General features: G+C 49.8%; 48 protein-coding genes and 1 tRNA gene (1 of these 49 running past the window's edge). 34 read left to right on the top strand and 15 right to left on the bottom strand.

Features of this window, described 5'->3' with window-relative positions; translation table 11 throughout:
* Window positions 1-7 precede the first annotated feature (7 nt).
* The 12 genes from KFF03_RS17570 (at window position 8) to KFF03_RS17515 (ending at window position 8,969) form a co-directional block, all read left to right on the top strand.
* Window positions 8-970: a ParB/RepB/Spo0J family partition protein gene (locus KFF03_RS17570; RefSeq protein WP_255858223.1), complete on the top strand. Its 963-nt coding sequence runs from the start codon at window positions 8-10 to the stop codon at window positions 968-970.
* A gap of 272 nt (window positions 971-1,242) precedes the next feature.
* The gene (locus tag KFF03_RS17565; RefSeq protein ID WP_255858222.1) at window positions 1,243-1,614 is read left to right on the top strand and encodes an ATP synthase subunit I; all 372 of its coding nucleotides are present in this window, start codon (window positions 1,243-1,245) and stop codon (window positions 1,612-1,614) included.
* 23 nt (window positions 1,615-1,637) lie between these two features.
* Window positions 1,638-2,501: a F0F1 ATP synthase subunit A gene (gene atpB / locus KFF03_RS17560; RefSeq protein WP_255858221.1), complete on the top strand. Its 864-nt coding sequence runs from the start codon at window positions 1,638-1,640 to the stop codon at window positions 2,499-2,501.
* A 67-nt stretch (window positions 2,502-2,568) separates the two neighbouring features.
* Complete coding sequence (gene atpE / locus KFF03_RS17555; protein WP_255858220.1) at window positions 2,569-2,796, top strand: F0F1 ATP synthase subunit C; 228 nt, start codon at window positions 2,569-2,571, stop codon at window positions 2,794-2,796.
* Window positions 2,797-2,863: 67 nt separating this feature from the next.
* Window positions 2,864-3,334, top strand: a complete 471-nt coding sequence (locus tag KFF03_RS17550; RefSeq protein WP_255858219.1) for a F0F1 ATP synthase subunit B — start codon at window positions 2,864-2,866, stop codon at window positions 3,332-3,334.
* Between the two features lie 11 nt (window positions 3,335-3,345).
* Window positions 3,346-3,882, top strand: a complete 537-nt coding sequence (locus tag KFF03_RS17545) for a F0F1 ATP synthase subunit delta (RefSeq protein WP_255858218.1) — start codon at window positions 3,346-3,348, stop codon at window positions 3,880-3,882.
* 15 nt (window positions 3,883-3,897) lie between these two features.
* The gene (gene atpA / locus KFF03_RS17540) at window positions 3,898-5,436 is read left to right on the top strand and encodes a F0F1 ATP synthase subunit alpha (protein ID WP_255858217.1); all 1,539 of its coding nucleotides are present in this window, start codon (window positions 3,898-3,900) and stop codon (window positions 5,434-5,436) included.
* Between the two features lie 66 nt (window positions 5,437-5,502).
* Entirely contained in the window at window positions 5,503-6,363 is an 861-nt protein-coding gene (gene atpG / locus KFF03_RS17535) for a F0F1 ATP synthase subunit gamma (RefSeq protein WP_255858216.1), read from the top strand.
* Between the two features lie 38 nt (window positions 6,364-6,401).
* Window positions 6,402-7,796: a F0F1 ATP synthase subunit beta gene (gene atpD, locus KFF03_RS17530; protein ID WP_255858215.1), complete on the top strand. Its 1,395-nt coding sequence runs from the start codon at window positions 6,402-6,404 to the stop codon at window positions 7,794-7,796.
* A 61-nt stretch (window positions 7,797-7,857) separates the two neighbouring features.
* The gene (locus KFF03_RS17525) at window positions 7,858-8,286 is read left to right on the top strand and encodes a F0F1 ATP synthase subunit epsilon (protein ID WP_255858214.1); all 429 of its coding nucleotides are present in this window, start codon (window positions 7,858-7,860) and stop codon (window positions 8,284-8,286) included.
* Between the two features lie 153 nt (window positions 8,287-8,439).
* A complete protein-coding gene (locus KFF03_RS17520) occupies window positions 8,440-8,697 on the top strand; it encodes a type II toxin-antitoxin system prevent-host-death family antitoxin (RefSeq protein ID WP_255858213.1) in 258 nt (85 codons plus the stop codon).
* Window positions 8,694-8,969, top strand: a complete 276-nt coding sequence (locus tag KFF03_RS17515; protein WP_255858212.1) for a type II toxin-antitoxin system YafQ family toxin — start codon at window positions 8,694-8,696, stop codon at window positions 8,967-8,969. Before KFF03_RS17520 ends, KFF03_RS17515 begins: the two co-directional genes overlap by 4 nt.
* Window positions 8,970-9,101: 132 nt before the next feature.
* Here the strand turns inward: KFF03_RS17515 and glyS are convergent, their stop codons facing one another.
* The 4 genes from glyS to KFF03_RS17495 form a co-directional block, all read right to left on the bottom strand.
* On the bottom strand, window positions 9,102-11,183 hold the full coding sequence (gene glyS / locus KFF03_RS17510; protein ID WP_255858211.1) for a glycine--tRNA ligase subunit beta: 2,082 nt from the start codon (window positions 11,181-11,183) through the stop codon (window positions 9,102-9,104).
* Between the two features lie 18 nt (window positions 11,184-11,201).
* Window positions 11,202-12,218 (bottom strand): glycine--tRNA ligase subunit alpha, encoded by a 1,017-nt coding sequence (glyQ, locus tag KFF03_RS17505; protein ID WP_255858210.1) that lies wholly within the window; start codon window positions 12,216-12,218, stop codon window positions 11,202-11,204.
* 116 nt (window positions 12,219-12,334) lie between these two features.
* The gene (locus tag KFF03_RS17500; protein WP_255858209.1) at window positions 12,335-13,000 is read right to left on the bottom strand and encodes a sensor histidine kinase KdpD; all 666 of its coding nucleotides are present in this window, start codon (window positions 12,998-13,000) and stop codon (window positions 12,335-12,337) included.
* Window positions 12,997-14,634, bottom strand: a complete 1,638-nt coding sequence (locus KFF03_RS17495; protein ID WP_255858208.1) for a tetratricopeptide repeat-containing response regulator — start codon at window positions 14,632-14,634, stop codon at window positions 12,997-12,999. The genes KFF03_RS17500 and KFF03_RS17495 overlap by 4 nt, the downstream gene beginning before the upstream one ends.
* Before the next feature lie 127 nt (window positions 14,635-14,761).
* Between KFF03_RS17495 and KFF03_RS17490 the strand changes: the two genes are divergently transcribed.
* A complete protein-coding gene (locus KFF03_RS17490; RefSeq protein WP_255858207.1) occupies window positions 14,762-15,670 on the top strand; it encodes a lysophospholipid acyltransferase family protein in 909 nt (302 codons plus the stop codon).
* 101 nt (window positions 15,671-15,771) lie between these two features.
* Here the strand turns inward: KFF03_RS17490 and KFF03_RS17485 are convergent, their stop codons facing one another.
* From KFF03_RS17485 to def, 5 genes are all read right to left on the bottom strand, one after another.
* The gene (locus KFF03_RS17485; RefSeq protein WP_255858206.1) at window positions 15,772-17,220 is read right to left on the bottom strand and encodes a TrkH family potassium uptake protein; all 1,449 of its coding nucleotides are present in this window, start codon (window positions 17,218-17,220) and stop codon (window positions 15,772-15,774) included.
* On the bottom strand, window positions 17,220-18,593 hold the full coding sequence (gene trkA, locus KFF03_RS17480; RefSeq protein ID WP_255858205.1) for a Trk system potassium transporter TrkA: 1,374 nt from the start codon (window positions 18,591-18,593) through the stop codon (window positions 17,220-17,222). Before trkA ends, KFF03_RS17485 begins: the two co-directional genes overlap by 1 nt.
* Window positions 18,594-18,699: 106 nt before the next feature.
* A complete protein-coding gene (gene rsmB / locus KFF03_RS17475) occupies window positions 18,700-20,064 on the bottom strand; it encodes a 16S rRNA (cytosine(967)-C(5))-methyltransferase RsmB (protein ID WP_255858204.1) in 1,365 nt (454 codons plus the stop codon).
* The gene (fmt, locus tag KFF03_RS17470) at window positions 20,061-21,011 is read right to left on the bottom strand and encodes a methionyl-tRNA formyltransferase (protein ID WP_255858203.1); all 951 of its coding nucleotides are present in this window, start codon (window positions 21,009-21,011) and stop codon (window positions 20,061-20,063) included. Before fmt ends, rsmB begins: the two co-directional genes overlap by 4 nt.
* A 36-nt stretch (window positions 21,012-21,047) precedes the next feature.
* Entirely contained in the window at window positions 21,048-21,563 is a 516-nt protein-coding gene (gene def / locus KFF03_RS17465; RefSeq protein ID WP_255858202.1) for a peptide deformylase, read from the bottom strand.
* 168 nt (window positions 21,564-21,731) lie between these two features.
* On the opposite strand from def, the gene KFF03_RS17460 reads away from it, so the two are divergent.
* The 5 genes from KFF03_RS17460 (at window position 21,732) to aroE (ending at window position 26,409) form a co-directional block, all read left to right on the top strand.
* A complete protein-coding gene (locus KFF03_RS17460) occupies window positions 21,732-22,787 on the top strand; it encodes a LysM peptidoglycan-binding domain-containing protein (RefSeq protein WP_255858201.1) in 1,056 nt (351 codons plus the stop codon).
* Between the two features lie 15 nt (window positions 22,788-22,802).
* On the top strand, window positions 22,803-23,930 hold the full coding sequence (gene dprA / locus KFF03_RS17455; RefSeq protein ID WP_255858200.1) for a DNA-processing protein DprA: 1,128 nt from the start codon (window positions 22,803-22,805) through the stop codon (window positions 23,928-23,930).
* Between the two features lie 69 nt (window positions 23,931-23,999).
* Entirely contained in the window at window positions 24,000-24,575 is a 576-nt protein-coding gene (locus tag KFF03_RS17450; RefSeq protein ID WP_255858199.1) for an L-threonylcarbamoyladenylate synthase, read from the top strand.
* A 34-nt stretch (window positions 24,576-24,609) separates the two neighbouring features.
* Window positions 24,610-25,560: an oxygen-dependent coproporphyrinogen oxidase gene (hemF, locus tag KFF03_RS17445; RefSeq protein ID WP_255858198.1), complete on the top strand. Its 951-nt coding sequence runs from the start codon at window positions 24,610-24,612 to the stop codon at window positions 25,558-25,560.
* A gap of 24 nt (window positions 25,561-25,584) precedes the next feature.
* Complete coding sequence (gene aroE, locus KFF03_RS17440; protein ID WP_255858197.1) at window positions 25,585-26,409, top strand: shikimate dehydrogenase; 825 nt, start codon at window positions 25,585-25,587, stop codon at window positions 26,407-26,409.
* Window positions 26,410-26,559: 150 nt separating this feature from the next.
* Here aroE and glnA read toward each other — a convergent pair whose 3' ends face one another.
* Complete coding sequence (glnA, locus tag KFF03_RS17435) at window positions 26,560-27,966, bottom strand: glutamate--ammonia ligase (RefSeq protein ID WP_255858196.1); 1,407 nt, start codon at window positions 27,964-27,966, stop codon at window positions 26,560-26,562.
* A 442-nt stretch (window positions 27,967-28,408) separates the two neighbouring features.
* On the opposite strand from glnA, the gene typA reads away from it, so the two are divergent.
* Complete coding sequence (gene typA / locus KFF03_RS17430) at window positions 28,409-30,217, top strand: translational GTPase TypA (protein ID WP_255858195.1); 1,809 nt, start codon at window positions 28,409-28,411, stop codon at window positions 30,215-30,217.
* 123 nt (window positions 30,218-30,340) lie between these two features.
* Window positions 30,341-31,120 (top strand): ABC transporter substrate-binding protein, encoded by a 780-nt coding sequence (locus KFF03_RS17425; protein ID WP_255858194.1) that lies wholly within the window; start codon window positions 30,341-30,343, stop codon window positions 31,118-31,120.
* 106 nt (window positions 31,121-31,226) lie between these two features.
* Here KFF03_RS17425 and KFF03_RS17420 read toward each other — a convergent pair whose 3' ends face one another.
* From KFF03_RS17420 to KFF03_RS17405, 4 genes are all read right to left on the bottom strand, one after another.
* Window positions 31,227-32,489, bottom strand: a complete 1,263-nt coding sequence (locus KFF03_RS17420) for a malic enzyme-like NAD(P)-binding protein (protein ID WP_255858193.1) — start codon at window positions 32,487-32,489, stop codon at window positions 31,227-31,229.
* 151 nt (window positions 32,490-32,640) lie between these two features.
* Window positions 32,641-33,975: an ATP-binding protein gene (locus KFF03_RS17415; protein WP_255858192.1), complete on the bottom strand. Its 1,335-nt coding sequence runs from the start codon at window positions 33,973-33,975 to the stop codon at window positions 32,641-32,643.
* Between the two features lie 5 nt (window positions 33,976-33,980).
* The gene (locus tag KFF03_RS17410) at window positions 33,981-34,673 is read right to left on the bottom strand and encodes a response regulator (RefSeq protein WP_255858191.1); all 693 of its coding nucleotides are present in this window, start codon (window positions 34,671-34,673) and stop codon (window positions 33,981-33,983) included.
* Window positions 34,674-34,834: 161 nt separating this feature from the next.
* On the bottom strand, window positions 34,835-35,857 hold the full coding sequence (locus tag KFF03_RS17405; RefSeq protein WP_255858190.1) for an AI-2E family transporter: 1,023 nt from the start codon (window positions 35,855-35,857) through the stop codon (window positions 34,835-34,837).
* A 161-nt stretch (window positions 35,858-36,018) separates the two neighbouring features.
* Here KFF03_RS17405 and KFF03_RS17400 point away from each other — a divergent pair.
* The 4 genes from KFF03_RS17400 to KFF03_RS17385 all read left to right on the top strand — a co-directional run bounded on the left by KFF03_RS17400 (window position 36,019) and on the right by KFF03_RS17385 (window position 39,797).
* Window positions 36,019-36,103, top strand: a tRNA-Leu gene (locus KFF03_RS17400).
* A 49-nt stretch (window positions 36,104-36,152) separates the two neighbouring features.
* Complete coding sequence (locus KFF03_RS17395) at window positions 36,153-36,494, top strand: CidA/LrgA family protein (RefSeq protein ID WP_255858189.1); 342 nt, start codon at window positions 36,153-36,155, stop codon at window positions 36,492-36,494.
* Complete coding sequence (locus tag KFF03_RS17390) at window positions 36,491-37,189, top strand: LrgB family protein (RefSeq protein WP_255858188.1); 699 nt, start codon at window positions 36,491-36,493, stop codon at window positions 37,187-37,189. Before KFF03_RS17395 ends, KFF03_RS17390 begins: the two co-directional genes overlap by 4 nt.
* A 160-nt stretch (window positions 37,190-37,349) precedes the next feature.
* Entirely contained in the window at window positions 37,350-39,797 is a 2,448-nt protein-coding gene (locus tag KFF03_RS17385; RefSeq protein ID WP_255858187.1) for a PAS domain-containing hybrid sensor histidine kinase/response regulator, read from the top strand.
* On the opposite strand, the gene nudE is transcribed toward KFF03_RS17385, so the two are convergent.
* Window positions 39,792-40,355, bottom strand: coding sequence for an ADP compounds hydrolase NudE (gene nudE / locus KFF03_RS17380; RefSeq protein WP_255858186.1), 564 nt, complete (start codon window positions 40,353-40,355; stop codon window positions 39,792-39,794). The genes KFF03_RS17385 and nudE overlap by 6 nt on opposite strands.
* 44 nt (window positions 40,356-40,399) lie before the next feature.
* On the opposite strand from nudE, the gene yrfG reads away from it, so the two are divergent.
* From yrfG to gshA, 10 genes are all read left to right on the top strand, one after another.
* The gene (gene yrfG / locus KFF03_RS17375; RefSeq protein ID WP_255858185.1) at window positions 40,400-41,056 is read left to right on the top strand and encodes a GMP/IMP nucleotidase; all 657 of its coding nucleotides are present in this window, start codon (window positions 40,400-40,402) and stop codon (window positions 41,054-41,056) included.
* Between the two features lie 51 nt (window positions 41,057-41,107).
* Window positions 41,108-42,862, top strand: a complete 1,755-nt coding sequence (locus KFF03_RS17370) for a hybrid sensor histidine kinase/response regulator (RefSeq protein ID WP_255858184.1) — start codon at window positions 41,108-41,110, stop codon at window positions 42,860-42,862.
* 33 nt (window positions 42,863-42,895) lie between these two features.
* Window positions 42,896-43,306 carry a ribosome-associated heat shock protein Hsp15 gene (gene hslR / locus KFF03_RS17365; RefSeq protein WP_255858183.1) on the top strand — a complete coding sequence of 137 codons (411 nt, stop codon included), beginning with the start codon at window positions 42,896-42,898 and terminating at the stop codon, window positions 43,304-43,306.
* A gap of 135 nt (window positions 43,307-43,441) precedes the next feature.
* On the top strand, window positions 43,442-44,035 hold the full coding sequence (locus tag KFF03_RS17360) for a LuxR C-terminal-related transcriptional regulator (RefSeq protein WP_255858182.1): 594 nt from the start codon (window positions 43,442-43,444) through the stop codon (window positions 44,033-44,035).
* Window positions 44,036-44,145: 110 nt separating this feature from the next.
* Window positions 44,146-48,708: an IPT/TIG domain-containing protein gene (locus KFF03_RS17355; protein WP_255858181.1), complete on the top strand. Its 4,563-nt coding sequence runs from the start codon at window positions 44,146-44,148 to the stop codon at window positions 48,706-48,708.
* Between the two features lie 240 nt (window positions 48,709-48,948).
* Window positions 48,949-49,794: an Hsp33 family molecular chaperone HslO gene (gene hslO / locus KFF03_RS17350; protein WP_255858180.1), complete on the top strand. Its 846-nt coding sequence runs from the start codon at window positions 48,949-48,951 to the stop codon at window positions 49,792-49,794.
* 299 nt (window positions 49,795-50,093) lie between these two features.
* Window positions 50,094-51,632, top strand: coding sequence for a phosphoenolpyruvate carboxykinase (locus KFF03_RS17345; RefSeq protein WP_255858179.1), 1,539 nt, complete (start codon window positions 50,094-50,096; stop codon window positions 51,630-51,632).
* Between the two features lie 214 nt (window positions 51,633-51,846).
* Window positions 51,847-53,355 carry an SPFH domain-containing protein gene (locus KFF03_RS17340; protein WP_255858178.1) on the top strand — a complete coding sequence of 503 codons (1,509 nt, stop codon included), beginning with the start codon at window positions 51,847-51,849 and terminating at the stop codon, window positions 53,353-53,355.
* A 218-nt stretch (window positions 53,356-53,573) separates the two neighbouring features.
* Window positions 53,574-55,940, top strand: a complete 2,367-nt coding sequence (locus KFF03_RS17335; protein WP_255858177.1) for a Tex family protein — start codon at window positions 53,574-53,576, stop codon at window positions 55,938-55,940.
* 315 nt (window positions 55,941-56,255) lie between these two features.
* A protein-coding gene (gene gshA, locus KFF03_RS17330) for a glutamate--cysteine ligase (protein WP_255858176.1) crosses the window boundary here: on the top strand, window positions 56,256-57,671 show its 5' portion. Its footprint extends 177 nt past the window's final position; the window shows 1,416 of its 1,593 coding nt (coding positions 1-1,416); the start codon lies at window positions 56,256-56,258; its stop codon lies off the right edge, out of view.

Raw genomic sequence — 57,671 nt, 5'->3', positions numbered from 1 at the left:
AAGAAGAATGTCGAAGAAAAAACGTGGATTAGGACGTGGCCTGGATGCCCTGATGGCCAGCTCAAAAGCAGCCGTTGCCATTGAGCCAGTTGAAGTGGCGACCGAATCAACGTCCAAACCTGCTGGCGTAATGTCAGATGCTGCGAGTGAACCTGAAGCAACGGTAAGTGCGGCTAAAGATGGTGAGCTTTCGCACCTACCGGTTGAGTGGATTCAGCCGGGTCAGTATCAGCCACGTAAAGATATTCAGCCTGAGGCGCTGGAAGAGCTGGCCGCTTCCATCAAAGCTCAGGGGCTGATGCAGCCGATTGTGGTTCGCCCGATTGCTGGCGGCACACCTGAAACACCCAAGTACGAAATCATTGCTGGTGAACGCCGCTGGCGTGCCTGCCAATTGGCGCAGATGGAATCGGTTCCGGCGTTAATTCGTGATGTGCCGGATGAAGCCGCCATCGCGATGGCGCTGATCGAAAACATCCAGCGTGAAAACCTGAACCCAATGGAAGAAGCGATGGCTTTGCATCGCCTGCAGCATGAGTTTGAGCTCACGCAAATGGAAGTGGCGGAAGCTGTGGGTAAAAACCGCGCAACAGTGGCCAATCTACTGCGCTTAATGAATCTGAACGACGACGTGAAGCGTTTGCTCGAGCATGGCGATATCGAGATGGGCCATGCCCGTGCGCTGCTGGGTTTACAAGGTGGCCAGCAGTCTGAAGCCGCTGCTCAGGTTGTCACTCGTGCGCTAACGGTACGTCAGACTGAAGCCTTGGTGCGCAATCTGCAAAACGGTGGTGATCAGAATACGGAACAAGCCAAAGCCAATCCTGATATCCAACGCCTGGAGCGTTTATTGGGCGATCGTTTGGGTGCTAAGGTTGCAATCAAACACAGCGCCAAGGGCAAAGGTCAGCTGGTGATTAATTACACCAATCTGGATGAGTTGGATGGGATTTTGCGTCATATTCAATAAAGCGGTTCAGCTCAAAATATTGTCTTATTCTCATGATGGTGGTCATCTTGACCACTATTCCCCTACTTTTTAGCCCCCATTCACCCCGTGAATGACACACATCACCGAAATACGACTAATTAACGTGTGTTTACACTCGGTTTCGGTTGATGCGTATTGGTCGAGCCAATATAATCACGGCGCTCTAAATTTGGGCGTTGCTGTCTTTTTGTTTATGCAGAGTCGTGTTTTTTTGCTTAAACATTAAATTTTTGAAGTGATGCGAGGCGTGTGTGTCATCAATTTTTCCTCGCCAGGCGGTGTACAAACTCATTGTTGTACAGTTCGGCCTGACACTTTTAGCAACCGCAATTGCCTGGATTCATAGTGATGTAGCCGCCAAGTCGGCGTTGTTGGGAGGTTTAACTTGTGCCATCCCCAGCGCGTATTTCGTCTGGCGAGCATTCCGCTATTCCGGAGCAAGAATGGCTGACAAAGTGGTTCAGTCGTTATACCAGGGAGAAGCCTGGAAATTTATGCTCACCGCACTGAGTTTTGCCGTGATATTTGTGCGAGTTGAGCCATTGAATGTTCCTGCATTGTTTGTAGCGTTTATGACAGTGCAGCTGGGGCACTTGGCCTCAGCCAGAATGACTAATTTTTAAACCTTTGGAATTGAGAGTGAACAATGGCTGGTAACTCCCAAGAGTATATCTCGCACCACTTAACCAATCTCACCTACGGCAAGTTGCCGGCAGGTTATGTTCGTACTGATAAAGACGGCAATGAAACTGAATTAACCCAGGACACCTGGACCATGGCGCTGAGCGGCAAAGAAGCTCAGGATATGGGCTTTATGGCGGTTCACGTTGATTCGATCGCCTGGTCTCTGGCGATGGGTCTGCTGTTTGCCTGGTTGTTCCGTAAGGCAGCCAAAGCAGCGACTTCCGGTATCCCGGGCAAACTGCAGAACATGGTGGAAACCGTTGTTGAATTTGTTGATGGCACGGTGAAAGAAACCTTCCATGGTCGTAACCCACTGGTTGCTCCATTAGCCTTAACGATCTTCGTTTGGGTATTCCTGATGAACTCTTTGAAATGGGTTCCGGTTGATATTATTCCTGGCATTGCCCACGCGGCTGGCCTGCCTTTCTTCAAGATTGTTCCAACGGCCGATCCAAACGGCACACTGGGCTTGTCGTTAGGCGTATTCCTGCTGATTGTTTACTACAGCATCAAAGTTAAAGGTGTAGGTGGCTTCGCGAAAGAGCTGTCTCTGACACCGTTCAATCACCCGATTGCAATCCCGTTCAACCTGTTCCTGGAAGTTCTGGGTCTGCTGACTAAACCTTTGTCTCTGGCACTGCGACTGTTCGGTAACATGTACGCGGGTGAGGTTGTATTTATTCTGATTGCGCTGCTGCCATTCTACCTACAATGGGTTCTGAATGTGCCGTGGGCAATCTTCCATATTCTGGTGATTCCGCTGCAAGCGTTCATCTTCATGGTTCTGACGATTGTTTATCTGAGTCAGGCTCACGAAGACCACTAACAGCGTAATTAACAGACGATTTTAACCCTTTAATTAACTTACTTAACTAAACCTTTAGGAGTCTCATATGGAACTCGTTTACATTGCTGCTGCAATCATGATCGGCCTGGGTGCACTGGGTACTGGTATCGGCTTCGCTCTGCTGGGCGGTAAGCTGCTGGAAGGTACTGCACGTCAGCCAGAGCTGGGTCCTCAGCTGCAAACCAAAACCTTCCTGATGGCTGGCCTGTTAGACGCCGTGCCTATGATCGGTGTTGGTATCGCGATGTACCTGATCTTCGTTGTAGCTGGTTAATCTGAGCACGATCTCTGATCGTGTTTATTAATCACTTACTCCAACGAATTCGTAAGAGGTAATCGCCGTGAACTTGAATCTGACCATCCTTGGTCAATTGATTGCGTTCGCGATTTTTGTCTGGTTCTGCATGAAATACGTCTGGCCACCACTGACCAGCGCTATGGCGGAACGTGAAAAGAAAATCGCTGATGGTTTAGACGCAGCTAACCGCGCTGCTCGCGATTTAGAACTGGCACAGGCGAAAGCCGCTGACCAGTTACGTGAGAGCAAAGAAAAAGCTGCTGAAATCATCGAACAGGCTAGCAAGCGTGCTAACCAAATCGTTGACGAAGCCAAAGAACAAGCCCGCGCTGAAGGTGAGCGTCTGGTTGCTGCTGCTCAGGCAGAAGTAGCTCAGGAAGCGAACCGTGCTAAAGAAGCGCTGCGTGCTCAGGTATCTGAGTTGGCAGTAGCTGGCGCAGCCAAAATCCTTGCAAAGTCTGTTGACGCTGCTGCTCACGAAGAGCTGCTGAATCAACTGGCTAACGAACTGTAAGCGAGGTTGGCATGGCTGAATTAACAACTCTCGCTCGGCCATACGCAAAAGCTGCGTTTGCTGAAGCACAAGAGAAAAACACACTGGATGCCTGGTCTGATGATCTGAGCGTACTGGCTGCTTTTGCCGCCGATGCCGATCTGGCCGATATTCTGGTGCACCCTTCTCTGACTGCTGAGCAGCAAGCGCAAGCACTATTAGACGTATGTGGCGACAAGCTGAATGAAGCAGCCAAAAACCTGGTGGCCGTTCTGGCTGATAACAAGCGTTTAAGCTTGTTGCCAGAAGTATCGGCTCTGTTTGAAGAGCTGAAGGCACAACTGCAAAACACGGTAGACGTTGTTGTTACTACCGCGTTTGAAATGACCGACGCACAACAAGATAAGCTGGCTGAGTCTTTAAAAGCCAAGCTGAAGTGTGATGTACGTATGAGCAGCGAAGTCGATGAGTCTCTCATCGGTGGTGCGATCATCCGTGCCGGTGACCTGGTAATTGACGGCTCGCTAACTGGCAAATTGTCCAAGTTAGCCGAAGCGATGAACTCCTAGTTTGAGGGACGATGCATGCAGCAACTGAATCCATCTGAGATCAGTGAAGTCATCAAAAAACGCATCGAAAATCTCGATGTGACTTCACAAGCCCAGAACGAGGGCACCGTCGTATCTGTATCTGACGGTATCGTTCGTATTCACGGTCTGGCTGACGCCATGTACGGTGAAATGATTGAATTTGAAGGCGGCGTATACGGCCTGGCAATGAACCTGGAGCGCGACTCCGTAGGTGCTGTTGTTCTGGGTGAATACAAGTCTCTGGCCGAAGGCCAGACCGCTAAATGTACTGGTCGTATCTTAGAAGTACCGACTGGCGAAGCTCTGCTGGGTCGCGTAGTCGACACGCTGGGTAACCCAATCGACGGTAAAGGTCCGATCGAAACTAACACTACTGCTCCGGTTGAGCGCGTTGCACCTGGCGTAATTGCACGTCAAGGCGTAGACCAGCCACTGGAAACTGGTTACAAAGCCGTTGACTCCATGGTGCCAATCGGCCGTGGTCAGCGTGAGCTGATCATTGGTGACCGTCAGACTGGTAAGTCTGCGATGGCCATCGATGCGATCATCAACCAGAAAGGTACTGGTGTTAAGTGTATCTACGTTGCCGTTGGCCAGAAGCAGTCAACCATCGCTAACGTAGTACGTAAATTAGAAGAACACGGCGCGATGGATCACACCATCATCGTTGCTGCTGGCGCTGCCGATCCTGCTGCTATGCAGTTCCTGGCACCGTACGCTGGCTGTGCGATGGGTGAATACTTCCTGGATCGTGGTGAAGATGCTCTGATCGTTTATGACGATCTGACTAAGCAAGCATGGGCCTATCGTCAGATTTCCCTGTTGCTGAAGCGTCCTCCTGGCCGTGAAGCTTACCCTGGTGACGTTTTCTACCTGCACTCCCGTCTGCTGGAGCGCGCATGTCGCGTAAACGCTGACTACGTTAAGAGCGTAAGTGGTGTTGAAGGTAAAACCGGTTCCCTGACAGCTCTGCCAATCATTGAGACTCAAGGTGGTGACGTATCTGCATTCGTACCTACCAACGTGATCTCGATTACTGACGGTCAGATCTTCCTGGAGACCAGCCTGTTCAACTCGGGTATCCGTCCTGCAATGAACGCCGGTATTTCGGTTTCTCGTGTAGGTGGTGCAGCCCAGACTAAGATCATCAAGAAGTTGGGCGGTGGTATTCGTCTGGCTCTGGCTCAGTACCGTGAACTGGCAGCATTCGCTCAGTTCGCTTCTGACCTGGATGATGCAACCCGTAAGCAGCTGGAACACGGCCGTGCAGTAACCGAGCTGATGAAGCAAGGTCAGTACGCTCCGATGAAGACCGCTGAAATGGGTCTGTCTATCTATGCTGCCAACGAAGGCTACCTGGAAGACGTTGAAGTGAACAAGATTCAGGCGTTCGAAGCCGCTTTATTGAGCTACGCCAACAGCGAATACAAAGAGCTGATGGACAAGATCAATGTTAAAGGCGACTACAACGACGAAATCGCTGCCGGTCTGAAAGAGCTGATTGAGAAATTCAAGAGCACTCAGACCTGGTAAGTCCGGTGCTGGTGCGACTTAGCGGTTGCACCAGCTGGATTCACTAAGAAAACGTAGGACAGTCTTATGGCAGTCGGAAAAGAGATTAAAGAGCAGATATCGAGTGTTCAAAGCACGCAGAAAATTACTTCAGCAATGGAAAAAGTTGCCGTAAGTAAAATGCGTCGCGCTCAGATGCGCATGCAAGCGAGCCGTCCATACGCGGATAAAATCCGTGATGTGATTGGTAACCTGGCGAATGCTGCACCTGAATATCGTCACCGTTATATGCAAGACCGCGAAATCAAGCGTGTTGGTTATATCGTGGTGTCTTCCGACCGTGGCTTATGTGGTGGCCTGAACAACAACATGTTCAAGACCGTCGCTAAAGAAGCTCAGGACTGGAAAAACAAAGGCGTGGAAGTTGACTTCTGTGCTGTCGGCGCTAAAGCCGGCCTGTTTTTCAACAGTTTTGGCGGCAACGTAGTAGCAGCAAAAGCCCAACTGGGTGATGCGCCTGAGTTAGCCAGCCTGATCGGAGCGGTTAAAGTAATGTTGGATGCATACGACGAAGGTAAGATCGATCGTTTGTTCATCGTTTATAACCGTTTTGTAAACACCATGACCCAAACGCCGACTTCAGTGCAGTTACTGCCTCTGAAGGCGAAAGAAGACGATTCCCTGAAACGCCAGTGGGGTTACATCTACGAGCCAGCGCCAGAAGATATTATCGAAGGCCTGTTGATTCGTTACGTAGAGTCCCAGGTGTACCAAGGTGTAATTGAGAATAACGCCTGTGAACAGGCTGCACGTATGTTAGCGATGAAGAACGCTACCGATAATGCGGGCAGCATGATTGACGACCTGAACATGCTTTACAACAAGGCTCGTCAGGCAGCAATTACTCAGGAAATTTCAGAAATCGTAAGCGGTGCCGCGGCTGTATAAGCCCGGGATTCAAGGTTTAAGATTAAGAGGAACCGAAAATGAGCGGATCTATCGTACAGATCATCGGTGCCGTTATCGACGTGGAATTTCCACGCGACAGTGTACCTAAGGTCTACGACGCCCTGACCGTTGATGGTACTGAAACTACTCTGGAAGTTCAGCAGCAGCTGGGTGACGGCGTAGTTCGTACTATTGCAATGGGCTCAACAGAAGGTCTGAAACGTGACCTTCCTGTAACAAACACAAACGGTCCTATCTCTGTACCAGTTGGTACTGAGACTCTGGGTCGTATCATGGACGTGCTTGGCCGTCCTATCGACGAATGTGGTCCTATCGGTGAGAAAGAAGTTGCTTCTATTCACCGTGCAGCACCTACTTTCGACGAGCAATCAAACTCCACTGACCTGCTGGAAACCGGTATCAAGGTAATTGACCTGGTTTGCCCATTCGCTAAGGGTGGTAAAGTTGGTCTGTTCGGTGGTGCCGGTGTTGGTAAAACCGTAAACATGATGGAGCTGATTAACAACATTGCGAAGGCACACTCCGGTCTGTCTGTATTCGCAGGTGTTGGTGAGCGTACTCGTGAAGGTAACGACTTCTACTACGAGATGGCTGAATCCGGTGTTGTAGACCTGGAAAACAAGCCAAACTCTAAAGTAGCAATGGTTTACGGCCAGATGAATGAGCCTCCAGGTAACCGTCTGCGTGTTGCTCTGACGGGTCTGACCATGGCTGAGAAGTTCCGTGACGAAGGTAAAGACGTACTGTTGTTCGTTGACAACATCTACCGTTACACCCTGGCGGGAACCGAAGTATCTGCACTGTTAGGCCGTATGCCTTCAGCGGTAGGTTACCAGCCAACTCTGGCAGAAGAGATGGGCGTACTTCAGGAGCGTATTACCTCCACGAAGACTGGCTCTATTACTTCTATCCAGGCGGTATACGTACCTGCGGATGATATGACTGACCCAAGCCCGGCGACTACTTTCGCTCACTTGGACTCTACCGTATCTCTGTCTCGTGACATCGCTTCTAAAGGTATTTACCCAGCGATCGACCCACTGGCGTCTACTTCTCGTCAGCTGGATCCACTGGTTATCGGTAACGAACATTACGACTGCGCTCGTGGCGTTCAGGGTGTACTGCAGCGTTATAAAGAGCTGAAAGACATCATTGCGATTCTGGGTATGGACGAACTGTCCGACGAAGATAAGCAGCTGGTTGCCCGTGCACGTAAGATCGAGCGTTTCCTGTCTCAGCCATTCCACGTGGCAGAGATCTTCACTGGTGCGCCTGGTAAATACGTGTCTCTGAAAGAAACCATCCGTGGTTTCCAGGGCATCCTGAATGGTGAATTCGATGAACTGCCAGAACAAGCGTTCTACATGGTAGGTACCATCGACGAAGCTATTGAGAAAGCGAAAAACATGTAATTGGGCTGGCGGCTCACCACTCACTGAGTAGCGAGTCGCCTCTCTAACTGAGGATACGACTATGGCGATTACCGTCCACTGCGATATCGTCAGCGCCGAAGAGAACCTGTTCTCTGGCCTGGTAGAACGCGTAGTAGCTCACGGTGAACTGGGTGATCTGGGTATTGAACCTGGCCACACAGCACTGCTGACTCCGCTGAAACCTGGTCCAATCCGCATTGTTAAACAAGGCGGTGAAGAAGAGGTTGTTTACGTCTCTGGCGGTTATCTGGAAGTACAGCCCAATTGTGTTTCTGTTCTGGCTGATACCGCTGTTCGCGCTGGTGACATCGACGAAGCAGCTGCAATTCAGGCAAAAGAACACGCACTGAAAGCCATGGAAAATCAGGGTGCAGACTTTGATTACTCCCGTGCGCTTACTCAGCTGGCCGAGGCCGCAGCACAACTGCGTACTATCCAGCAGATCCGTGAGAAACTGGGCAAGCACTAAGTCACCCAGATTTGATACGAATAAAGAACCCGCTCTGTGCAAACAGCGCGGGTTTTTTTATTGTTTACGAGATGATCGCTAAGTTACGTGTTTTAAGTAATATGATTTACAATACGCTTAATCGTACTATTGAAAGCACTTTAGGGGTTCAACATGCAAAGTATTACTGCCAATGAGCTGAAAACCAAAGGTATTGGTGTGATTGAATCCAGTGTTTCTGAAACCGGCGAAGCCATCATCAGCGTGCGTGGCAAAAACCGCTATGTTGTTCTGGATATTGAAGAATACGAAAAGTACCGCGAGTATGAGCTGGAAGTCGCATTGCAGCAAACCAAAGCGGATATCGCGGCCGGGCATTATCAGGCTGAAAGCGTTGAACAACACATGAAGCGTATGGATGATGATTCGTGACTTACCGGCTGCTTTTCTCAGACAGCTATAACAAACGAGCGAAGAAGTTCTTAAAGCGACATCCACAAATACGCAGCCAATATCAGAAAACGCTGGAACTACTTACTCTCAACCCTCTCCATCCGTCACTGAGACTACATAAACTGAGTGGTCGACTGGAAGGCCTCTCATCTGTCTCTATTAATATGCGTTACCGCATCACCTTATACTTTGAGATCACGGAAGAAGGCATCGTGTTAGTGGATATCGGAGATCACGATCAGGTGTACTAACTAACGTGAGAAACTCTGCTACCGCCTCACGGATAGGAGCTTCGTTAAATGACGCCATAAAAAACCTCGGACAGTGGATACTGACCGAGGTTTTGTTTATGTGGCTAAAGGTGCTGATCAGCCTTATAGCTCTTAACCCTGCTGCAGCAGTGAGATATCCGCAATGGCAATAAACAAGCCCTGAAGCTGTTTCAGCAGCGCCAGACGGTTGTTTTTAACCGCTTCGTCATCCGCCATCACCATGACGTTATCGAAGAAAGCATCAACTGCATCGCGCAGGCCAGCTAAAGAAGCTAATGCTTCTTTGTATTTAGCGTCGGCTAATAATGGCTGCACTTCAGTTTGTTTTTCAGCAACCTGAGTAGCCAGTACTTTCTCTGCATCTTCGCTTAACAGCGCTTCGTTAACGTCTGCAACAACAGCTTCACCACCGTTTTTAGCAAGGATGTTAGAAACACGTTTATTGGCTGCTGCCAGTGCTTGCGCTTCCTCCATGGCAGAGAAGCTGTTAACCGCTTGTACGCGGTTGTTGATGTCCAGTGCGTTGGTAACGCCTAAAGCACGTACCGACTGGAATACTTCCGCAGAAATACCTTCGTCTTTATACCAGGCCGAGAAACGCTCCAGCATATATTCGGTCAGGGTAGCTTTGGTTTCTGCTTTCGGGGCAGTTTCCCAATTCGCTTCAAGCGCCCAATCAATTAATTGGCCTAAATCGATATCGATTTCTTTTTCCACCAGAATACGCAGCACACCCAGAGACGCACGACGTAATGCGAATGGGTCTTTAGAACCGGTTGGGATTTGGCCTAAACCAAACAGGCCAACCAGGCTGTCGATACGATCCGCCAGTGCTACACATAAACCCGCTTGGGTAGCAGGCAGCTCGTCACCGGCGAAGGCAGGCATATATTGTTCCTGCATTGCTGCAGCAACGTCAGCGTGCTCGCCATCACCCTGCGCGTAATAAGTACCAGCGATACCTTGCAGGTCGGTGAATTCATACACCATGTCGGTTAACAAATCGGTTTTACACAGCTTGGCTGCACGCTGCGCTAATGCGTTATCAGCACCAATAGCCGTAGCCACTTTATCGGCTAATGCACCGATGCGATCGGTTTTCGCTTTTAAGGTGCCCAGCTTGTTAACCCAAACAATGGTATCCAGTTTTTCGTAACGGCTTTCCAGAGTTTTCTTACGATCGGTGTCCCAGAAGAAAGCAGCATCCGCCAGGCGTGGGCGAATCACTTTTTCGTTACCTTCGATCACCTGTTGCGGATCTTTCGATTCGATATTGGTCAGGGTGATAAAGATTGGCTTCAACTTGCCTTCTTTGTCTTCGACATGAAAATACTTCTGGTGCTCTTTCATCGAAGAAACCAGTGCTTCACTTGGTACACGAAGGAAGTCTTCATCGAAGTTACCCGCCAACGCAGTTGGCCATTCGTTCAGGCCGGTGACTTCGTCTAACAGGTCTTCGTCGATAATGGCAACGCCACCCACTTCTTCGCCTTTAGCAGTCACTTGCTGGCGAATGAGTTCTTTACGCTCGTTGTAATCAACAATTACGAAAGCATCACGCATCGCTTGCTGATAATCGGCGCTGGAATTAATCGTGATGTCTTTATTGGCGTGGAAGCGGTGGCCACGAGACTGGTTGCCCGCTTTAGCCCCGAGAATTTCTGCTTCAACCACTTGCTCACCGAATAACATGACTAACCATTGTACCGGGCGAACGAATTCGTTACGGCTTGAGCCCCAACGCATACGCTTGGCGATAGGCAATTTATCCAGAGAGGTCTGAACAATACTTTCCAGCAGTTCAGTAGTCGCTTTACCCTCGATTCGACGGGAAACTTTTAACTTGCCGTTTTCTTCGGTAGCGTCAGACAGATCAATACCGGCTTTTTTAGCGAAACCTTCAGCGGCTTTGGTTGGCTTACCGTCGGCATCGAATGCGATATTGGCCGGTGGACCCCACAGCACGTCATCACGATCATCTTGTTTTTCAGCCAGATTGTTTACCACAACAGCCAGACGACGAGGTGATGCAAAAGATATCACTTCAATACCATTTGCCAGGCCCGCTTCTTTCAAGCCATCTTCGATACCGGCAGTGAAGGCATCGCTTAATTTTTTCAGTTGAGTTGGTGGTAATTCTTCAGTACCTAATTCCACCAGAAAACTTTTTGTTAAATTCGTTTGCGTGCTCATTTCCAATTCCCCTCGCTCTTATTTCGCAGCTGCTTTCTTGGCTTCTTTTGCTGCTTTTTTAGCAGCCTTCTCTGCGGCTTCTTTTTCTGCAGCGGCGGCTAATGCCAGCACTTCTTTGCGCAGATCTTCAGGAGCCAGAGGGAACTCAAGAGCACGACGGGATTGGAAATACGCTTCGGCTACGGAACGCGCCAAAGTACGTACGCGCAGGATATAACCCTGACGCTCGGTCACGGAAATCGCGTGACGGGCATCCAGCATGTTGAATGCGTGGGATGCCTTTAAAACTTTTTCATAAGCCGGCAGAGCCAGACCCGCTTCGATCAGGCGAGCACAATCTTTTTCGTGCTGTTCGAACGCCTGGAATAAGAAATCAACGTCAGCGTGTTCGAAGTTGTAGGCCGACATTTCCACTTCGTTCTGGTGGAATACATCGCCATAAGTCACAGGCTTGCCATCCGGGCCATAACACCAAACCAGATCGTAGATGGAATCTACTTCCTGCAGGTACATAGCAATACGTTCCAGGCCATAAGTGATCTCACCGGTTACCGGATAACATTCCAGACCACCCACTTGCTGGAAGTAAGTGAACTGAGTCACTTCCATGCCGTTTAACCACACTTCCCAGCCAAGACCCCAGGCGCCCAGCGTTGGCGATTCCCAGTTGTCTTCTACGAAACGGATATCGTGAACGTTGGTATCGATGCCCATCACTCGCAGGGATTCCAGATACTTGTCCTGAATATCCAGCGGCGAAGGCTTCATTACGACCTGAAATTGGTAGTAGTGCTGCAGACGGTTCGGGTTCTCACCATAGCGGCCGTCAGTCGGACGGCGACATGGCTGAACATACGCTGAGTTCCAGGACTCAGGGCCAATCGCACGTAAGAAGGTCGCGGTGTGGAAGGTGCCGGCGCCCACTTCCATATCAATCGGTTGGTTGATAACACAGCCCTGTTCGGACCAGAACTCTTGCAGGGCAGCAATCAGGCCCTGGAAGGTTTTAATATCGTGGCGGCTTTGTTCAGACACTGCTCGACCTTCTTATGTTTCGAATTGGGTGGGTTGATCTGCGATCATTCAGTTGGTTGTACCAAACTTGTGTGGCAGAAAAACGAAAGGCGGAGATTATAGCAGTGGAGGGCCTTCTAAGGTAGATACAGCCTGACTTCAGCACCGGCAATCTGGTGGTTGGATGATTGTTGGTTACCGATTTCACTGCGACCTTTGATTTCACCTCGTTGGTGATGCTCGCAGATGAGTTGCACAAAGTATAACCCCAGGCCGCCGGCATCGGATTTGGTGCTGATCGCATCGCCGTCCAGCACTTCTGCGGGAAACCCCGGGCCATTATCACGCACCCGGATTTCCAGTCCTGCCGCACATTCATCCGCATGTAAGGTAATACGGCTGGCACCTGCCTGAGCACTGTTGGTGATCAGGGTCACCAGCGCTAACTGAAGCAGTGTCTCGTTGTAGAACCCCTGACAATCGATATCGGTGCTGTTTTCGAAATGAATGGTTGGAAATTGCAGGCTGGTGGCTTCAATGGCATCGCTGATGGTATCGCGTGGCCAGGCATCGTCCATGGGGAAATGACCGGTTCCTTTCAGGCGACTTTCCTGAAAACGATACAGCGTTATCAGTTGCAGTGAGTCGTTTTTCAGGCGGTTAGTGCGCTGCAAAATCGGCGTTAATTGTTTGTGATATTGCTCAGGAATCCGGCTTAAGGCTTCCTGTTCAAAATCCAATAACGACTGCAGCTGATTTTTTAAATCATGCACAACCGCGGCCTGAAGTTGGCTCAGTTTCATATACCGGCCGCCCTTTTTAAACGGGTGTAGGTCTGTTTCAGTTTATTGTAGCGGGCAAAACGCTCGTCGCTTTCCCCGATTGGACCAATGCGTTTAAACAGCTGATAACAGTCTTTTAACTGGGAGACATCCATTTGTTGATCTTCGATATAACTGATTTTTGCCTGGATGGCATTCAGTAGAACGCTGACGCCGGCTTCTTCATAGCTGGTGGCGTTATCAAATGCGCTGATGGCTTCTTCCAGCAAGCCTTTTTCATAGGCAGCAACCCCCTGGCTATTGAGATCCGCAGCGTACTCACGAATCGCAATTTCGTTCAGATTTCCTTCCAGTGTTTCGAGTCGTTGGCTGTCGCTGCCACTCAGGCCATCTGCTTTAAGCTTGTTCATCAGCTTTTTCGCTTTTACGTGCTGCCCTGTGTCTATATACGCTTCAGTCATCATTAGTTGCTGATCGGTATCTGGCTGAGAGATTTGTTCTAATAACTCTTCCGCGCGGTTGGCCGATTGTCTGGCGCCATCGCTGTTATTGGTACTGAGATGGGTTTTACCTTCAACAATACTGGTTTCAAACATCACCTCGGTTTCACCGGCGTAGTCCTGGCGCAGTTCATCAATCACGCGGAATGCTTTATCAATTTTGTTTTTATTCGCGCGGCTTTTGTCATCACTGATGTGGTGTTGAACGGCATGAGCAAACTGCAGGTAATTGCGTGAGTTTTTATAGCAGGAGTGGCGCCCCAAGCGGATGGCCTGCTCGAATGCTTCTTCTGCCACATCAAAACTTTCGTTCTGATAAGCCAGTTTGCCCAACTCCATTTGTCGTAAAACGGCTTTGGGGGAGATCTCAACCGCTTTTTCTAACTGCTTTTGCGCTAATTGATACTTGCCCTGAGATTGCATAATGCGGGCGGCCCAGTCGTAACACTGAACATACATCGGGTGCTGCTGCAGGTTTTGTTTCAACAGAGCCAGCGCACTGTCGGAATCGCCCAGATAATGAATACAAATGGCTTGCCCTAACCTGGCCCAGGATACCGAGCGGATATTCAATAACTCGGAATAGATCTTAATGGCATCATTGAAGCGCTTTTGACGAATATACAACTTACCCAGAATGCGGGTGATGGGCATCAGCAGTTTGGGTTGTTGTTGCAACAGGTGTTCCGCCAGGACAATTGCTTTGTCCGTTTCTCTGGCATCCACGGCGACATTAACCGGATCCAGTTGTGCTTTGACATTGAGGATACGGGTTAAGCGTTCACGCAGCATATTTAACGTAAAGGGTTTGGTGATATAAGCATCGGGCTCATATTCCAATGCCCCCATCACCATATCGACAGCATTTTCACCGGTCACCAGTACAAACAGAGAGGTGGCTTTAAGGCGATGTGAATAGCGGGCTTCTTCCAGTATTTGCTGCCCATCTTTGCCTTTTCCCAGATTGTAATCGGAGAACACCATGTCGTAGTGATGCTCCTGAATAAAGCCGGATGCCTCACGACCATCGGTTGCTGTGTCGAGATGCTGGCAACCCAGCGTTGTCAGCATCTTCTTCAGAGAACTGCGCGCTTCAACCAGATCGTCGACGATAAGAATACGTTTATCTTTAAGGGAATTTTCCAGATTAATCATAAGCCACCCAACGTGTGTTCTTTGAGTCTAGCAGGCAACTGAGAAACTACCTGAGCAAGGGTGTTTCTACTTGCGCGGGCAGTATCAGGCCGTAAACTGCAGGCATTGATTAATACAGAGGTGTGATGTGAATTCTTTCCTGGGTTATCTGGCCATTGGCTTTATTCGTTTATTGGGCAGCATTTCATTGTCTGCCGCTCAATCAGTGGGAGCCCTGATTGGCAAAATGTTGCTGGCCCGGCGCACCCGCAGCCGCGAAGTGGCGCGCGTGAATCTGTCACTGGTGTATCCGGATAAAACTGAATCCGAACGTGAATTGCTGTTGCGCGATACCCTGATTGAAAATGGCAAAGCCATGGCTGAAACCGGGCCGATGTGGGGGTATGAGCCAACAAAAACCGCCGCCATGATTCGCCAGGTTCATGGTGAAGCGCTGTACGATGAATTGATGCAACATGATGGTGGCAAGCTGGTTTTAGCCCCACACCTGGGCAACTGGGAGATTATTAACAATTATTTTGCCAAGCGTCAGCATGACATCACCATCATGTATCGCCCGGCTAAGATGCCGACCTTTAACGAATGGATGGTAAGTCGTCGTGAAGGCATTGGCTGCAAACTGGTACCAACGACTCGTGCCGGTGTGATGGGGCTGTTTTCGACGTTGAAACAAGGTGAGTTGGTTGGTTTTCTGCCCGATCAGGAGCCTCGCCGCCAAAGTGGTGTGTTTGCTGATTTTATGGGGGTTTCTACGCTGACCCCAAAATTACCGCATGAAATGATGAAAAAAACCGGTGCTAAGGCCATCTATGCGTTTGCTAAGCGTCTGCCGGATGCACAAGGGTTTGATATTTATTTTGTGAAGCCGGATGAGGAGTTGTACTCCGATGTTGCCGAAGTATCGGCAGCGTCAATGAATCGGGGGATTGCCGAGTGTATTGCTCTGTGTCCGGAGCAATACCAGTGGACGTACAAGCGCTTTAAGCGTCAGCCGGACGAGCAGCCTAATCCTTATAAAGTTGCCAAAGTACCTTAAGCTGAGTGCTGAATTAAAAGCAGCTTAAACAGAGTGTTTTGAATCCGAGACGGCTTTATCAATAGCCCCAATGCTCCCGTGGCTTTGGGGCTTTTTAATAGTTAGCTACGCCAGAACGCAGGGCTGATTAATACCAGTAAGGTGAAAATTTCCAGTCGGCCCAGCAACATGGTTAACGACAGTATCCACTTGGCGGCGTCGCTGATATTGCCGTAATGCGCGGCTACTTCACCCAATCCGGGTCCAAGGTTATTCAGGCAAGCGCCCACGGCAGAGAAGGCCGTCACGTGATCCAACCCAGTGGCTAACAAGGCCAGCATCATCACCATATAAGTAATCACGTACACCGCGAAGAACCCCCACACGGCTTCCAACACCCGCTCGGATACCGACTGCTTACCAATTTTCACCGGAATAATGGCGTTGGGGTGAATCAGCCGTTTAATTTCACGCATACCTTGCTTGTGAATTAATAACACCCGAATCACCTTCATGCCGCCACCGGTAGAGCCGGCACAGCCACCAATAAAGGCCATCATAAACAGCAATACCGGCAAAAAGACCGGCCATACAGAGAAGTCGGCGGTACCAAACCCCGTGGTAGTAGCCACCGAAACAACTTCAAAAATGCCGTATCGTAGCGAATCTTGCCAGCCGTAGGTGTTGGTTAAATACAACGCAGGAATGGTCAGCAAAATGCCGCCACCAATCACCAGAAAGAAGAACTTCAATTCAGAGTCAGCCAGAAAATGCCCCAGTGAGCGGTTACGCCAGGCATAAAAGTGCAGAGCAAAGTTGAGTGATGACACCAGCATAAAAAACACCGCAATCATCTCAATCACAGCGCTGTCAAAGTATCCCAGCGAAGCATCGTGGGTGGAGAAGCCACCAATCGCAACCGTGGCAAAGGCATGGCCAATGGCATCAAAAGCACTCATGCCAGCAATCCAATAACCCAGCCCGCAGGCAATGGTGAGCATTAGGTAGATATACCACAATGCCTTAGCGGTTTCGGTGATGCGTGGTGTCAGTTTGGAATCTTTTAGTGGCCCCGGGGTTTCCGCCCGGAATAGCTGCATACCACCAATACCCAGCATCGGTAATACCGCCACGGCCAATACAATAATCCCCATACCGCCCAGCCACTGCAGCTGTTGGCGATACCAGAGAATGGATTTAGGCAGCTCATCCAGGCCTGTCATCACGGTGGCACCGGTAGTGGTCCAACCCGATAAAGACTCAAAAAAAGCGTCGGTAAAACTCAGTCCGGGGTTTTCTGCCAGCATAAACGGGAAGGTGCCGGAAAAGGCCAGTACCAGCCAGAACAGTACCGTGATCACAAAACCGTCGCGGGTGCGTAATTCGTGGCGTACATGGCGCACCGGCAGCCAGCTCATAAAACCAATGCCGAAGGTGAGCAACAAGGCAGAGGCAAATGCCTGGGTGGCTCCGTCGTTGTACCACATGGAAATGAGCAGTGGTGGCAGTGTGGTGAGGCTGAACAACATCAGGAAGATGCCCAGCACCCGGGCGATCACATTAAAATGCATCAGAAGAACCCTAACCCCACCTGGAACAAACGCTCAACATCAGGAATATGGCGTTTATCCATCACGAACAAAATGACGTGGTCATTGGATTCCACCACCAGTTTGGAGGTGGCCATAATTACTTCATCACCGCGCACAATGGCACCAATGGTGGTGGCGGGTGGCAGCGGAATGTCATGGATCGGGCGGCCCACCACTTTCGATGAACCCTGGTCACCATGGGCGATGGCCTCGATGGCTTCGGCGGCACCACGACGCAGGGAGTGGACGTTTACCACATCGCCACGACGAACGTGGGTTAATAACGAGCCGATGGTGGCCTGCTGCGGTGAAATAGCGACGTCAATCATGCCGCCTTGTACCAGATCGACGTAAGCCGATTTATTAATCAGTGTCATGACTTTACGCGCACCGGAGCGCTTCGCCAGCAAGGACGACATGATGTTGGTTTCGTCATCGTTGGTCAGTGCACAAAATACATCGGTGTTTTCGATGTTTTCTTCTTCCAACAAGGTTTTGTCGGTGGCTGAGCCAAGCAATACCACCGTACGGTCGAGGTTTTCACTGAGGAACTGCGCACGATCATGGTTGAACTCAATCAGTTTCACCTGATAGTCACGCTCCAGCTGTTTGGCCAGGCGATAACCGATATTACCGCCACCAGCGATGATGATGCGTTTATACGAATCTTCGGCGCGGCGCAGTTCACTCATCACTTTTTTGATGTGATGTTTGGCCGCCACGAAGAACACTTCATCGTCAGCTTCTACTACGGTTGAGCCGGTTGGCTCAATCGCCTGGCCTCGACGGAAGATCGCCGCCACCCGGGCATTGGTATCCGGCAAGTGGGTTTTCAGGGTTTTTACATCCTGACCAACTAACGGGCCACCGTAATAGGCTTTCACCGCCACCAGCTGCACCTTGTTATCAGCGAAGTCGAGTACTTGCAACGCACCCGGATATTGCAATAAACGGCTGATGTAGTTGGTCACCACTTTTTCGGGTGAAATTAATACATCGATAGGAAAGGCTTCGTTACGGAACAAGTCAGCCTGTTTCAGATACGCAGCAGAACGGATACGGGAGATCTTGGTGGGCGTTCGGAACATGGTGTAGGCCACCTGACACGCCACCATATTGGTTTCGTCCGAGTTGGTGACGGCCACCAGCATATCGGCGTCATCGGCACCGGCATCGGCCAGAATTTGAGGGTACGAGCCGCGGCCTTTCACCGTTTTAATATCAATGCGATCCTGCAATTCACGTAAGCGTTTGGAATCGGTATCAATGACGGTGATATCGTTTTGTTCATTGGCGAGGTTTTCAGCCAACGTACCACCAACCTGGCCTGCACCTAAGATTATAATTTTCATGATGTACGTCCCTGTACATCACCCTGACGGGCAGCCTGCGGCTGTGCAAAAAAGCTATCCTGCTGTTTTGTCACTGGCTGAATGTGGCTATATTTCATCGCGCTCTTTAACCTTTCACCAATAAGGCATAAAAGAAACCATCATGACCGTTTTCCTGCGGAAACAGCTGTTGTCCGGCATTACAGGCCACTCCCGGCAGCTTGTCCAGACCTGGCAGTGCTTGCAGGGAGATTTCCTGTCCTGCCTCAAGTTTGTCGGCAACAAAGCGTTCAATCTGATCGCTGTTTTCCTGCGGTAATACCGAACAGGTGGCGTATAACAAACGGCCACCGGGCTTTAATAAATCCCACGCAGTATTCAGCAGTTGCGCCTGTACGTCGGCCAGTTGAGCAATATCATCGCTGCGGCGTAATAATTTGATATCCGGGTGGCGACGAATCACGCCGGTCGCGGAACACGGTGCATCCAGCAGGATGGCATCGTATTGCAGGCCTTCCCACCATTCGTCGGTGTTTGCCATATCAGCACACACCACACTGGCAGACAGCCCGGTGTCGTTACCAAACAGGCCTAAGCGTTCGAGGTTTTCTTCCACCCGCTCCAGTCGCGATGCTTCCAGATCCAGTGCGGTGACCGCACAGTCTGCGGCTTCCAGTAGTGCACAGGTTTTACCACCAGGTGCAGCACAGGCGTCGAGGATATTTTCGCCTGGCTGCGGTGCCAGAATCAGCGAGGCTAATTGCGCCGCTTCGTCCTGAACGCTGACATCACCATCCTCAAACCCAGGCAGCTGAGTTACGTCGCAAGATTGTGCGAGGTAAATACCAAAGGGCGCAAATTCTGCCGGGTGTGCTTCAATACCGGCTTGTTGCAGGCGCTGCAGGTAGTCTTCGCGCGAACCGTGACGCTGATTCACGCGCAAGCATAATGGCGGGCGCTGGTTGTTCTGAGTAAACACTTCAGCCCAGTGCTCCGGCCAGGCTTTTTTCATCATTTTCAGCAGCCATTTAGGATGGCTGGTGGCGGTGACGGGATTATCTTCCAGTGGTGCTGTCAGGCTTTCGTACTCACGGCCGTAGCGTCGCAGGCAGGCATTCACTACTGATTTGGCGTAGCCCTTGCCCATCTCTTCGCAGACATCAACGGTGGCATGAACCGCGGCATGAGGCGCTTTTTTCTGAATTTCCAACTGGTATAAACCAATCACCATCAGCGCGTGCAGATCCTGATCTTCTTCACCAAACGGTGTTTTTAACAGCATCTTGGCAATGGCATTCAGGCGCTGAAAATAACGACAGCTGCCCAATGCTAAATCGCGCAGAAAACCACGATCATCATCACTGACCCGGGCTTCCAGTGGTGGCAGTGCCTGATTCAGTGATTGCCCGGACATAACCTGAAACAGCGCCTGAGTGGCTGCATAACGGGCGGAAATCTGAGTGGACGATGCCTTACCGTATAATTGCTTCACAGTTCAGACGCCAACACGTAGTTAGGTTGGAACAGGTTCGGCTGACCGTTAATAACATCGGCGACCATCATGGCTTTTTTGCCCGCCAGCTGAATCTGCTCCAGGCGTAGCACACCGTCGGCACAAGCGACTTCAATCCCGTCAGCGGTGACGTTGGCAATGGTGCCCGGTTGCAGCTGCGTGACTTTTTCCAGTGCGCTGGCCTTCAGCACCCGAATGCGGTCATTGCCTAATAAAGTAAACGCCACCGGAAACGGGTTAAACGCCCGCACCCGCAGGGCTAAGGTTTCTGCACTTTGTGCCCAGTCGAGCAAGGCTTCTTCTTTTTTCAGTTTGTGGGCGTAGTTGGCCTGAGCATCGTTCTGTTGCTCTGGTTGTAACTCACCGGCTTCCAGATGCTGCAGGGTTGTCAGCAATGAATCCGGGCCCATGTCGGCCAGGCGATCATGCAGACTGCCGCCGGTGTCATCAAGGCTGATGCCGGTGGTGACCTTATGCAGCATATCGCCAGTATCCAGACCAATGTCCATCTGCATAATGGTGATGCCAGTGAGCTTATCACCGGCTTCGATACAACGCTGAATCGGAGCCGCACCACGCCAGCGGGGCAGCAATGAAGCATGTACGTTGAGGCAACCGTGTTTAGGCGCTTCCAGCACAGGCTGTGGCAACAACAAGCCATAAGCCACCACAATCATCACATCGGCGCTCAGGTCTTTTAACTGCTGTACATCCGCCGGGTCTTTAAAGTTCAGTGGCTGATACACGGCAATGTCGTGTTCCAGTGCGACCTGTTTGACCGGACTGGGTTGCAGCTTTTTACCGCGGCCAGCCGGGCGATCGGGTTGGCTGTAAACGGCAATCACATCGTGCTCGCTGTCGATTAACGCACGCAGGTGAACGGCGGCAAAGTCCGGTGTCCCGGCAAAAACAATTTTTAAAGACATAAGGTTCTTTCTGACTGGGGGATGTCTGGGCGCCGCTTATTTACGACGCGCTTCCAACTTGTGTTTTTTGTCGAGCTTTTCTTTGATGCGCTTGCGCTTCAGTGGTGACACATAATCCACCATCAGTTTGCCTTCCAGGTGGTCAACTTCGTGTTGAATACATACCGCCAGCAGACCACGGCATTCCAGTTCAAACGCTTTGCCATCACGATCCAGCGCTTTAACTAAGCAATGTTCGATACGGGTCACTTCTTCGTAGAAACCAGGAACGGATAAACAACCTTCCTGCATCGACTCTGGCTCACCTTCGAGCACGGTGATTTCCGGGTTAATAAATACCAGTGGCTCGCTTTTATCTTCTGACACATCAATAGTGATGATGCGTTCGTGGATATCCACCTGAGTGGCCGCCAGGCCAATGCCGGGCGCGTCGTACATGGTTTCAAACATGTCGTCGACAATGTTGCGGATGCGCTCATCAACGTTGGTAACCGGTTGGGCAACGGTACGAAGTTTCGGATCCGGAAATTCTAAAATAGGAAGTAAGGCCATAATGACTCATCAATGCAAATAACGCTTTTGGGGCTGAGCCCCTGTATATCTGTTCGTAAACTGCTTGTGTTCGTGAACTGCTTATAGAAAACAACGGCAATCACTTGCTACACTGCGATGATGAGTGAACTAAGGGTCGCCAACGACTAATAATAAAGGGAATACAGGATGAGCAAAACCTTAAAGCGCCTTCTCTTTGCCGGTTTGATATCGGTTTCGGCTACGGCAGCGGCATTGGAGGTTAAATCTGATGCACCACAGCGCTATGTGGTTAAGGATGGCGATACGTTGTGGGGTATTGCTGAACGTTATACCGATGATGCCTGGCAATGGCCGGAGATCTGGTATCAGAATAATCAGATTAAAGATCCACACCTGATTTTCCCGGGCGATGTGATTGGTCTGGTGACCATTAATGGTGAAACCAAAGCAACCGTGATGAAGCGTGGAGCTGCCAGCCGTACGGTTAAGTTGTCCCCTGGCAATGTGAAACTTCAGCCAACCGCGCGTATTGAGCCAATTGAATCGGCAATTCCGGCAATTCCGCTGGATGCCATTCGTGGATTCCTGCGTGACCACCGGGTGGTTGAAACCAAAGAACTGAACACTGCACCGCGCATTTTAGCCGGTGACGATGGTCACCTGGTGATGGGCGCTGGTAATCGTGTGTATGCCCGTGGCGATTATGGTGATGAACCGGCCGCAGCCTACGGTGTGTTCCGTCAGGGGCAGGTATACCGTGATCCGGAAACCAAAGAAGTGTTGGGCCTTGAAGCGTTGGAAGTGGGCCTGGCTCGTGTTAACGCCGTCGATGGCGATATTATGACGCTGATTCTTGAGCGTACGACCCAGCAGGTGAATGTGGGCGATCGCTTATTAGAGACGGAAGATCGTGAACTGATCACCCGTTATTATCCAAAACCGCCTTCGCGGGATGTCACTGGTCAGATTCTGGCGGTGTCGGGTGGTGTGACTCAGGTGGGTCAGTACGATGTTGTGGTGATTAACCGGGGTGAGCGTGATGGTATCGAGCCTGGCTCGGTACTGTTGATCGAAAAAGCGGGTAACGTGGTTTACGACAAAATCGCGGGTGAAAAAGTCCGCTTGCCAAATACTCGCGCTGGCACTTTGATGGTGTTCCGCACCTTTGAAAAATTGTCTTATGCGCTGGTGATGCGCGCAACCAGTCCTCTGCGTGTTGCCGATCAGTTTGTAACACCTTAGACCAAGGAGGTCGTTATGCTCAGGGAAGAGCTGTTAAAAGCCTGGTGGAAGCTCAGTAAAATTCCTGGTATTGGTCGGGTAACGCTGGGTGACATTCGTCAGCAGCTCTCCCATCCTAATGACTTGTTACAATGCTCACCTGAGCAACTGGTTGCCATGGGATTGAATCCGGAAGCCGCTCAGCGCTGGCACTCGGATACTTCGTTGCTGGAAGGTTTTGATGTGCTGCAGAACTGGTGCAGTTTCAAAGGTTACGGGGTTTTATTAGCGGGTGTTGATCCTTATCCACAAGCACTGGCGGCACTGCGTGATGCGCCAACCATTCTTTATTACCACGGCAATATCGACTGCTTATCCAAGCCCATGGTGGCGATGGTAGGTAGCCGTAAACCCTCTGAGTATGGTGCCCGTTGGGCACAACAAACGGCTCAGGAACTGGCCGCTGCCGGTGTAACGGTTGTTAGTGGTCTGGCAATGGGCATTGATGGTTATGTGCATCAGGGGGCGGTTGCTGCGGGTTCAACCATTGCTGTGATGGGCAGTGGCCCGGATGTGATTTATCCACAGCGTCATCTCGGATTAGCTCAGATGGTGATGCAGGATGGCTTGTTGTTATCCGAATTTCCACCGGGTACTCAGGCACAATCGCGCCACTTTCCATCACGCAACCGTATTATCAGTGGCTTAAGTTTAGCGACGGTTGTGGTCGAAGCAGCCGTTAAGAGTGGTTCGCTGATTACTGCCCATCAGGCGGCTGAACAAGGGCGCGAAGTGTTTGCCCTGCCCGGTATGGTCAGTAATCCGGTGAGTCATGGCTGCCACCAATTAATACGGGATGGTGCTTATTTGGTACAAAGTGCGGATGATATTTTGCTGGAATTGGGGCTCAAAGGTGAAAAGCCCTCACGTCAGAAGACCTTGGACTTCACTTCTGAGGCCAGTATTGAAACACTGGCCATGCCAACACTGAATATGCCCGATATTCCTGTGCTGGTAACACATATCGACTTTACCGCCACCAGTCCGGATCTGATCGCGATTCGCAGCGCTGTTGAAATGCAGCAACTCTTGCCCGAGCTGATGGAGTTGCAGTTAGCTGGCTGGATTACCCAGGTACCCGGTGGTTATCAGCGCCTGAAATAAGCTTGTCGCTGGTGGCCCCTTGGGGTAGTGTTCGGCTTCTGTTCATCATTATATTTCTTGTGTTCATCAATGAATAACTGGCATCTCCAGCAGGCGCGCCGTTGTGTCGAACAAGGTGGCGTGATTGCCTATCCGACCGAGGCCGTTTGGGGCCTTGGCTGTGACCCAACCAATGAAAGCGCGATTCAGCGCATTCTTGATATTAAAAAGCGCCCGTGGCAAAAAGGCATGTTGGTGGTAGCAGCTTCGCTGGATCAGCTGGATGACTATTTGTTGCCATTGTCGGCCGAGGATTTTAAGCAAGTGGATGCTACCTGGCCCGGCCCGGTAACCTGGGTATTGCCGTGTGAAGAACACGTGCCAGCGCCACTGCGTGGTGAACATAATACTCTGGCAGTACGTATCAGTGCACATCCACAGGTTCGGGCGCTATGTGAAGTCACAGGGCCTTTGGTGTCGACATCGGCCAATCCGGCCGGACGTGAACCGGCGCGCAGCATGGTTCAGCTGCGTCAGTATTTTTCCCCTTCAACGGTAAAGCGCCTGAAGGGTAATGATGTAATCGATTTTATTTTGCCTGGTCAGCTGGGCGGGCAAAAACAACCTTCTCAGATTCGCACGCTGGATGGCCAGATACTCCGTTAAGAGTTGGCCACAGCTTATTGCGTAAGGATTTAAAATGACTCAAACCAATCGTGTCAGTGTTGAGGCTGTTAAGGCCTATTTATTGGATTTACAGGATCGTATCTGTGCAGCCTTAGAAGTTCAGGATGGTCAGTCTCAGTTTGTCGAAGATGCCTGGGAACGTGACCCGAATGACAGTTCGCTGTCACTGACCGGTGGCGGCCGCACCCGGGTGATTGCTGACGGCGCTGTGATTGAAAAAGGCGGCGTGAACTTTTCTCATGTGAAGGGTCCTCAGCTGCCTGCCTCCGCCACTGCCAGCCGTCCGGAACTGGCGGGTCGCAGCTTCCAGGCTTTAGGTGTTTCTCTGGTGATTCACCCTAAAAACCCGTATGTGCCAACTTCTCATGCCAATGTGCGCTTATTTATTGCGGAAAAAGAAGGCGAAGAGCCAGTTTGGTGGATGGGCGGCGGCTTTGACCTGACACCATTCTATCCGTATGAAGAAGACGTGGTTCATTGGCACCAGACCGCCAAAGATTTGTGTGAACCTTTTGGTGTCGAGGCGTTCCCAAAGTACAAGCAATGGTGTGACGAATATTTCTTCCTCAAACACCGTAACGAAACCCGTGGCGTTGGTGGTTTGTTCTTCGACGATATGAACGAATGGGATGGCGAGCTGAACTTTGATAAAAGCTTCGCCTTTATGAAAGCAGTAGGTGACGGCTATATCGATGCCTACGTGCCGATTGTGGCCAAGCGCAAAGACGAACAGTTCGGCGAGCGTGAGCGTAAGTTCCAGCTGTATCGTCGCGGCCGTTATGTCGAATTTAATCTGGTGTTTGATCGCGGCACGATTTTTGGGCTGCAAACCGGTGGTCGCACCGAATCGATTCTGATGTCGTTACCACCGGTGGCTCACTGGGATTACGACTGGCATCCGGAACCGGGCTCTCCCGAAGCGCGTTTGTACGATGAGTTTTTACCGCACAAAGACTGGGTCTGAAAAAGCTGAAAGGTTAACAGTAGCATGACTGATTTATACGCTGTGATGGGCAATCCAATTGGCCATAGTAAATCACCACAGATACATACCGCATTTGCCAAAATTACCGATCAGGATCTGTTGTATTCCGCCATTCTGGTGCCACTTGATGGTTTTGATGCTGCGGTGGATGACTTTTTCCGACGCGGTGGTAAAGGTCTTAATATCACTGTGCCGTTTAAAGAAAATGCCTGGCGTTACGCTGATGCATTCAGTGCGCGGGCTAAGCGAGCTCAGGCGGTGAATACCCTGATCCAGCAGGATGACGGTACGGTATTGGCGGATAATACTGATGGTGTTGGCATGGTGCGTGACATCACAGTGAATCAGAACGTTGCTATCGAAAGCAAGCGGGTGCTGATTCTTGGTGCTGGTGGTGCAGTACGCGGTGTGTTGCAGCCGGTTCTGGAGCAAAGCCCGGCTGAGGTGGTAATTGCTAATCGTACCGTGAGCAAAGCCGAAGCACTGGCCGCTGATTTTACTGATCTGGGTTGCGTCAGTGGTTGTGGTTTTGCTGATGTGAAAGGTGAATTCGATCTGATTATTAATGGCACTTCCGCCAGCCTGGCGGGAGAGTTGCCGCCGATCCCGGCCGCGTGTATGACTGATAAAACCGTTAGTTACGACATGATGTATGGCGCGGAAACCACGGTATTTAATCAGTGGGCGTTAGATAATGGCGCTGCCAAAGCCATTGATGGTTTAGGCATGTTGGTTGAGCAAGCTGCCGAAGCATTTCGCTTATGGCGTGATGTGTTGCCACAAACACAGGCTGTGATGAACGCATTGCGAGAAGATCGCCGGGCATAACCCCACCTTGTTAACCGATTAAGCCGCTTTGTTGGATGTGAACTGCACCCCGACAAAGCGGCTTTTTTGTGCGTCAATTTGGTGCGCCTTTGCTTTGTCCACAAAAAAGGCCGCATAAAGCGGCCTTTTTTGTACTCGATAATCCGAAGATTATACAGAGTAGTACATGTCGAACTCTTCCGGGTGAGTCGTGTGCTCAACGCGGTATACATCTTCCATTTTCAGGTCGATGTAAGCTTCGATCATGTCTTTAGTGAACACGTCGCCCTGAGTCAGGAAGTCAGAGTCTGCCGCCAGGCATTCCAGAGCTTCACGCAGGCTACCAGCAACCTGTGGAATTGCAGCAGCTTCTTCAGCTGGCAGGTCGTACAGGTCTTTGTCAGCAGCATCGCCAGGGTGGATCTTGTTCTGAACGCCGTCCAGGCCAGCCATCAGGATAGCTGCGAATGCCAGGTATGGGTTAGCGGTTGGATCCGGGAAGCGAGCTTCAATACGCTTACCTTTAGGGCTTGCAACGTATGGGATACGGATAGAAGCAGAACGGTTACGAGCAGAGTATGCCAGCATTACCGGAGCTTCGAAGCCTGGGATCAGACGCTTGTAAGAGTTAGTAGACGGGTTGGTGAAAGCATTTAGCGCTTTAGCGTGCTTGATCACACCACCGATGTAGTACAGAGCCGTTTCGCTCAGGCCAGCATAGCCGTCACCAGCGAATTGGTTTTCGCCGTCTTTCCAGAAAGAAGTGTGAACGTGCATACCAGAACCGTTATCACCAACAACTGGCTTAGGCATGAAGGTAGCAGACTTGCCGTAAGCAGCAGCAACGTTGTGAACAACGTATTTCAGCATCTGAACTTCGTCAGCTTTCTTAACCAGCGTGTTGAACTTAACGCCGATTTCGTTCTGGTTAGCCGTTGCCACTTCGTGGTGGTGAACTTCTACGTCCAGGCCGATTGCTTCCATGGTGTTACACATAGCCGCACGGATATCGTGAGAGCTATCAACTGGTGGTACTGGGAAGTAACCGCCTTTAACGCCAGGACGGTGACCCAGGTTGCCGCCTTCCATTACAGCTTCAGTGTTCCAAGCTGCTTCGTCAGAGTTGATCTTGTAGAAACAACCAGACATGTCCGCGCCCCAACGAACGTCATCAAAGATGAAGAACTCTGGCTCAGGACCGAAGAAAGCTGTGTCGCCCAGACCGGTAGACTGCAGGTAAGCTTCAGCGCGCTTAGCAACAGAACGTGGGTCACGCTCGTAGCCTTGCATAGTTGCTGGCTCAATGATGTCACAACGCAGAACCAGAGTGGCATCTTCAGTGAAAGGGTCCATGTATGGAGTAGAATCGTCTGGCAGCAGAATCATGTCGGATTCGTTAATGCCTTTCCAACCAGCGATAGATGAACCGTCGAACATCTGGCCAGTTTCGAAGAATTCTTCGTCTACGTAGCGAGCAGGAATAGAAACGTGCTGCTCTTTACCTTTAGTGTCGGTGAAACGCAGGTCAACCCAGCGTACATCGTTCTCTTTGATCAAACTCAGAGTGTTCTCTGACATCTTATTATCTCCAGATGCTGGTTCAATTTGATACGGGGCATCAGCCCCGGCCGTAATGCTCAAACTTTGATGATTCCCTTGGAGCAATTAGTGTGCCACACAAGGGATGGCTGAAAACCGCACAAAATCTGGGCTTGTGATCAGGAAGTCACGAATGACTGCACCATAAGAATTCACGACCGAGATAATGGCACCAAAAAGGTGCAAAACAACTGTAATAGCCACTGTATTCCATAAAAGCATGCACATTATAGGTTCACATAGGGGTTTGCGTATACGAAAAAACACCAATGACCCGTCATAAAAATGATATGCCGCCGCGGCCTGAACTCAGGTATAATCGCGCCTCATTTTTTTATGGTGTTGATGCGTCCCTTCTGTTTGTCAGAATACAGGGGCTGAGATCGCAGCAACGCCCTCACTGTTAAGAAAGGCTAAAGCTGTGATCGATAACTTAAGAAATATCGCCATCATCGCCCACGTTGACCATGGTAAAACGACTCTGGTTGATAAGCTGCTGGAACAATCCGGAACTCTGGATCGTAACCAGGGCGGCGAGCGTGTGATGGACTCCAACGACCAGGAAAAAGAACGTGGTATTACCATCCTGGCAAAAAACACCGCCATTAAGTGGAACGACTACCGCATTAACATCGTAGACACCCCTGGGCACGCTGACTTCGGTGGTGAGGTTGAGCGTGTGATGTCGATGGTCGATTCTGTGTGTTTGTTGGTAGACGCGGTTGATGGCCCAATGCCACAAACCCGTTTCGTAACCCAGAAAGCCTTCGAGCGTGGTTTACGTCCAATCGTTGTGATCAACAAAATCGACCGTCCGGGCGCACGCCCTGATTGGGTGATGGATGAAATCTTCGACCTGTTCGACCGCTTAGGTGCAACCGAAGAGCAGCTGGACTTCCCGGTTATCTATGCTTCCGCTCTGAATGGTATTGCTGGTGATGATCCGGACAACATGGCTGACGATATGTCGCCACTGTTCCAGATGATTGTCGATCACGTTGAAGCACCAAAAGTGGAACTGGATGGTCCGTTCCAGATGCAGGTTTCCGCATTAGACTACGACAGCTTTGTTGGCGTAATCGGTGTTGGCCGTATTACTCGTGGTAAGCTGAAGCCAGGTACTGATATCCAGCTGATCACCGCTGAAGGTGATACCCGTAAAGGTCGTATTCAACAGGTGAAAGGTTTCCACGGCTTAAACCGTGTCGACGTTGAAGAAGCGGCTGCTGGTGACATCGTATGTATCTCCGGTATCGATGGCCTGAACATCTCCGATACTCTGTGTGACCCAAGCAATGTGGAAGCATTACCAGCACTGACGGTCGACGAGCCAACCGTATCCATGACCTTCCAGGTGAACAACTCGCCGTTCGCTGGTAAAGAAGGTAAGTTCGTGACCTCGCGTAACATCAAAGATCGTCTGGATCAGGAGCTGATCCACAACGTAGCATTGCGTGTTGAACCGGGTGACAGCCCTGAGAAATTTAAAGTATCTGGCCGTGGTGAATTACACCTGTCGGTACTGATCGAAACCATGCGTCGTGAAGGTTTCGAGATGGCGATTGGTAAGCCAGAAGTCGTTCAGAAAGAAGTCGACGGCGAACTGCAGGAGCCTTACGAGCAGGTAGTGATCGATATTGAAGACGATCATCAGGGTTCTGTCATGGAAGAGATGGGTAACCGTCGTGCTGAAATGACCAATATGGTTCCGGATGGCAAAGGCCGTACTCGCCTGGAATTCATTATGCCGGCCCGTGGCCTGATTGGTTTCCGTAACCAGTTTATGACCATGACCTCCGGTTCCGGTATTCTGACCAACGTATTCGATCATTATGGTCCGGTTCAGGCGGCACTGGGTTCTACGCGTCATAACGGCGTACTGGTATCTATGGTGGCTGGTAAAGTACTGGGTTATGCCCTGTTCACTTTGCAGGATCGTGGTCGTCTGTTTGTTGAGCCAGCGGTTGAAGTGTACGAAGGCATGATTGTTGGCTTGCACTCGCGTGATAACGACTTGGTGGTTAACCCAACCAAAGCTAAGCAGTTAACCAACGTGCGTGCGTCGGGTACCGATGAAGCCATCAACCTGACTCCGCCGGTTAAGCACACGCTGGAGCAAGCACTGGAATTCATCGAAGACGATGAGCTGGTAGAAGTAACACCAGAAAGCATTCGTCTGCGTAAGAAGCTGCTGAAAGAAAACGAACGTAAGCGCGCAAAAAACAAATAAGCGTTCCTTGTGTTTGATCAAACCCCGCCTGGCCTGTGCCACGCGGGGTTTTCTTTTGCAATTAAAGTCGTACTTCTGACTTCTGCGGTCTAATCTGAAAGCAAGATTGATTGAGACTGTTGTATGAATCAAAAATCCTGTTTGATCGTTGTGCTGTTGATCCTTTCCTTCGTCAGTAGTTCGTTATTAGCTCAGCAACCTGTTGTAACGCTAGGTTCGGGTTCTTCGATGCCTCCTTACGTTATACGTGATAAAGGTCGAGGTATTGCTCTGGATGTCTTTCGGGCTGCCATGGCTGTGACAGGTATCCGAGTAAATACCCGCTACGCGAATAATGCGGAAGTGGTCCGGGCCTTTAATGAGCGTCATGTGGATGCTGTTTTTGTTACCAGTACCCGCTTAACTCCAGATGCTTTTTTCTCCCGCTTGCCGCTGGCAGTTCTTCATAATCTGGTTGTGTCGCTTGATGATGAACAAGTTGATATTGAGCAGGTAAGTGATCTTGCGAATTACCGCACTGGTGCCTTTAAGTTAGCGGCTAAGCTGATGCCTCCTCCATTTGGTGAAGTGGTTGCTGGCGCAAAAGATTACCGCGAATACGCATTACAGATAGAACAAGTTGAAGATTTGTATCGTGGAGATCGTCAGGTGCTGGTGATGGATAAAACCATCTTTCGCTATTTTCTCAGTCAATTGAAACGCAAAAACCCACGTAATCCGAGTTATCAGCGTGAGGTTCATTTTGACGATTTATTTGAAAAGCGGCGTTATCACGCAGCCTTTCGTTCTGAAGCAATGCGTGATCAATTTGATAAGGGCTTTGATATGATCCGGGAGAATGGGCGTTATGAGCGTATCTTGCGAACGTATGAAAACCTGTTGGCGGATTATCTCGTACGTTAGATTCATCTGGTGTGATGTCGGTATAAAACAGGTGTCGTCGTAAAACAAAAACGCCCTGCTGGTATCACCAGCAGGGCGTTTTCTAAAGTCTGAAGCTATCTGCTACTCAGATGTCTTCGATCGACTTCAGCGGATAGTTTGCAGGCAGTGGGCCAGCAGACACACCGGTATCAATCGCTGCTTGTGCAACAGCAGTCGATACAATACCCAGCAGACGAGAATCGGTCGCTTTCGGGATAATGTAGTCTTTACCGAATTCCAGAGAATCCAGTTTGTACGCATCCAGAACTTCCTGAGTCACTGGTTCTTTCGCCAGATTAGCCAGTGCTTTTGCAGCAGCCAGTTTCATTTCTTCGTTGATGCGCTTAGCACGTACGTCCAGAGCACCACGGAAGATGAATGGGAAGCCTAATACGTTGTTCACCTGGTTCGGGAAGTCAGAACGACCAGTTGCCATGATGGCGTCCGGGCGAACTTCTTTAACGATTTCAGGCATGATTTCAGGAACCGGGTTGGCACATGCAAATACGATGGCGTTGTCTGCCATGGTTTTGATTTGCTCACCAGTCACCATGTTTGGACCAGACAGACCCAGGAAGATGTCAGCGCCTTCAATGGCGTCATCAACTGTACGCTTGTCGGTATCAACCGCGAAGCCTTGCTTGTACTGGTTCAGGTCGTCACGGCCAGAGTGGATAACACCTTTACGGTCACACATGAAGATGTTTTGTGGGTTCATGCCCGCCAGGATCAGCAGCTTGGCACAAGAGATAGCGGCAGCGCCGGCACCCAGAACGGCCATTTTAGCTTCTTCGATCTTCTTGCCCTGAATTTCCAGAGCGTTCAGAACACCGGCAACGGTTACGATAGCAGTACCGTGTTGGTCATCGTGGAATACCGGGATATCACACTGCTCGATCAGAGTGCGTTCGATTTCGAAACACTCAGGCGCTTTGATGTCTTCCAGGTTAATACCACCGAAGGTGTTAGCAATACGACGAACCGTGTCGATGAAAGCTTGTGGGCTTTCAGATTCAACTTCGATGTCGATGGAGTCTACGCCAGCGAAACGTTTGAACAGCAGAGACTTACCTTCCATTACTGGCTTAGAAGCCAGAGGACCCAGATCACCCAGCCCCAGAATCGCAGTACCGTCAGTAATTACAGCAACCATGTTGCCTTTTGCGGTGTACTTGTAGGCGTTCTCAGGATCTTCAGCAATCGCTTTTACCGGCTCAGCAACACCTGGGCTATAGGCCAGGGACAGGTCGCGTGCGGAGTTAGCAGGGGTAGTCAGCTCAACGCTGATTTTACCTGGCTTTGGATTAGCGTGGTAATCGAGAGCAGCTTGTTTCAAATCTTCTGACATAGTACTCGTCCAGTCTTGTCGCGTTGTAATAAAACCCAGGTGCAGCTTAAGTCCAATATCGACACAGGGGTTCAGGGGGCGTATTTAATATCAAAATCTTCACCCGGTTTCCACCAAAAACCGGGTTTTTACTTAGATTTGTCCCGAACAATCAGTGAAAACGCTTGCGCGGTAAGCGCATTACAATTCTCAGGCCCGGTGATTGGTTGGATGCTTCAATATTACCGCCGTGTAATTCAACAATACGATGCACTAATGCCAGACCAATACCATAACCACCGGAGGCGTGGTCGCGGGCGGAATCGACCTGAGTGAACGGATCAAAAATACGCTTCAGATCATCGTCTGGCACACCCGGCCCCTGATCCTGAATGGCAATTTCGATACTGCCATCTGCATTCAGGTGGGAGCTGACATCGAGCTTGCCGCCTGATGGAGAGAAGCGGATCGCATTTCGCAGAATATTGTCCACCGCACGTTCAACCAGCATCCAGTCCCAGTCGCACACGATATCGCTGGCCGGTAAGCGGCTTTGCAGTTGTAGCTGTTTTTCATCCATTTCAATTTCAGCATCACTGATCCAGCCGTGTAATTGCTCAGCAACCGGACGGGATTCCAGCTGAAGCTGATCACTGTCTTGTTGTTGCAGGCGGGCCAGGTCGAGAATCTGGCCTACCAGTCCATCCACCTGGCCAACGGCACGTTCGATGCGGTCGTGTTCACTCTGCAGTAAACCTTCAGGGTCTTTTTTACGGGCAATGCCTAGCGCAATTTGCAGTCGGGTTAACGGTGAGCGCAGTTCATGAGAGACATCGCGTAACAATTGCTGATGGCTTTGTAATAAGCGATTAAGCGCCTCAGACATATCCACGACATCAGCGGACAGTTCACCAATTTCATCATAACGACTGGCATCAGGTTCAATTTCGGAGACGTCGAAGTCGCCTTTACCGAGTTTACGCACGGTGCGTTGTAAACGTCGAATCGGGCGTGTCAGGCTCCATACCAGGCCCATGCTGAGTAAGGTGATGACGCCAAAAAAGGCGATAGGAATCATCCAGCGTTGTTCATCGTCCCAAACACTGCTCCAGTGCTTGCGGGTAATGCCGACGTATAAATAGTCGCCACGTTGAATCGGGCCCAGCATCAGCCAACCGTCGTCCTGCCCCCAGAGTACATCCCGTACTTCGGCGGCGGCATCGACAAATTCTTCAACGTCATAAGGAAGATGATTAATGGAATCGACGGGGACGGCAACCAGATTCCAGTCCGGCCGCAGTTTACGCCACAGCTTACGGCCTTCGGCCATGATTGGGCGTTTGTGCTCCATCAGGCGTAATAAATGAATACGCTCACTTTGTGTGGCTTTGCGGAAGTAGTCGTCTTCGATCCAGTGGCTGGTGGTGACGGCCGCCGTCATTGCCAGCAGAATCGCAGCCCAGAACCAAAAAAAGACTTTAACAAACAGGCTGCGAAATACCGGCATATCGATTACCCGCTGACCAGCTGGTAGCCGCGGCCGCGTACGGTTTTGATCCAATCGGAGTCGTCTTCACGTTTGCCCAGCTTTTTGCGCAGATTACTCACGTGCATATCAATCGAACGATCATAAGCCATCAGTGGTCGCCCTAAGGCTGCGATTGACAGTGTATCTTTATCAACCAGCTCGCCGACGTGCTCCATCAGACATTGCAATACACCAAACTCCGCCCCAGTGAGTGCCAGCTCGGTATTTTCACACGTGGCGACACGGGTCGAAGGATCAAGTTTCAGCGCGCCCACTTCGTAATTGGTGGTGGTTTTTTCATTGCCATCACTGGTCAGTTCGATACGGCGGAATAACGCGCGAATGCGTGCCAGTAATTCATGATGGTGGTAAGGCTTGGCAATGTAATCGTCTGCGCCATGCTCCAAACCCAAAACCCGATCAACACTTTCACCACGGGCGGTCAGCATGATCACCGGAATGGTCGACTTTTCGCGAACCGCTTTCAACACTTCAAAGCCGTTCATTTTAGGCAACATCACATCCAGCAGCACAAGATCGTAGTCGCCGCTTAATGCTGCCTGTAAACCAGACTCACCGTCCTGGCGGGTGGACAGTTCAAAGCCTTCCATGCCGAGGTATTCCTGCAATAATTCACCCAGCTCAAAATCATCATCAATCAGCAGAATCTGATACATAGTTGTTCTCCTTACAATTAGCAGGGAGGTTAGCGCTAGTTGTCTTTACATTACAGCGCTTTTGACCCTTCCTTACTCTGGTGTAAATAACTCGACACTACTGTCAAAAACTGACTGTCAGCAGCAAAGACTTGAATAGTGTTAACAGGCCCAGGTGCTGATCAGTCATGATCCAGCAAGGTCGCAATCCAGCGCGACTGCGGGCGGCTTTCCAGTGCGATCTTCATTACCATGGTTAACGGGATCGACAGCAGCATGCCAACGGGCCCCAGAATCCAGCCCCAGAACACTAACGAGATAAAGACCACCAGGGTCGACAGACCGAGCGAGCGGCCCATTAAACGCGGTTCGATAACGTTGCCAAAAACGGTATTGACCAGCACATACGAAATCCCCACCAGTACGGCTTCGCCAACGCCCAATTGAATCAAGGCAATTAACACCGCCGGGATGGCGGCAATAATAGAACCAATATTGGGGATGTAATTCAGCAGAAAAGCCACTAACGCCCACAACGGCGCATAATCGACACCAATAACCCACAGGATCAGGCCAATGGTACAACCGGTACCTAAACTCACCAGCGATTTAATGGCCAGATATTGCTGTACAGAATTACTGAAACGTTCAAACTGAACAAACGCAGTGGTTTCTTCGCCAAAAGCGCGCTTCAGTTTGGCCGGGAAGCTGCTCGCTTCCAACAAAATAAACACCACGGTAAACAAAATCAGGAAGGTGTTAGCCAGTACGCCACCCAGGCCGTTAAAGACACTGGCCACCATTTTCATCACGGCGCCTGGGTTAACGTATTCGGTGACAATATTGTCTGCGACTTCCAGCCCCATGCTGCGTAACCAGGCAACGGCATCGGTGACCAATGCCCCGAGTTTTTCTTCATACAGCGGCATGTCCTGATAGAAAGAGTTCAACGTGCTGCCGACCAGGGTCGCCACCATGCTGCCAATAAACACAAAGCCACACACCAGCATCAGGATGGCCAGTACATCGGGGATTTTGTGTTGCGTTAACCAGCGCATTAGCGGTGCGCTGATAACGGCGATAAAGAAGGCGAGTAAAAAAGGAATGATGATCGCGGCAGCGGCTTTGGCACCAGCAATCACAATGACGGCCGCGGCTGAAATTAAAAGGATATGGCCGGTTAGCTGAGTGCGCTCCTGCGTCATAGAAAAATCCCAGTGGTAGAGGGTGAAATAAATAAAATCGGAGCGCTAACATAGCAGAGTGTGACGATGGCTCACATGCTTTTTCCGCATTTTTTACTGGCTTTTTTGCATTAAGGGCTTGGCAAAATGTACGGGGTTTTATAATATGCGCGCCCTGTCATGCGGAAGTGGTGGAATTGGTAGACACGCCAGGTTTAGGTTCTGGTGCCGCAAGGTGTGAGAGTTCAAGTCTCTCCTTCCGCACCATTCTTTTCAGGCTTAGCCTGTTCATAGCGAACTCCTCAGGTAACACAACATGCCTGGTCTTTTGTTCCTTCTTGTTTTTTTAGTTTTTGGCAGCCTGCTTCAGAGTCAGTTTGCGTTACCGGTACCTGCAGCCATTATCGGCATGTTGTTGCTGTTGGTCTTTCTGGTTCTTCGTGGCAAAACCCCGGATTCGTTGCAGCACATCACTCAAACGCTGTCGCCACTGTTACCTTTGTTTCTGATTCCGGTCAGTAGCGGCATCGTGACTCAAAAAGCCATCGTCAGTGAATATGGCCCTGAGTTACTGGTCATTCTGGCAATCAGTCTGATTCCGGGCATCCTGGTAACGGGCTGGATCATGTCATCAGGTAAAAAAGGTGACAGCCAATGATGAATGAACTGTTATCTATGCCGCTGTTCTGGGCGATGTTAACCATCGCTGCATTTCTGGTTGGGCAAACAACCTACCGGCTGACCAATAACAGCCCGTTTTTGCCGCCCATCCTGACCAGTGTGGCGCTGGTGGCTTCGGTACTTGAGGCGACAGGAACCAATTATTCAACCTATATGGAAGGCGGCAGCCTGATTCATATTATGCTGGGGCCCGTCATTGTCATGCTGGCGGTGCCGCTGTATCAGTTTTTACACACCATGCGCTCACAGTGGCTGCGCATTTCGTTAGCGGTGACCTTGGGGAGCGGCACGACCGTGTTGGTTGCTGTTGTCCTGACGCAGTGGTGGATTGGTCATGATGCACTGGCAAAAACCATCGCCACGAAATCCATTACCACACCGGTTGCGGTGGCGATTGCTGAGCAGGTGGGTGGTCTGGCTGCGATGGCATCGGCGTTTGTGATTGCAACGGGAATTCTCGGAGCGGCAATGGCACCTGCGATGCTGAGGCTGGTTCGCAAGGACGATCCACAGACGGTTGGCCTGACGTTAGGGATTTGTGCGCATGCGATTGGAACCTCGCGGGCACTGGAGCTGGGTTCAGAGCAGGCTGCGTACTCGGCAATGGCTATGACACTGACGGCAACACTTCATGCCTTGGTGTTGCCGGGGCTGCTTACGTGGTTGGTTTAGAGGTTCTGGGTTTAGAGATTCTGGGTTTAGACTCGGTTGGTTTAACCCGCGTCCCCACGTTTTAATGACGCATGTTGTAAGAACATAGATAGTTTCTCCAACTGACGCTATTGTTAAAGGATCATCTTGTTAAGGGATCGTCTGCCCTTCAGGGAATTATATGGGCCGTAAATATACGCTGCTGTGGACTCTGGTTATTGCGACTGTTGCTATGCTGACAGTCATCTCGGGCTGGGTCATGTATCAGCAGAGCCTGAATCAGAAAAAACAATGGCTACAGCGCTGGGGAGAGCATTACGCCCGGCAGCTGACGACTTCTGACAGCTTTCCTCTTAGTCATGACGCACTGTCTGTTGATCAGCTTTCTCTGCGTTATGGTGTCAAAACCGACAGTGGTTTGCGTGTGGTATGGGAAACCGATGAGATTATTCCTATTTCCATGTTGCAGCGCGGCCTGCAACAGCATAGTGAGCCTGAATATTTCACCCTGAGTGGTGAGTCCTACCTGGCCCGTGCCTTTATGGTTGATAACAGCCGCAGCCTGGCGGTAGCAACACCCTTAAGCCATCTGTCGACCCCCATTATTAATAATATTGGCTGGATGTTATTGGCGCAGGTGGGGTTGTTGTTTGTGTTGCTCGCCTTGTCGCAGTCCAGTCGACATCGCTTTCGCAGTAAAGGCTTCTCTAAACCCGCGGATTGGGAGCATCTCAGTGGCGTGGCGTTTTTATTAGGTCCCGGTCGCTTTATCAGCGATACCAATCCGGTGTTTATTACAACGTTCGGCTCTGGGCCTGATATTCGTCTGGATGATTTGCTGATGAGCGCTGAAAAAGATGAGGTATTGCGCAAGCTGCAACAAGCCACCGATGAACAAAGAACGATCCAATTTGAGTGTTTTCTGATGGACGCCCTGCACCAGCAAAAACGTTGGGCGCTAACGGCCAAACCCTGGGGGCCTGCCGAACAAAAAGTATTGCTGCTATACGGTGATGATATTTCACAGCGTAATCAGATCGCCCAGGACCTACAGCATGAACAGCAACGACTGGCAGATTACTTTGATGCGTTGCCTATGTTGCTGGTGGTGTGTGATCGCTACGGCAATATCAGTCGTATTAATGATTATGCCCGACAAATGGTGGGTCGTAGTGAAACGGAATTAACCGGGCTATCGATTCAGCATATGTTGCCCCGCAGTCAAACCGAACGGTTGCTGAAGATGTGGCGTAAGCTGGTGACAACGGATACCGAGACGCTGTCGCTTGACTGCCCTCTGGTTTCGGTTACCGGCAAAGAGGCGATTATCAGCTGGCGTTTGACTAAGGTCAGTGCGCCGATATCCGGTGGTTTTGAAGTGGTGTTAGCCGGTCTGGACATCACTGAAACGGCGGCGAACCGTGAAGCACTGGAGCGTGCGAACAGTAAAATCAAAGAAGCGCTGTCCGAGGCGGAAATGGCCAACCACAGTAAGTCGGTATTCCTGGCCAGTATGAGCCACGAAATCCGTACGCCGATGAACGGTATTCTCGGTGCGGCTGAGTTGTTGATGGACAGCGACATGGACTCGGAACAGCGTAATTACCTTGGCATTATTCACAGTTCTTCTCATGTATTGCTCGACATCATCAATGACATTCTTGATTTGTCGAAAATTGAATCGGGTAATCTTGAAATTGAACGGATCGAGTTCGATCTCAATCAGCTGCTGACCGATTTATATCAGCTGTTCCATGAGCCTGCTCGTCGCAAAGGACTATCGCTGGTGTATTTTTGTGAGTCAGACATACCGACGCACTGGTATGGCGACCCTAAACGCATCCGGCAGATTATCACCAACCTGGTGAATAACGCGCTCAAGTTCACTGAAAATGGCCATGTGGAAATTCGCCTGGGGGCTCAGCGTGTCAGCGATGGTTGTTATCAGCTGGAAATTGCGGTGAAAGATACGGGTATAGGTATTTCGGCTGAAAAACTTGAACGGGTCTTTTCAGCCTTCCGTCAGGCCGATACCAGCACCAGTCGAAAATATGGTGGCACCGGACTGGGTCTGACGATCAGTCGTCATCTTGCGCAAGCAATGAAGGGTGATATTCAGGTGGAATCTGAGTTGGGCATAGGCAGTCGTTTTTGTCTGACGCTGCAGTTGATGGAAGCCGAGACACCGCACCCGGTTAGTGAGCAGCGCAAACAAACGATGGACTTGTCTGAATTGCCATCACTGCGCGCAAAAGTGTTGCTGGCAGAAGATAACCATGTGAACCAGCGCATTGCTGAGAAAATGCTGCAACGTCTGGAACTGGCGTGTGACGTTGTTGAGAATGGTGAGCAAGCAGTCACCGCTATTTTGCAAAAAGACTACGACCTGGTGCTGATGGATGTGAACATGCCGGTACTGGACGGCATTGCCGCGACGGAGCGTATCCGTGATTTGTCGTACCCGAAAAATCAGGTGCCCATCCTGGCGCTAACCGCTAACGCCATGATGGAAGATAAAGACCGTTGCCTGCAGGCCGGTATGAATGGCTTTGTCAGTAAGCCGATTAAACTGGAGTTGCTGGGCAAGGCCATCGCTGGATTGTTAAACCGCGGTGATGATGCTTCATAGAGTTTGGCCCTGAAAACGACCGGCCAGAAATTCCTGCGCCAGCGCCAGGGCAGCAATAGCACGGCCTTCGGTACAATCCTCTCGGCCGTACAGTTCGTGCAGATTCGCCAGTTTCCACTCCACCAGTTCTAAGGGCTCCGGCTCATCGCCTTCGAGTTTGGATGGGTACAAATCACGAGCGAGTACTACATCTATGCCGCCGCTCATATAGCTGGGCGACAGACTCATTTTTTTCAGGTGAATAAACTCGTTAGCGGCGAAACCAATTTCTTCCTGTAATTCGCGGTTACAGGCATCACGCAGGGTCTCCCCTAAATCCACGGCACCTTTGGGCAGCGTCAGAGTGTAATCTTCCACACCACCGCCATACTCACGAATCAAAGCCACTGTTTCATCGTCCAATAATGCCACCATCATGACGGCGCCAGAGCCACCGGGAACCAGGCGCTCATACGTGCGTTCTACGCCATTAGAAAACCGTAAATCAAAGGATTCAATGCGGAATAAACGGCTTTGTGCCACCATAGAGCGATGCAGAATTTCGGGTTTTTTATGCATACCTGACCTGTAACCATCCTGAGTGTGAGAATGAGTATAACCCTATGAGCCTTCCTGATTGGCAACAAATTGATACCGTGCTGCTGGATATGGACGGCACCTTGCTGGATTTACACTTTGATAATTATTTTTGGCTGACTCATATGCCCAAAGCTTACGCCGATCATCACGACATGAGTGAAGAAGATGCCCTGGCAGAGCTGAATAAAAGCTTCGTTGGTTTAAAAGGCACCTTGAACTGGTATTGCCTTGATCACTGGAGTGAGCTGACCGGATTACCTATCACAGAACTTAAGCGAGATGTGCAGCATAAGATTGGTTTCAGGCCTCATGTGAAAGACTTTCTCGCAGCACTTAAAGCTATGGGCAAGCGTACGGTGATTGTGACGAATGCTCATCGTGATAGCGTAGACCTGAAAATGGAGCACACGCAATTAGATCAGCTGGTGGATCGGGTGATTTCCTCCCACGATTACCGGGAGCCAAAAGAAAGCCAGGCATTTTGGGAGCACTTGTTGCGTGAAGAACCTTTTGATAAAGATCGCACCTTACTGGTGGATGACAGCCAGGCGGTTTTAAAATCAGCAGAAACCTGGGGTATCCGCTGGTTATTAACCATTTACCATCCGGACAGCCAGAAAGCCCCAAACACCGACAGTGAATTTCCGGGCGTGCACCACTTTAATGAGTTGGATTTTTAAGGCCCTAACCATAAAACTTAAGGCCTAACCATAAAACCCTACACGGATGTCATGACTTCTTTAGCTTCCCCCCAAATTTATAGCGACCAGATTGACCACCTAGCATCACAAATGTTTGTTGGATCACTCGGCAATATCTTGATTGCGACATTCAGCGTGTGGCTGTTTTATGATGCGGCCATTCAAGCCTATTTATTCGCTTGGTTGGCTCTGGTGAGTTTTTCCGCCGTGTTTAATTATATCTATGCCCAGTACTGCCAGAAAAACACCCGTATAGAGGCGCATAAACGGCTGCGCCGCTTTTGCTTTTTAGGCGCACTAACCGGCCTTGCTTGGTGTATTCCCGCCGCTTGGTTGGCGAGTGAAATGCCCGAGGCGATTGCGCCGGGTTTTGGTAACTTTTATTTGGTGATTTTAATGATGGGTTTAGCGACCACGGCCATGGGATCGGCCGGTTCGTATTTGCCGTTTTATTTTACGGCGATTATGCCCATTATGATCACGGTGAGCGTGGCGTGTTTTATCAGTGAACACCCGCAATTGGATATGACCTCCATGGGAATTGCCTTGGTGCTATTTACCTTGGTGACGTTTGCCAAAGTGACGCAATTTAATAAAACATTAATACAGTCGTTTGCCGCCCAACATGAAAATCAAGCCTTGGCAGAAAATTTTCGCCGCGCTAAAGAAGACGCGGAACAAAGCAACCTTGCCAAGTCACAGTTTTTAGCCGCCGCCAGCCATGATTTGCGCCAGCCGCTACACGCATTGGGGTTGTATTCAGAATTACTGGAGCAAGAAGACGACCCACAAAAGCTGCAACAACTGGTACAGCGCATTCGCAACAGCACGGGTTCGTTAAGAACCATGCTCAGTGCCATTCTGGATTTATCTCAACTGCATTCCGGCGACCTGCAATTGCGCCACGAGGTGATGGAAGTTGATCGCCTTTTCGGTCAGCTGCGCGATAACTTTGAAAACAGCGCGGCTGATAAAGGTTTGTCGCTGACGTTTTATGGTCATCGTCATTGCATACACTCAGACCCGGTGGCGATCTCACGAATTCTTTCCAATTTGCTGAGTAATGCCATCCGTTATACCTCGGAGGGTCGGGTTATTGTGGCCTGTCGACGGCGAGACAATCAGTGCCTGTTTCAGGTTTGGGATTCAGGGATAGGCATTTCACCCGACCAGCAACAAAAAATTTTTACTGAATACGTGCAATTAAATAATCCACAGCGGGATCGTAATCAGGGGTTGGGACTGGGGTTATCCATTGTTAAAGGGCTTTGCCAGAGTATTGGTAGTGATATTCAGTTGGCATCAACTCCGGATAAGGGCAGCTGCTTTTCATTTTTTGTTGATGCTGCGGCCGCAGAGGTTACTGCATCGGACCGTGACACCATAGAAAGCCACAATCTGTCGCGGAAGCAGGTCCTGTTGGTCGATGATGATAGCGATAATTTAGAGGCTGCTCGTCAGCTGCTGGAGCGTTGGGGAATGGCCACCATCTGCTACACGACGATGGCCGAAGCATTACAATACTTGCATGCCCAGCGTCCGGATATCGTGATCAGTGATTATCGTCTGGCGGATGGAGATGGCGCCTCTTTGCTGCAGCAATCGCAACAAATGTATTCTGACCTTCCGGGGTTGCTGCTAACCGGGGATACCGACCCAGAGCTGTTAGTGCGTATCCGCGATGCTGGGGTATTGGTGTTGCATAAGCCGATTCGTCCAGCGAAATTACGACATGCTATTCAGCGGCAAATGCAACAAGCAGATACAGAGACTGTGGTAGAATGATGCTCTTTTCGGCTATACATCACCCAGAGCAATATGTCTGATAAAAACACTTCAAACAAAGTTCGGTTAGATAAATGGTTGTGGGCCGCCCGTTTTTATAAAACTCGCGCCATCGCCAAAGGGGCTATTGAAGGCGGCAAAGTTCATTACGATGGCCAGCGCTGTAAAGTCAGTAAAACGGTGGATCTGGGAGCCAAGATTACCCTGCGCCAGGGATTTGATGAAAAAATCGTTGAGGTGAAAGCCATCTCCGATCAGCGCCGTGGTGCACCCGAAGCACAAAAGCTTTACGAAGAAACTGCCGCCAGTATTAAAAAGCGCATGGATGAAGCTGAGCGTCGTCGGGTGATGAAGTCGTCGATGTTAATCCCTGATCATAAACCGAATAAAAAAGAACGTCGCGATATGCAAAAATTCCGGCAGGAACAGGATATTGATTGGTAACCCCCATTTGGGGGAATCTCTGAAGCAGGAAACCCCTCTAAAATAACACATGGCTGTTATCAGCTATGGTCGTAGTAAAGTATCTATAACGGCCCTGTCACATAGTGGTTAGGAAAAATAGCAAGGAATAAGCGGATGCCCCGAGTATTAATTCTGGATGATCATGAATTGTTTCTGGAAGGTGCGCATCTGATTTTTTCCACCCATGCGCCAGAATGGGAAATCATTCCGGTATCTGATACTCAGCAAGCTTTATCCGTGATTCATTCTAAAGATATTGACCTGTTGTTAGTGGATATTGATTTACGCGATGATGACGGTCTCAATTTTGTACAGCACGATATTCCCGAAGACGCTTTAATACCATTTGGTGTACTCAGCGCCAGTGAAGATCAGCGCAATATTCGTCGTGCTCGTTCTGTTGGTGCCAGCGGTTATATTCGAAAAGACTGCTCTGGCAAACAAATGGTGAATGCCGTAAGACGCATGTTGGCGGGGGATCTTGTCTGGAGTAGCCAGCCAGAGAATTTTGACCAGACCGGATTGAGTGAGCGCCAATTAGAGATATTGCAGTTATTGGCCGATGGCAAAACTAATAAAGAAATTGGTCGTCAGCTAGACGTATCTGCTGAAACGGTTAAATCTCACCTGAAAATTTTATTCCGCAAGCTTGATGTTTCCAGCCGCTCTGAATGTGTCAAAAGAGCCATTACTGAAAAACTTATCTGATCCCCCAAACGGGGGAATGTCATCGGTTGCACCACTCTCTAAAATTTCGGTTTTTTAATTGTACGTAATTGGAGAGTCGAATGGGGAAAGTCGCCACATGGATGGTATGCATGATCTTTTTAGTGTCATGCGGTGGATCTGATTCTGGAGGTAACTCCACTTCTGCTCCGGAAAAAACAACGATCACGTCAGTTTCCCCATCAATTTTTGATGTGCGCGGTGGTGAAAGAGCTTATCTCGAGAGTGGTCCTTTTCAGCAACAAGCAAATTATTCTGTATTAGTGAATGATGTTGTTGCGACTGATGTCGAAATAGAGTCCGAGCAGAAGCTATCCTTCGTGGTTCCCGAAGGTGAAAAAACTGGCACAGCCAATATTGTATTAATGAAAGATGCAACAGTCGTTGCGCGCCTAAATGATAAGGCCGAGTATTCAGGGGTCGTTCCATTAACCGTTTATTCCATAACGCCATCACAAGTGGATTTGGCAGTTAGTGATACGGTTGTTGTGGTCGGTAAAGGATTTAACGAGCAGTTGACTCTGTACGTCGCTGATCAACCGACACCTTATCATCTGGTAAATAGCCGGCGCCTGGAGTTTTCTCTGCCTGTCCACCTGGAAGGTGATATCAATATTCGCCTGGAGCAGGGTGAACAGTCACTTTCGCCAACAGCTCCGGTGAATGTGACCAATAATCAGGTTGCTATTTCTTCGTTACAGCCTGCTGAAATAAATACCAGTGGTGGCACTGAAGTTCGGATTCTGGGAGGGCGCTTTTCTCCAGATACCCGCGTTAGTGTGGCAGGGACTCCAATAGAATTAGTGACTTATATTTCAGAGCAAGAACTGTTAATCACTACGCCTTTCCATTCTCCGGGCACGGTGACGGTTGAGGTAAGTCAGGGAGCGGATGACAATAATCTTAAGCGCGCTACGGCGCACTTATTGTATATCGACCCATTTGCCGATGTTCAACCGTACTTAGTCAGCGCAACGGCTTTAAGTAATACACAAGTCCGCGCTCAATTCAGTGAGCCAATGTCGTCTTCTTTATTACAGGCAAGCTATAGTTTTGTCGGTGAAATCGGTGCAGCTGGGTTAGCCGTTACAGATATAAAATTTGCCGATACAGCCCAGACAACGGTGGATATTGATGTATTACCAATGTCTGAAATGAATTATACCCTTGTGGTAACAGGGGCACGCGATGCGTCAGGTGTTGCCATTTCATTAGCGGATCGAAACCAGAATAATCAGGCTATTTTTTATGGCGTTGGCGATAGCAGCCAGGCCGATAGCGATAATGATGGTTTGAGTGATAGTCAGGAGCAACGCGGCTTTACCGTACGCTATCAAACCTTGGACGGTGAATGGATTAGCGAAGACGTTAGTTCTGATCCTCTTAAAGCGGATACGGATGGTGACGGTTTAAATGATATTGATGAATATACTGAACGTACTCACCCACGTTTAGCCGATACTGATCGCGACCAACTGAGCGATGGGGATGAAGCCGATCAGTTTGGTTCTGATCCTCTAAAACAAGATACCGATGGCGATGGCTTACACGATTTTGAAGAATTAAATTTTGGCACTTCACTTGTTTTGGCTGATACCGATGGCGACCAATTTAGCGATTACGCAGAGCTGTTTGAACGCAATCGTAATCCGCGCATTGCCGATATTCCTTTACCTCAAGTAGAGGTAGAAAGTTTAACGGCAGCCATTGATGTACGTTATACCTCCACCGAATTTAACGGCGAAAGCCGCACCAGTGAAGAAACATTTTCTACCACTCGCAGTCGTGAAAGTGGCGGCAGTGATACCACAACTAATACGGTTTCTCTTGGTGCAGGATTTGGTGATGGTAGCGCACCAGAAGGCGGTCTCAGTTTTGTTGCAGGCTTTCTTTCTCGGTTTTGGTTCTCGGCTAATTATGAGGATCAGCAGGAAAGCAGTTCTTATCATGCTAATTTAAATGAATTTAATAATTCATCAGCCTCAAGCTTTGCGAGTGAAACCACCTCTGAAATAACTCGTGAAGTTATAGATGGCCGTATTACCGTAGCCGTGAACTTCTCTACATTATCAGACGTTGCATTTACACTGCGTAATATTGAATTAAGTTTAATTATTCGTGATAACGAAAATCCAGATGCTTATAAGCCCATCGCGACTTTGTTACCAATCAATACGGATCTGGAAGTGAATATTGGGCCGCTAGCGTCTAGTCGTGGGCCGATTTTATTTCATGCTGATGCGCCAATTCCATCTGAGGTGGAAGCCATCATGAAAAACCCAACGCCTTACGCGGTTGAAGTTGCCAATTACAACCTTGTGGATGAAAACCAGCGCAATTTTGCTTACAGCTCGCAAGAGATTAATGAGCGTACCGCCACCTTAGCCATTGTTTATAACGACGGGCAAACCGCTAAAGAACAGCATCGAATTGCTACTTCAGGTTTATTCGATTTAGCAACCGGTGCACAGCTCGGCGTGAGCCTGGATGCTGCCTTAAAAGGGCTGCAGCTGTATCCGGTAGATGATGCGGGAAAAACCGTTGCAGAAATCGAAATCAGTTCTCAACCTAGCCCGGCCGGTGATGGTGCATTACTTCCTGGTGAGGTGTACTTAAACCGTAGTTATTCGATAACCAACGGTCAGTTGACACGGGTGCGTAGCACTCAAGTGCAGATGGAATCCGGACAGCCAAAAGGTTATGACAGCTGGGTGTTGCTGAATAATAATGGCCGCGCAATTCCAGTGGCTAATCTGGAAACTACCTATTTAAAACAGGGGGAGACCTATTTATTAACCTACACCCGTGACGTGGATGGAGATGGTTTAACCCTCGCCGAAGAAATGCTGCTGGGCACCAAAGATACTCAGTGTGATACCGACGGCGACACATTAAGTGATTATCGCGAAGTGTACGGCAAGCCTATCCCTTATTTTTTAGCCGAAAATCAAAATGCACCACGTGCGCAGTTAAAAAATTTATGTGAATACGGCGCTCAATATCCGATTTACGATGCTACAACACCAGAATTTTACACCTGGCGCATCGGTATTTTTGAAAACAGCGATGTAAGCATTCGTTCTTACCGCGCCTATTCCAATCCTTTGATTGCTGATAGTGATGATGATGGCCTGGATGATGGTACTGAATTTGCCATGAGAACCCGTAGTGATGAGCTACCACCGATTTGGTATTCAGACCCATTGTTAAAAGATACAGATGATGATGGTCTTAATGATGCCAAGGAAAGTGAGTTGGGTTCAGATTTGAATATTCGTGACTCCGATGGCGACGGGCTTACTGATGGATTGGAAGTTGCGCTTAAAAATGATCCTTTAGATGGTACTGATGCATCACGCGTGAATGACCAGGATAATGATGGCTTGATTGATCGTTTTGAGGGATCAGGTGCGATCAATGCTTGTGGAGATTCGTATTTTTATACTGGCAACTTTAAGCCAGCCAGTACATCCGACCAGGATGGTGATGGACTGCCAGATGTGTGGGAATATTACTTGTGCACCAACCCATTTAGTGCTGATACAGATGGCGATAAATTAAGTGATTTTGATGAATGGAATCACTCCAGTACTGTGGATTATGAAAATACTGATAGCAATTTAACCTTTAACGCTCAGCGCTTCGCCCAAGCAAAAGCGGCCTGTGACTATGCAAAAAACTGCAATCTGAAGTCGGCTATTAATGGGAAGGAAAGTCTTAAATTGGGTACCAATCCATTAGTTAAAGACACCGATGGCGATGGTCTTAAAGATAACGACGAAGTGGACGGCTGGCAGGTGTGGCTAGAGGAATACACTAGTGATGGTCGTGTGGCACCCTATAATGTGACTTCAAATCCGCTGATTGCTGATGCCGATGGCGACGGTTTAAACGATGGTGAAGAATATAAAGCGAAAACTGACTCTAATAAAAAAGATACCGATGGTGATGGCCGTGATGATGCCAAAGACAGGGGCGATGGCTTTAATCCGCTGCAAGTGGACTTTGAAGTCGAGTTCAGCATTCGTAATATTAATGTGCTGGAAAACGGAGAGGCCTTAACTAAAGGGAGCCCTCCCAATGAGGTAACAAACCCTCAGGAATTTGCTGCTATTTATTTTTATTATATTGATCTGGTTTCTCCGTTAGGTGATGGAGAGTCGGTTCAATTTTTAACTAAGGGCGGTAACCGAAATAGCCGGACAAGACGAAAGACGCTTGGTGATCAGTTTGAATCCAATACAAAGTGTCCAAGTAGTTCAGGCTTAATCTCTGTAAAAGATGGTGATTCCGCATTCTATGATGGTGTTAACAAGCTGACTAAAACTGTGATTTTAAACCGTTACTCCAAATTGTATTACTCGATGAAAGTCGGTGAGATGGTTGATGGTGGGAGCCCCCCTACTCCACAGTGCACTTTTTCAAGTGGTTATGCGGCTCCCAATATTGGTCTTGATCTTGACTGGGTGATGTTATCCGGAGGTGTAGGCAATAGCTCCTATGAAATCAGTGGCGCAGACTTTATTGGTAACGAATTTCAGGTATACGAATACGCTCCTACTGAGGTACGAAAATTACGCGAAGGTAAAAGCTTTGATAACAATCGCCCTGATATTCGCATTGGTATTGTTGGGCGACGAGTCAGAAATAACTGAGCCTTCCTATTCTTTAGTCGGCATGAATCTGCAGGCTGACTAGCGCGGTGCTTATATCCTTTGGAGCTGATGCCCTGGATGAGCACCGCTAACTTCTCCACCCTCCCAGGAGTGGACTTTGCCCTGGCAGTCAGTTTTGCCAGGGCTTTTTTCTCTAATTGCGGCCTTACGTCGACGTTAGCCATTGAATTGCTCTCCCCACGCCCTAACATAGCAGCGGTACATTTTAGAGAGCCCGCCATGAACAGCGCCGATACCCTGCAACGTTTCAGTTTTGATAACACCGATATTCGCGGCGAAGTCGCGCATTTAAATGCCAGCTTCCGAGACGTGATGAAGCGACATCAATACCCTGCGATGATTGCCATTGAACTGGGTGAGTTAATGGCGGCCACGGCGCTGTTAAGTGCCAACCTGAAGTTCGCCGGACGTCTGACCTTACAGGTTCGCTTGCCGGGTAATGTGTCGTTATTGCAGGCCGAAACCAGTGAAAAAGGTGAGCTGCGCGCGATTGCCCGTTATGACGATTCCGTCGCGGTGGAGGAGCTGAGTTTTGATAACGGCCAGATGGTGATCACCATTGAACCGGAAGAAGGCCAGCGTTATCAGGGCATCACCGCCATTGAAGGCGGCAACATTGCCAAAGCCATGGAAGAGTACTTTGAGCAATCTGAACAATTGGCATCACGCTTCTGGCTTGAATGTGACGGTGAAAATGCCGCTGGGTTTATGTTGCAGAAGATGCCTGCGATGGAATCGTCAGACGTGGATGCCTGGGATCGCTTAACCCATCTTGCCAGTACTTTAAAGCAGGAAGAGTTATTACAGCTAAATAATGACGTATTGCTGCATCGTTTGTATCACGAAGAAGAGATCCGGGTTTATGAACCATCGGATCTTAAGTTTTTCTGCACCTGCTCCAAGCCACGCCTGGCTACCGCACTGATGCAATTGGGTTACGATGAGCTGGATACCATGCTGCAGGAAAGCAGTAAAATCGAAGTGAACTGCGAGTTCTGCCAGCAGCATTATAGTTTTGATCGTGCTCAGGTAGATGAGTTGTTTCCACAACGAAACCCTCACTGACCCGAATCGTTATATAACCCGTTTAACGTCATCCTTTGGTCTTGAATGGCGAGTATTCGCCAAACTTATAATCATTGATTTTCCCCGTTTTTCTGATGAATAACGGGTCACAATTCAGGACAGCTGGGCGGACGCTAAAAGACAAGGGTTATCGTTTGCGCGATTTTCTGCCATAATCGCGCGCCTGAATTTTGGATTCGTTCCTGTTTAGTTTTATCCCTATCCGGGCAGGGACGTTACAGACGCTTTGATATGGCCACAAGCCGTACAGACCACATGAGGACCCACAGGGCACCGATATGACCACTGTTTATACCAACTTATCTTCAGCTCAACTGGTAGAACACGCACTGCAACGCGGCGAAGGCCGTCTGCAAGACACTGGCGCACTGGTTGTGACCACTGGTAAGCGTACTGGTCGTTCTCCAATGGACCGTTTCATTGTTGAAGAGCCAAGCAGCAAAGACGCTATCGATTGGGGCAACATCAACCGCCCATTCGACGCTGACAAATTTGATGCGCTGTGGGAGCGTGTTGAAGAGTATCTGGCTCAGCACGACAGCTTTGTATCGACGGTTCACGTTGGTTCTGATCCGGCTCATTACCTGCCGGTTAAAATGACTACTCAGACTGCATGGCAGAACCTGTTCGGTCGTAACCTGTTTATCCGTCCTGAAAGCTTCAACCCGGCTGATAAAGAAGAGTGGCAGATCCTGAACTGCGCTGGTTTCGAATGTGTACCAGAGCGTGACGGCACTAACTCTGATGGTTGTGTGATTATCAACTTCGCACAACGCAAAGTGCTTCTGGCTGGCATGCGTTACGCGGGCGAAATGAAAAAAGCCATGTTCTCTGTACAGAACTTCCTGTTGCCAGAAAAAGACGTGCTGCCAATGCACTGTTCTGCCAACGTTGGTGAAGATGGCGACACTTGCCTGTTCTTCGGTCTGTCTGGTACTGGTAAAACCACTCTGTCTGCTGACCCAAGCCGTTACCTGATTGGTGACGACGAGCACGGTTGGGGCAAAGGCACGGTATTCAATATCGAAGGTGGCTGCTACGCCAAAACCATCGATCTGTCTAAGAAGAACGAGCCAATCATCTGGGACGCGATTAAGTTCGGCGCCATCGTAGAAAACGTAGTGATCGGTGACGACAACCGTACTGCAGACTACGCCGACACCAGCCTGACTGAAAACGGCCGTTGTGCATACCCACTGGAGCACGTTGAGAAACGCGTACCAGAAAACAAAGGTGGCGAGCCTAAAGCCGTTATCTTCCTGACTTGTGATATGACTGGCGTTCTGCCTCCTGTTTCTATCCTGAGCAAAGAACAGGCTGCATACCACTTCCTGTCTGGCTACACCGCTCTGGTTGGTTCTACTGAGATGGGTGGTTCTAAAGGTCTGAAGTCTACCTTCTCTACCTGTTTCGGCGCACCATTCTTCCCACGTCCGGCGGGTGAATACGCGGAACTGCTGATGAAGCGTGTGACTGAATTCGACTCTCAGGTTTACCTGGTAAACACTGGCTGGACTGGCGGCGCGAACGGTAACGGTGGTGAGCGTTTCTCTATCCCAACGACTCGTGCAGTAATCAGCGCAATCCAGAGCGGTGCTCTGCGTGATGCTGAAACTGAAACTCTGCCAGTATTCGGCTTGAACGTACCTAAGTCTGTCGGCGGCGTTGAAACCAAGCTGCTGAACCCAATCGCAGCCTGGGGCGACGAAGCGGCCTGGACTGAATCTGCTAAGAACCTGGCGGGTCAGTTCGTTGAAAACTTCAAGAAATACGACGTTTCTGAAGGTATTCAAGCTGCAGCGCCTAAGCTGGATTAAGATCGGCTGGACTAATTACAAAAGTAATATAGCCAGTTATTCGTTTTAGCGAATAAAAGAAACCGCGTTCTCTTGCTTAAACAGTAAAGGGAATGCGGTTTTTTATTGCCTGCAATTTTTATCTATTGATGACTCTTGTCTGCTCCCCTTGTCTCTTAATTGACCCCTCTATAAAGTATCGGCTCTCTTTCGCTAAGGAACACAAGGAACGACTATGGCATTTTGGGGCATTCTGATTGGCGTATTATGCATCGCCAGCATCATCGCAATGGGGTTTATCCGCTCGTCACAAAAAATGAAAATCGAGCGTATGCGCAGCGAGTTAGAAGGGCAGGGTAAAAGCCCGGAGGAAATTCGCGGGCGGTTGGACGAAATCACTTATGACTTTCCATCTCAGTTGGTGCCAACCTTAGTAGGCGCGGCGATTTTGTCGTTTGCGGTGGGTGCTTTTAATCAGATCTTTTTCTATGCCGAGCCGGGCTACATTTATCATGTGCGTACCATTACGGGCGAAGAAAAAGTGGTGTCGGATGTGGGTTACAACACCTATTTATTTGGCCGCTATAACGCCTGGAAGCGTGCCATGACGGTTCAGGCCGTTGCTGGTCGTCGTGAGCAACTGGAAGCCGAGAGTGATGATTCCGATGCCAGTGCGACGTTGCCGCCAATGAATATTATGTTCCTCGATCAGGTGGATGCTGATTCAGAAGCTACCGTACGTTTCTCTATTCCTGAAGATCCGGAGTCCTTCCTTAAGCTGGCGCATGAATATCGTTCTCCGGAGAACTTATTACGCACCGCGTTAATTCCAGCATTTAAAGAAACCATTCAGGCAACCGCTTCGTTGATGAGCGCCGAAGAATATTATTCCGGTGGCCGTTCTGAATTTAATTCCGAATTCGAAAATCAGATGTCCAGTGGCATCTATCTGGTGCGTCGTGAAGAACAAATTAAACGCAGCGCTCGCAGAATTAAATCGTCCGCAAATGCCGCACTGGGTGAAAATCAGCAGGAGTACGGCGACGAAACCAAAATCGAATTTGTGGTCAATAAAGTGCTGGATGATGAAGGCACGCCAAGACGTAAAACTCAGAAGTTCACCAACTTTGGCATTACTGTGTTGGACGCTCGTGTCACCGATATGCGCCCGAATACTAAGTTTGTTGAACGTATGCAGCTGAAGCAAAAAGCCTCCGCCGATCGCGCCATTGCACGTGAACAGCGTATTCAGGAAGAAGAGCAGCGCCTGTTAGCCATTGCCAAAGGTGAGCGTGAAGTGGCTCAACGTCAGGCCAAAGCCAAAGTAGAGCAGATTCAGCGTACCACCGAAGCGGAAACCGAAAAACAACTGGCTCTGACCAATGCCCAGAAGCTGAAAGAACAAGCTGAAATTGCCAAAGACACGGCTCAGATTGAACTGGAAAAAGCCCGTATCGAAGCGGAAACCCAGCGTACCTTGGCGGATGCAGAAGCGTATCAGAAAGAAGTGATTCTGAAGGCCGATAACGCGCTGGCACAAAAGCTGGACGCAGAGATCGAAATTCAGAAACTCTGGGCCGAAGCCTTTGCTAAGCGTCAGGTACCAACCAATGTGTTTGGTGGCTCCGGAGCGGGTGGTGCGCCAGTGGGTTCGGACTCTGAAACCAAAGCCTTTATGCAGCTGCTAACCCTGGATGCAGCTAAACGGTTGAACTATAACCGTGAGGTTTCGGATAAGAACTAATCGGATATCCGATTAATAACAGCAGGTATTCTTTGTACACGACGCGCCGCAAGTACGTCCTTGTATGCTCTGCTATCGCATCCCTGCGATAGAAGGTCGTTTAACAAAAATACCTGCCATTATTACGGATTCCTGCATCTCAAATCTCCGTTATACTCCCCTTCCTGTTTTATCGTTTCATCTGTTTTAAGAATTGCCGTTTAAGGTATTAGAAAAATATGTCTGTAGATTCACGAGCCCAGAACTCTCGCCTTCAAAGCATCGGCGCCCGCATTGCTGAAGAGTTATCCATCCGTCCGCAGCAGGTGGCTGCCGCTGTTGCCTTATTAGATGAAGGTGCAACCGTGCCTTTTATCGCTCGTTATCGTAAGGAAGTCACCGGCTCTCTGGATGACGCCCAGCTGCGTATTTTAGAAGAGCGTTTGCGTTATCTGCGTGAAATGGAAGATCGTCGCGATACCATTCTGAAAAGCATTGATGATCAGGGCAAACTCAGTGATGAGCTGAAGCGCGATATTCTCGCCGCCGACACCAAAACCCGCCTGGAAGATTTGTACCTGCCGTACAAACCGAAGCGTCGTACCAAGGGCCAGATTGCCATTGAAGCGGGTCTTGAACCTTTAGCCGAGAAGTTGATTGCTGACCCAACCCTGAATCCGGAAGCGGAAGCTCAGGCATTTCTGAGTGCAGAACATAAAATCGATGACACCAAAGCCGCGCTGGATGGTGCTAAGTACATCCTGATGGAGCGCTTTGCCGAAGATGCCAACCTGCTGGCAAACCTGCGCCGTTTTATGACCAATGAAGCAACGCTGTCGGTTCGAGTGGTGCCAGGTAAAGAAGCCGAAGGGGCTAAGTTCTCCGATTACTTTGAACATGACGAAGTGTTAAAAGGTGTGCCGTCTCACCGTGCGTTAGCGATTCTGCGGGGCCGTAATGAAGGTTTTCTGAGCTTCTCGCTGGTGACAGGTGATCCGGACGACAAGCTATCTGCCAGCCCGTGTGAAAGCATCATTGCCGACCATTTCGGCATCGAAAATCAGGGCCGTGCTGGTGATCGCTGGTTAGCCGAAGTGGTGAAGTGGACCTGGCGTATCAAGTTGCTGACCCATCTGGAAACCGAGTTGATGGGTAATGTGCGTGAAAGTGCCGAAGAGCAGGCGATTAAAGTCTTCGGTGAAAACTTAAAAGATTTATTACTGGCCGCTCCGGCAGGCACCAAAGCGACCATGGGCCTCGACCCGGGTTTGCGTACCGGGGTCAAAGTCGCAGTGGTGGATGCCACCGGTAAGGTGGTGGATCAAGCGACGATTTATCCAACCCCGCCACGTAACGATCTGGCCGGTTCAGCGGCGGTATTAACCGCGTTAATTGCTAAGCACAATGTTGAGTTGATCTCGATTGGTAACGGTACCGGTTCGCGCGAAACCGACAAGTTTGTCGGCGATATGATCAAAGCTCAGCCGGCATTAAAAAATGTGCAGAAGGTGATGGTCAACGAAGCCGGTGCCTCGGTGTACTCCGCCTCTGAGCTGGCGGCCAAAGAATTCCCGGATCTGGATGTAACCATTCGTGGTGCGGTTTCTATCGCGCGTCGCCTGCAGGATCCTCTGGCGGAGCTAGTGAAAATCGAACCCAAGTCCATTGGTGTGGGTCAGTACCAGCACGATGTAAACCAGACACAATTAGCCCGTTCGCTGGATGCGGTGGTGGAAGATTGTGTGAACTCAGTAGGCGTGGATCTGAATACCGCTTCTGCTCCGCTGCTGACTCGTGTGTCCGGTTTAAACACTACGCTGGCCAATAATATCGTCGCTTACCGTGATGAAAACGGCGCATTCCAGTCGCGTTCAGATCTGAAAAAAGTCGCACGTTTAGGGCCAAAGGCATTTGAACAAGCGGCGGGCTTCCTGCGTATTATGAATGGCAAAAACCCATTGGATGCGTCGGCGGTGCACCCAGAGTCGTATCCAGTGGTGAAAAAAATCGCTCATGAATTCAGCAAAGATGTTGCCAGCTTGATTGGCGATTCAGCGACGCTGAAATCGGTAAATGCTGCTTCCTTCTCGGAAGACGGCGTGGGTGAAATCACCGTTAAAGATATTATCGCCGAGCTGGAAAAACCAGGCCGCGATCCGCGTCCGGAATTTAAATTCGCTGAATTTAAAGAAGGCGTAGAAGACATCAAAGACCTGCAACCCAACATGGTGCTCGAAGGTGTGATCACCAACGTTGCTGCTTTTGGAGCATTCGTGGATATCGGTGTGCATCAGGATGGCCTGGTGCATATTTCCGCGCTGTCGGATACGTTTGTGAAAGACCCGCGCGATGTGGTGAAAGCCGGAGACATCGTCAAAGTGAAAGTGATGGAAGTGGATGTACCGCGCAAACGTATTGGCTTGTCGATGCGCATGTCAGACGATGCTAACGAACGCGCCAAAGAAAAAACGCCCGGCGAGCGTAAAGGTGGTAGCCGTCAGGGAAACCGGGGCACTCAGCAGCGCTCATTTGGTGGTAATAACTCTGGCCAGAGTGCCATGGGTGGCGCAATGGCTGCTGCGTTTGCGAACGCGAAGAAAAAATAAACTTGCGAAAATACTCCGATCTGATTGTTTTCCTGTCGCCGCATCTAAGGCACGGCACTTGGCACATCCTTGTGCCTCGCCCTACGGGCAGCTGAGCTGTGCAAAAATGCTATCCTGCATTTTTGTCCCTGTGCTGAAGATGCTCCGCGATATCCTATCGCTGCTGCGGAAAACAATCAGACCGAAGAACTTCTGAGTTCAGGGTGGAGGGGCCTGTTCCATTTATAACCACACGCTGTTCCGGTATTACTCTTACCCGCCTGTCACCTTTGTCCTATAATCCAGCCCGAAACCGATTTTGATACCGAGGCGATTTTGGCCAATACAACTTCTTCATCCAACCTGCAGCAGGCACTGGATACACTCAGCCAGCCGGAAAACCTGTCACTACTGGCGAATATCCAGCGGGGTATCGAAAAAGAAGGATTACGTTGCTCTGATCAGGGTGTGATCAGCCAGAAGCCTCATCCCAAAGGTTTAGGCTCGGCATTAACACACGAAAGCATCACCACCGATTATTCTGAGGCGCTGCTGGAGTTTATTACTCCGGTGTTTAACAGCGCCCATGAAGCATTGGCTTATCTGGAAATTGCTCATCGCTACACCTACAGCCAGCTGGACGGTGAAATGATCTGGCCTAACTCCATGCCGTGTATTCTGCAGGGGGAAATGAGTATTCCAATCGCTCAATACGGCGATTCGAATCTGGGACAACTGAAGCACGTTTACCGTCATGGCTTATGGCATCGTTATGGCCGTATGATGCAATGCATCTCGGGTATTCATTACAACGTGTCGATGCCAAAAGCGCTGTGGCCGGTTCTGTTCGAACTGGAACATCAGCGCCAGCCGGAAGATAAAGAATTACAGGATTATATTTCGGCAAAATATTTTGGCCTGATCCGCAACTTTCGTCGTTATTCCTGGTTATTGTTTTATCTGTTTGGTGCTTCTCCGGCCTTGTGTGAGTCCTTCCTTGATGGCCAGCCTAATGATCTGGAAAAGCTAAAACAGCACACGCTTCATCTGCCTTATGCAACATCACTGCGTATGAGTGATCTGGGTTATCAGAACAGTGCTCAGTCGGATCTGATTGTGTGTTACAACACCCTCGACAACTACGTGAAAACACTGGGCAAGGCCGTGAGTGAGCCGGTTGCGGCTTACGATGACATTGGCCTACAAGACGAACATGGCCACTACAAACAGCTGAACACTAACCTGCTGCAAATCGAAAATGAATATTACAGTGATATTCGTCCAAAGCGGGTTTCACGCAATGGTGAAAAGCCACTGGAAGCGTTGGCCAATGACGGTGTGGAATATATCGAAGTACGCAGTACCGATTTAAACCCGTTTATGCCATTGGGCCTGGACGTGCCGCAGCTGCAGTTTATGGATGTATTTGTCAGCTGGTGTTTATTGCAGGGCAGCGATGACATTGATGATGCTGAATACAATCGCATTCAGAACAACCAGCAAAAAGCCGTGATGGAAGGCCGTAAACCTGGCTTGATGTTAGAGCGTGGTGATGATGAAGTTTCCTTGCAGCAATGGGGAATGGACATCATCGAAGAGATGCGTGAGCTGGCTTCTTTGATGGATAAGGCACGTGGTCATACATTCCATATTGATGCGCTGAATCAGCAAAAGCTGAAGTTAGCAGACAGCTCATTAACGCCGTCGGCTCAGGTGCTGACAGCGATGCAGGAACAGGATGTGGAATTCTCT

Origin of the sequence: Bacterioplanoides sp. SCSIO 12839 (assembly GCF_024397975.1) — a bacterium.
GTDB lineage: Bacteria > Pseudomonadota > Gammaproteobacteria > Pseudomonadales > Oceanobacteraceae > Bacterioplanoides.
This window is presented reverse-complemented; position numbering and strand designations above follow the sequence as displayed.

What these genes read in the sequence shown, in the direction of transcription:
- KFF03_RS17570 (WP_255858223.1), top strand. Translation starts at nt 8, where the DNA reads ATGTCGAAGAAAAAACGTGGATTAGGACGTGGCCTGGATGCCCTGATG.
- atpB (WP_255858221.1), top strand. Translation starts at nt 1,638, where the DNA reads ATGGCTGGTAACTCCCAAGAGTATATCTCGCACCACTTAACCAATCTC.
- atpE (WP_255858220.1), top strand. Translation starts at nt 2,569, where the DNA reads ATGGAACTCGTTTACATTGCTGCTGCAATCATGATCGGCCTGGGTGCA.
- KFF03_RS17545 (WP_255858218.1), top strand. Translation starts at nt 3,346, where the DNA reads ATGGCTGAATTAACAACTCTCGCTCGGCCATACGCAAAAGCTGCGTTT.
- atpA (WP_255858217.1), top strand. Translation starts at nt 3,898, where the DNA reads ATGCAGCAACTGAATCCATCTGAGATCAGTGAAGTCATCAAAAAACGC.
- atpG (WP_255858216.1), top strand. Translation starts at nt 5,503, where the DNA reads ATGGCAGTCGGAAAAGAGATTAAAGAGCAGATATCGAGTGTTCAAAGC.
- atpD (WP_255858215.1), top strand. Translation starts at nt 6,402, where the DNA reads ATGAGCGGATCTATCGTACAGATCATCGGTGCCGTTATCGACGTGGAA.
- KFF03_RS17525 (WP_255858214.1), top strand. Translation starts at nt 7,858, where the DNA reads ATGGCGATTACCGTCCACTGCGATATCGTCAGCGCCGAAGAGAACCTG.
- KFF03_RS17520 (WP_255858213.1), top strand. Translation starts at nt 8,440, where the DNA reads ATGCAAAGTATTACTGCCAATGAGCTGAAAACCAAAGGTATTGGTGTG.
- glyS (WP_255858211.1), bottom strand. Translation starts at nt 11,183, where the DNA reads ATGAGCACGCAAACGAATTTAACAAAAAGTTTTCTGGTGGAATTAGGT.
- KFF03_RS17500 (WP_255858209.1), bottom strand. Translation starts at nt 13,000, where the DNA reads ATGAAACTGAGCCAACTTCAGGCCGCGGTTGTGCATGATTTAAAAAAT.
- KFF03_RS17495 (WP_255858208.1), bottom strand. Translation starts at nt 14,634, where the DNA reads ATGATTAATCTGGAAAATTCCCTTAAAGATAAACGTATTCTTATCGTC.
- KFF03_RS17485 (WP_255858206.1), bottom strand. Translation starts at nt 17,220, where the DNA reads ATGCATTTTAATGTGATCGCCCGGGTGCTGGGCATCTTCCTGATGTTG.
- trkA (WP_255858205.1), bottom strand. Translation starts at nt 18,593, where the DNA reads ATGAAAATTATAATCTTAGGTGCAGGCCAGGTTGGTGGTACGTTGGCT.
- fmt (WP_255858203.1), bottom strand. Translation starts at nt 21,011, where the DNA reads ATGTCTTTAAAAATTGTTTTTGCCGGGACACCGGACTTTGCCGCCGTT.
- def (WP_255858202.1), bottom strand. Translation starts at nt 21,563, where the DNA reads ATGGCCTTACTTCCTATTTTAGAATTTCCGGATCCGAAACTTCGTACC.
- KFF03_RS17460 (WP_255858201.1), top strand. Translation starts at nt 21,732, where the DNA reads ATGAGCAAAACCTTAAAGCGCCTTCTCTTTGCCGGTTTGATATCGGTT.
- dprA (WP_255858200.1), top strand. Translation starts at nt 22,803, where the DNA reads ATGCTCAGGGAAGAGCTGTTAAAAGCCTGGTGGAAGCTCAGTAAAATT.
- KFF03_RS17450 (WP_255858199.1), top strand. Translation starts at nt 24,000, where the DNA reads ATGAATAACTGGCATCTCCAGCAGGCGCGCCGTTGTGTCGAACAAGGT.
- hemF (WP_255858198.1), top strand. Translation starts at nt 24,610, where the DNA reads ATGACTCAAACCAATCGTGTCAGTGTTGAGGCTGTTAAGGCCTATTTA.
- aroE (WP_255858197.1), top strand. Translation starts at nt 25,585, where the DNA reads ATGACTGATTTATACGCTGTGATGGGCAATCCAATTGGCCATAGTAAA.
- glnA (WP_255858196.1), bottom strand. Translation starts at nt 27,966, where the DNA reads ATGTCAGAGAACACTCTGAGTTTGATCAAAGAGAACGATGTACGCTGG.
- KFF03_RS17425 (WP_255858194.1), top strand. Translation starts at nt 30,341, where the DNA reads ATGAATCAAAAATCCTGTTTGATCGTTGTGCTGTTGATCCTTTCCTTC.
- KFF03_RS17420 (WP_255858193.1), bottom strand. Translation starts at nt 32,489, where the DNA reads ATGTCAGAAGATTTGAAACAAGCTGCTCTCGATTACCACGCTAATCCA.
- KFF03_RS17415 (WP_255858192.1), bottom strand. Translation starts at nt 33,975, where the DNA reads ATGCCGGTATTTCGCAGCCTGTTTGTTAAAGTCTTTTTTTGGTTCTGG.
- KFF03_RS17410 (WP_255858191.1), bottom strand. Translation starts at nt 34,673, where the DNA reads ATGTATCAGATTCTGCTGATTGATGATGATTTTGAGCTGGGTGAATTA.
- KFF03_RS17405 (WP_255858190.1), bottom strand. Translation starts at nt 35,857, where the DNA reads ATGACGCAGGAGCGCACTCAGCTAACCGGCCATATCCTTTTAATTTCA.
- KFF03_RS17395 (WP_255858189.1), top strand. Translation starts at nt 36,153, where the DNA reads ATGCCTGGTCTTTTGTTCCTTCTTGTTTTTTTAGTTTTTGGCAGCCTG.
- KFF03_RS17390 (WP_255858188.1), top strand. Translation starts at nt 36,491, where the DNA reads ATGATGAATGAACTGTTATCTATGCCGCTGTTCTGGGCGATGTTAACC.
- KFF03_RS17385 (WP_255858187.1), top strand. Translation starts at nt 37,350, where the DNA reads ATGGGCCGTAAATATACGCTGCTGTGGACTCTGGTTATTGCGACTGTT.
- nudE (WP_255858186.1), bottom strand. Translation starts at nt 40,355, where the DNA reads ATGCATAAAAAACCCGAAATTCTGCATCGCTCTATGGTGGCACAAAGC.
- yrfG (WP_255858185.1), top strand. Translation starts at nt 40,400, where the DNA reads ATGAGCCTTCCTGATTGGCAACAAATTGATACCGTGCTGCTGGATATG.
- KFF03_RS17370 (WP_255858184.1), top strand. Translation starts at nt 41,108, where the DNA reads ATGACTTCTTTAGCTTCCCCCCAAATTTATAGCGACCAGATTGACCAC.
- hslR (WP_255858183.1), top strand. Translation starts at nt 42,896, where the DNA reads ATGTCTGATAAAAACACTTCAAACAAAGTTCGGTTAGATAAATGGTTG.
- KFF03_RS17360 (WP_255858182.1), top strand. Translation starts at nt 43,442, where the DNA reads ATGCCCCGAGTATTAATTCTGGATGATCATGAATTGTTTCTGGAAGGT.
- KFF03_RS17355 (WP_255858181.1), top strand. Translation starts at nt 44,146, where the DNA reads ATGATCTTTTTAGTGTCATGCGGTGGATCTGATTCTGGAGGTAACTCC.
- hslO (WP_255858180.1), top strand. Translation starts at nt 48,949, where the DNA reads ATGAACAGCGCCGATACCCTGCAACGTTTCAGTTTTGATAACACCGAT.
- KFF03_RS17345 (WP_255858179.1), top strand. Translation starts at nt 50,094, where the DNA reads ATGACCACTGTTTATACCAACTTATCTTCAGCTCAACTGGTAGAACAC.
- KFF03_RS17340 (WP_255858178.1), top strand. Translation starts at nt 51,847, where the DNA reads ATGGCATTTTGGGGCATTCTGATTGGCGTATTATGCATCGCCAGCATC.
- KFF03_RS17335 (WP_255858177.1), top strand. Translation starts at nt 53,574, where the DNA reads ATGTCTGTAGATTCACGAGCCCAGAACTCTCGCCTTCAAAGCATCGGC.